Origin of the sequence: Ectopseudomonas khazarica (assembly GCF_017915135.1) — a bacterium.
Classification (GTDB): domain Bacteria; phylum Pseudomonadota; class Gammaproteobacteria; order Pseudomonadales; family Pseudomonadaceae; genus Aquipseudomonas; species Aquipseudomonas khazarica.
This window is the reverse complement of sequence record NZ_CP068551.1, coordinates 3,943,876-4,001,546: the sequence shown is the minus strand read 5'-3', so window position 1 is coordinate 4,001,546 and position 57,671 is coordinate 3,943,876. Positions and strand designations below refer to the sequence as shown.

Sequence of the window (57,671 nt, the reverse complement as noted above, 5' to 3'; positions counted from 1 at the left end):
CGGCTGACCACTGCCGACGTGAACTATGCCGAGGCGCTGGGCTATCGCATCAAGCACCTGGGTGTCGCCCGTCGCACCGAGGCCGGCATCGAGCTGCGCGTGCACCCGACGCTGATCCCGGCGGACCGCCTGATCGCCAACGTCAACGGCGTGATGAACGCGGTGATGGTCAATGGCGATGCCGTCGGCAGCACCCTGTACTACGGTGCCGGTGCGGGCATGGAGCCGACCGCCTCGGCGGTGGTGGCGGACCTGGTGGACGTGGTGCGTGCCCTGACCACCGACCCGACCAATCGCGTGCCGCACCTGGCGTTCCAGCCTGACTCGCTGTCCGATCACCCGATCCTGCCCATCGAGCAGTGCGAGAGCGCCTACTACCTGCGTATCCAGGCCAAGGATCACCCGGGTGTGCTGGCGCAGGTGGCGAGCATCCTCTCCGAGCGTGGCATCAACATCGAGTCGATCATGCAGAAGGAAGCCGAGGAGCAGGACGGCCTGGTGCCGATGATCCTGGTGACTCACCGTGTGATCGAGGCGCGCATCATCGACGCCATTGCCGCCATGGAAGCGCTGGACGGCGTGACGTCGCCGGTCATGCGCCTGCGTGTCGAGCAGCTCAACTAATTCCGTGTCCACCTGCGGGCTGCGGGCCCGCGGGTGCAGCAAACGAAGGTCTATCCCATGCGCTATATCAGTACTCGCGGCCAGGCGCCGGCCCTGAATTTCGAAGACGTGCTGCTGGCCGGCCTGGCCAGTGATGGTGGCCTCTACGTGCCGGAGAACCTGCCGCGCTTCACCGTAGAGGAAATCGCCTCCTGGGCGGGCTTGCCGTACCACGAGCTGGCGTTCCGCGTGATGCGCCCGTTCGTGGCGGGTTCCATCGCCGATGCCGACTTCAAGAAGATCCTCGAAGAGACCTATGGTGTCTTCGCGCACAACGCCGTGGCGCCGCTGCGCCAGCTGAACGGCAACGAGTGGGTCATGGAGCTGTTCCACGGTCCGACCCTGGCGTTCAAGGACTTCGCCCTGCAACTGCTTGGTCGCCTGCTCGACCACGTGCTGGCCAGGCGTGGCGAGCGTGTGGTGATCATGGGGGCGACCAGTGGTGATACCGGTTCCGCCGCCATCGAAGGCTGCAAGGCCTGCGACAATGTCGACATCTTCATCATGCACCCGCACAACCGGGTGTCCGAAGTGCAGCGTCGGCAGATGACCACCATCCTCGGCGAGAACATCCACAACATCGCCATCGAAGGCAACTTCGACGACTGCCAGGAGATGGTCAAGGCCAGCTTCGCCGACCAGGGCTTCCTCAAGGGCACCCGTCTGGTGGCGGTCAACTCGATCAACTGGGCGCGGATCATGGCCCAGATCGTCTACTACTTCCACGCTGCGCTGCAGCTCGGCGCGCCGGCGCGTTCGGTGGCCTTCTCGGTGCCGACCGGCAACTTCGGCGACATCTTCGCCGGTTACCTGGCGCGCAACATGGGCCTGCCGGTCAGTCAGCTGATCGTCGCCACCAACCGCAACGACATCCTGCACCGCTTCATGAGCGGCAATCAGTACGTCAAGGAAACCCTGCATCCGACCCTGTCGCCGTCGATGGACATCATGGTCTCGTCCAACTTCGAGCGGCTGCTGTTCGACCTGCACGGTCGCAATGGCGCCGCCATCGCCGGTCTGATGGACAGCTTCAAGCAGGGTGGCGGCTTCAGTGTCGAGGAAGATCGCTGGGTCGAGGCGCGCAAGCTGTTCGACTCGCTGGCGGTGAATGACGAGCAGACCTGTGAAACCATCACCGAGGTGTACAAGGAGTGCGGCGAGCTGCTCGACCCGCACACGGCCATCGGCGTGCGCGCAGCGCGTGAATGCCGTCGAAGCCTGGCCACGCCGATGGTGGTGCTGGGTACCGCGCACCCGGTCAAGTTCCCCGAGGCGGTGGAGAAGGCTGGTATCGATGCGGTGCCGGCGTTGCCGGCGCACCTGGCCGACCTGTTCCAGCGCGATGAGCGTTGCACCGTGCTGGCCAACGACCTGAAGGTCGTGCAGCAGTTCGTCGCGGCGCATGGCAATCGCGGCAAGCCGCTCTGAGTCGTCTGTCAGCATGCAACCGGCGCCCCAGTGGCGCCGGTTTCGTTTGGGCCTGGCTCAGAGGCTGAAGATCAGCACCAGCAGCGCCGTCAGGGTGATCAGCGTCAGCCAGATCAGAGCATTGAGGCGGCTGGCGCGGAGGATGGCGGCGCCGCGCAGGTGGACGGGAGGGTTGTCCTCCAGATACTGGTCGATGCGGCGTTCGGCCTCCTTCTGGTCGGCCGCCAGGTATTCGCTGAGCAGGTCGATGGCGGCCTGGCGCTGCTCGGCATGCAGCAGCTGGCGTACGGCGGGTGGCAGTTCGTTCATGCTGCTGCCGCTCTCCTGTGCGGGTCGGTTGGGGTCATAACTGCGACCGGGTTAGCGCTTTTTTCCGTGCGCCCTGCGTGTGGCTGAGGTTTAATTCGACACGTCGCGAATGGATGCGTTCTAGCCCGATCATGGATGAGCCCTGGCCCCTGCCTCTTTTCTTTTCGTTCCCGTCTGCTGATCGGCTCGTTTCGTGCCGAGGATGACGCCTGCGCGCTCGCCTGACGAACGGCATCACATTTATCACATGTAATCACTTTACGACTCACATGTAAGGGTCTAGGCTGTTGTTCATGGAAAGCAAATCATCAGCCCATTACCAGCGTCTTTATCGTCAGCGCCTGCGCGAGCAGGGGCTGGTGAAGAAGGAAGTCTGGATCTTGCCCGAGCACGCACCGCTGCTGGTTGCGTTCGAGCGCAAACTACGCCAGCCGCAGTCGATGCTGGTTCCGATGGAGAAGGAGGAGGATATGAGCATGCCTCAGGTTTGGACCGCCAAGGCGCTGCATGAAGCGCTGGCGGCAACGGAGTTGTTCCAGAGCGGGCAGGCCGGCATCGAGCTGATTCAGGGCGCCGACGCCAGTCTGCACATCACCATGCGCGAATATGGCGACCTGCCGCTGTTCGTTGCCGTGTTCGGCGAGCAGATCATCGTCGAGGCGTTGCTCTGGCCAGCGGCGGACGTGAAGGACGGCGCTGCTTTCAACGAGGAAGTGCTGCGCACCCACAAGCTGTTCCCGCTGTCGTCCATCGGCCTGGAGAAGATGGTCGACGGGCGCGACTGCTACACCATGTTCGGCGCACTGAGCTCCTACTCCACGCTGTCCGATGTGGTGTTCGAGATCGAGCTGCTGGCGGACAACGTGATCAAGGCCACCGAAGCCTACGAAGGCTTCCTCAAGACCGGCGCCTGAGAGGAGAGAATCCATGAACGTCTGGAGCAAATTGCTGACCGCGCTGCGTGGCGGCGCCAACGAGATGGGCGAGGCCGTGGTCGACAGCCAGGCCCTGCGCATTCTCGACCAGGAAATCCGCGACGCCGACAGCGAGCTGCGCAAGTCCAAGGAAGCCCTCGCCGAGATCATGGCCAAGCACAAGCTGGCCAGCGACAAGGTGAGCAAGAGCGCAACCAGCATCGCCGAGTACGAGCAGTACGCTCTCAAGGCGCTGGAAGCGGGCAACGAGACGCTGGCCAAGGAAGTGGCCGAGAAGATCGCCAACCTGGAGGTCGAACAGGCCAGCGAGCGTGAGCAGGCCGAAGGCTTCGCCGCCAGCGTCGCGCAACTGCGCAAGGCCGTGAGTCAGGCCGAGGGCAACATCAAGCGCCTCAAGCAGCAGGTGGATACGGTCAAGGCCACCGAAAGCGTGCAGAAGGCGCAGATGGCCGTGGCCCAGCGCTACGGCGGTTCCCAGGCCAAGCTGCAGACGGCGGTCGAGTCGCTCGAGCGCATCAAGCAGAAGCAGGCCGAGCGTGGTGCGAAGATGGAAGCCTCGGCGGAACTCGCTGCCACCAGCGCACCGGACGACTCGCTGGAGGCCAAGCTGCGAGCTGCGGGCATCAAGGCCGACAGCGCCAGTGCCGACAGTGTGCTGGCGCGCCTGAAGGACAAGTCCAAGGCCTGATCGAGGCTGCATGAACCGGCAGGGGCGAGTGATCGTCCCTGTCGTATGGATTCAGGACAAGGAAAACCATGGAACTCTTCCTGCAGACCGCGCTGTCGTTTCCCACTGCCATCTACAGCTTCCTGCTGTGCGTGGCGGTCATCTATTGGCTGGTGGTCGCGGCCGGCCTGCTCGATATCGACCTGCTCGACATCGAGGCCGACTCGGTGATGGAGGGCGGCGCACAGACCGAAGGCCTGGCGGGGCTGCTGTACAAACTCAAGCTCGACGGCGTACCGGCCACGCTGGTGCTGACCCTGCTGTTCTTTTTCGCCTGGTTCGCCTGCTACTTCATCGAACTGTGGCTGCTGCGTCACCTGCCGCTGGGCATCCTGCGCTATCCGCTCGGCCTGGTGGTGATCGTCGCCTCCTTCCTCCTGGCTGCGCCGCTCTGCGCGGCCATCTGCCGGCCGCTGCGCCCACTGTTCCAGAAAGTCGAGGCGATCAGCAGCAAGTCGGTGCTGGGTCAGGTGGCGGTGGTCCGCAGCGGCAAGGTCACCGAGCGCCACGGCGAGGCGGTGCTGGAAGACGGCGGCGCGGGGCTGATCCTGCGTGTGCGCGCCGACGAGGCACTGGGCTTCAAGCGCGGCGACCGCGTGGTGCTGCTGGAGTACCTGGCTGCCGAACATGCCTATCGGGTCATCACCGAAGAAGAGTTTCGAGGCGTATAGCGTCTGCCGACAATCCGTACGTCACACAGGGCTGGCAGGGTAGGGCATCGCCGAACCTGTCTGCACAATTAGCAAAGGAGTACAGCTGTAATGGAAAACCTCATTCCCTTCATCGTCGGGGCGGGGCTGGTCGTTCTCTTCGTGATCGCCCTGATCGCGCTGTTCAAGGCGTTCTACATCAAGGTTCCGCAGGGCACCGCGCTGATCGTCAATGACATGAGCTCGACGCCCAAGGTGCACTTCACCGGTTCCCTGGTGTACCCGGTGATCCACCTCAAGGAGTTCATGAAGATCTCCCTGATCACCCTGGAAGTGGACCGTCGCGCCAAGGACGGTCTGATCTGCCGTGACAACCTGCGTGCCGACATCACCGTGGCCTTCTACCTGCGCGTCAACGAGACCCAGGAAGACGTGCTCAAGGTGGCCAAGGCCATCGGTGTCGACCGTGCCTCCGATCGTGGCGCGGTCAACGAGCTGTTCAATGCCAAGTTCTCCGAGGCACTGAAGACCGTCGGCAAGCAGTTCGACTTCGTCCAGCTGTTCGAGAACCGCCAGGATTTCCGCGACCGCATCGTCGAGGTGATCGGCAACGACCTCAACGGTTACGTGCTGGAAGACGTGGCCATCGACTACCTGGAGCAGACCTCCAAGGTGTCGCTGGACCCGAGCAACATCCTCGACGCCGAGGGTATCCGCAAGATCACCGAGCTGACCGCTGCGCAGAACGTCATCACCAACGAGCTCGAGCGCAACGAAGAACTGGCGATCAAGAAAAAGAACGTCGAAACCCGCGAAGCGACTCTATCGCTCGAGCGTCAGCAGGCCGATGCCGAGGCGCGGCAGAAGCGCGAGATCGAAACCATCCGCGCCCGTGAGGAAGCCGAGACCCTCAAGGTCCGTGAAGAAGAGCGCCTGAAGGCCGAGCAGGCGCGCATCCAGACCCAGCAGGAGCTGGACATCCGCGCCGAGAACCATCAGCGCGAAGTGGAAGTGGCGCAGCAGAACCGCCAGCGTGCCGTGGTCATCGAGGTGGAGAAAGTCACCCGTGCCAAGGACCTGGAAGTGGTTGCCCGCGAGCGCGAAGTCGAACTGCAGCGCATCGAGAAGGAAAAGGCGCTGGAAGAAGAGCGCAAGAACATCGCCGGTGTGATCCGCGAGCGCGTGGCGGTCGAGAAGACCGTGGCCCAGGAAGAAGAACGCATCAAGGAAGTGCGCGAAGTGTCCGAGGCCGAGCGCCTCAAGCAGGTCACCGTACTCAATGCCCAGGCCGAGGCCGAGCAGGAGCTGGTGCGTCAGGTCAAGCAGGCCGAAGCCGACGAGGCACGTTCCAAGCACAAGGCGGTCGAGATCAACACCCTGGCCCAGGCCGAACTGGAAGCGGCCTCCAAGAGCGCCGAGGCCAAGAAGAAGTTGGCCGAAGGGATCGAAGCCGAGCGTGCCGCGCCCGGCCTGGCCGATGCCAAGGTGCGCGAAGTCACCGCTGCCGCGAAAGAGAAGGAAGGCCTGGCCGAGGCTCGCGTGCAGGCTGAGCGCCTGATCGCCGATGCCAAGGGCGAGCAGGAAAAAGGTCTGGCCGAAGCCCGTGTGCTGGAAGCACAAGCCTCGGCGAAGGAGAAGGACGGTCTGGCCGAAGCCAAGGTGCTGGAGGAGAAACTCTCCGCCCAGGCACGCGGCGAGGAGCAACTGGGTCTGGCCAAGGCCAAGGCGACCAAGGAACAGGGTTCGGCCGAAGCCGCGATCCTGCTGGAGCGCCTCAGCGCCGAAGCCGAAGGTCTGGGCAAGAAGTTCGGTGCGCTGGATTCGCTCAGCGACGCGGCACGCGCTCACGAAGAGTTCCGCATGCAGCTGGAGAAGAGCTTCGAAGAGGCCATGGCCGCCATCGACGCCAACAAGGACATCGCCAAGGACCAGGCCGAAGTGCTGGCCGCAGCCATGGCCAAGGCGAAGATCGAGATCGTCGGCGGCGAGGGCGACTTCTTCAACTCCTTCGCCAAGTCGCTGTCGGTGGGCAAGGCCATCGAAGGTGTGGTCGGCAAGAGCCCGGTGGTGCAGGACGTGATTTCCCGCCTGCTGGCCGGCAAGGCCGCATCCGCCGCGCCGGTCGTCGCCCCGAGCGCCGGTTCGGAGCAGGCCTGATAGCAGGGTGGGCGACGCGCAGCATGTCCACCGCTTGCATCGCCAAAGGTGGACAGAAAGCGTTGTCCACCCTGCCGACCATCCATTCATTGCTAGGTCCGGTGGGAGGTGCTTGAGCGGCGATTTTCGCGGCTCCAGCCATCCCGCGGCCCTATCGTTCGACCAATCAGGGACTACGCAATGTCAGAATCAAGAGACTATCTGGAGATGACCTTTCGCTCGATCCAGTGCTTCAGTAACGACGGCCGCCTGGATGCGCAGGAGCTCAAGAGTCTGCTGGAGATCGCCGAGCGCGATGGCGTGATCGACGACAACGAAGTACGGGTGCTGCGCAAGATCATCGCCCAGGTACGCCCCGAGGAAATCGACGCGGCGCTGCGCGACAAGATCGCCATCGTCGAGCAGAAGATCGGCGCGTAACCCAACGGGTGGCTTGCCCACCCGCAGTGTGGCCCTCACCGGCGCACTACGCATTTCTCAGCAGCCTCAGCGCACTGCGCGGGTGAGGCTGCTCGATGCCGCATATCCAGGAAGAACACGATGTCGGACGTACAGACACAGGACGTATTGGACAAGGCCGTCGCCGAGGGCGGCGCCTACGAGGTGCTGCACAAGCGCCTGCAGGAGCAGGGGCAGCGCCTGCGCGGGTTGACCGAGGCGCTCAATGGCCAGCGCCTGGCCGAGTTCGGCAGCAGTGCGATGGAGGCCATCGGCCGGGTCCGCATCCGCACCGAGAACAACTGCATCGCCCGCGATATCGTCCAGGTCGGCGAGTGCCTGCTGTTCGGCTACAACGTGTTCCTCGGCCTGAAGAAGGAAACCACGATCTCCGACGTGTTCTCCCTCTACCGGCTGGTGCAGGGCGCGGAAGGCTTCGATGCCGAGCCGGTGTCCCTGGAGGGTTCCTTCCTGGCGCAGGCCAGCTTCGTTGCCGACTTCAACGAGCTGTACACCTATTACAAGAACACCCGTCTGCTGCAACTGGCGATTCGCGATGGCAAGCTGCTGGCGAGCTTCCAGATCGGCGAACGGGTCAGCGACATCCGTGTGTTCCGCTGGTCGATCTCCACCGACGGCAAGGAAGTTCGCTACATCGATAACCGTGGCGAGCGCGATATCGCCCTGCCGGCGCCGTTCGATTTCGAATGGCAGAAGACGTCCCGCGAGATGGCGGTCACCGGCCGCCATCCGCACATGAACATCCTCGACACGGTGTTCGTCGAAACCGTCGGTGGCGACCTCACGATCAAGGTCGAGAACAATACCCAGGACGGCCTGGGCATCTACCGCGAAGCCGTCGTGGACAAGACCCAGTCGCTCGACGACGCGCAGATCGAATACGCCCGCCTAGGCAGCCTGATCCTGCTCAAGGTGCTGCCTTACCGCGAGGAGCAGTGGCGCTACCTGGTGTTCAACAGCCTGACCAACCAGGTCGAGCGCATCGACGCCATCGGCCTGGCCTGCGTACAGCTGCCGGAAGATCACGGCATCATCTTCCCCGGCGGCTACTACCTGCAGAGCGGCGAGTACAAGACCTTCGAACAGCCCATGGACGGCATGCGCTTCAAGCGCTCGGTCCGCTCGCCCAACGGCGAGGACGTGCAGTACATCTTCTACCACCCGGAGGAAGGTCGTTCGGCGCTGTTCACCTACAACATGATCAAGCGTCAGCTGCACAACCCGATCTTCGGCCACGGCTACGCGCGCCTGGAGGACGGGCGCATGGTGATCTTCTCCGCCGAGGGCAGCGAGCCGACCCGCATCCATCCGATGCAGATCTGGCAGACGCCGTTCGAGAGCGACGATTACGCGGCTCGCCAGCCGGCGCGCAGCGGTTTCTTCGGTCGTATCGGCAATGCCGAGCTGGTGCGCGGCGTGTCCGACCTGCTCAACCTGAGCCGCGAGATCGACAGCCGCGAAGTGTCGGTGGCGCGCTACACCCAGCTGTGCCAGAACACCCGTCGCCTGTTCGACGTCTACCACTGGCTGGGTGACGCCCAGTGTGCCGAACTGGCGCCGCTGCTGCGCGAGGTGGCCGCCACCTCCGAGCTGGTGCTCGACGAGTTCGAGAAGGTCGAGAGCATTCGCCAGCAATCGGCCCGTGCCATGACCGAGGCCGAGACGCGGCAGAAGAGCCTGCTCGCCGGCCTGCTGGTCGACAGCTGGGACGAGGTGCAGCATTTCGTCGAGGCGCTGAATGCCATCACCGCGCAGCGCGGCCAGCTGCTGACCATCCGTGACTACCGCTACATCGACGTGGCGCGTATCGACGCCATGGAAGCCGAGTTGCTCGAAGCGCAGGAGCGCGTGGCGTCGGCCACTTCGAACTTCCTCGCCAGCGACGCGGCCCTGCAACCCTATGTGCAGCGCCTGGGTGAACTCGATGGCCAGGCGCAGAAGGCCGAGAGCGTCACCCAGCTGAACGAGCCGTTGGTCGAGATGCAGGCCATGGCCGGCAACCTGGACATGCTGTCGAGCCTGATGGCGTCGCTGAAGATCGACGATGCCACCCAGCGCACCCGCATCGTCGAGTCGATTTCCGAGGTCTATGCCCACCTCAACCAGGCCAAGGCGCGCGCCGAACAGCGGCGCAAGGGGCTGGGCTCGGCCGAGACCGTGGCGCAGTTCGGCGCCCAGTTCAAACTGTTCAGCCAGGGCATCACCAACGCCCTGGCGCTGGCGCAGGACCCGGAGAAGTGCGACGAGCAGCTGTCCCGCCTGCTGGTGCAGCTGGAAGAGCTGGAAAGCCAGTTCGGCGATCACGAGGAATTCCTCAGCGACATCCTGGGCAAGCGCGAAGAACTGCTGGAAACCTTCGAGTCGCACAAGCAGAGCCTGCTCGACGACCGTCAGCGCCGTGCCCAGGGCGTGCTCGACGCCGCCCAGCGCATCCTCGACAGCCTGGGCCGGCGCACCGCGCGCCTGACCCAGATGGAGGAGCTCAACGCCTTCTTCGCTGCCGACCCGCTGATTCTCAAGCTGCGCGAGATGGCCGAGCGCCTGCGCGAGCTCAAGGACAGCGTCAAGGCCGATGACGTCGAGGCGCGCCTCAAGGGCGCCCGCGACCAGGCCGTGCGTGCCCTGCGCGACAAGAGCGAGCTGTTCGAAGAGGGCGGCAACGTTATCAAGCTCGGCCCGCGCCACCGTTTCAGCGTCAACACCCAGGAACTCGACCTGACCCTGATGCCGCGTGGCGATGGTCTGTACCTGCATCTGACCGGCACCGATTTTCTCGAGCCGCTGCGCGACGAGACACTGGAAGGCCTGCGTGACTACTGGCAAGTGTCGCTGGAGTCCGAGTCGCCGTCGCTGTACCGCGCCGAATACCTCGCCGGGCTGGTGCTCGACGCCGCCGTGGCTGGCCGTGAAGGGCTAAGCCTGGACCTGCTCAAGACTCACCTGGCGCAGCCGCAGAGCCTGACCCGGGTGATCCGCGACTTCGCCGCCCCGCGCTACAAGGATGCCTACGAGAAGGGCATCCACGACCACGATGCGGCGCTGATCCTCAGCCAGCTGCTGCCGCTGCGCGAAAGCGCCGGCCTGCTGCGCTTCGCGCCCACCGCGCGCGGGTTCGCCGCGCTGTTCTGGAACCGCTGGGGGGCGGACATCGAGGCCGAACTGTGGCCGGAGCATGCACGCAGCAGCCTGCACCTGCGTCAGCTGTTCGGCAGCAGCGATGGTGTCCGCCGCCTGCAGGACGAAATCGATGCGGCGATGCAGCGCTTTCTCGCCCAGCATCCGCTGCCGGTCGATGCCGCGCAGCGTCAGCAGGCTGCGGCCTATCTGATCGAGGAACTGGCGGCCAAGCCCATCGAGTTCACCTTCAGCAAATACGCCCGCCAGCTGCTCGACACCCTGCAGCAGCGCATGCAGGCCAGCCACGTGTGGGACGACTACCGCGCGGCCCTCGACAACCTGCGCGGCCGCCCGCAGCAGCGCTGGTCGCTGGTGCAGACCTGGCTCGATGGCCTGTGCGCGCAGGACGAGGCCCTGCGCGAGCTGCTCGACTACGTGCCCGAGGCGATCGCCATCAGCCTGCTCGATGACGACTTCCCCCGGCGCTTCACCGAGGTCGACCTGCGCTTCAGCGTCAGCGGCCTGCTCGGTGACCATCCGCGTCTGCAGGATGCGACCCTGGTGCTGGCCATCGACGATTACTTCGCCCGCCTGCAACAGCATCTGGAGCACTTCGTGCCGCAGCTGCAGCGTTACCAGACGCTGCGTCAGGAGGTCATCAACCGCGAGCGCGAGGCGCTGCGCCTGGCCGAGTTCAAGCCGCGGCCGCTGTCGTCGTTCGTGCGCAACAAGCTGATCAACGACGTCTACCTGGGCTTCATCGGCGACAACCTGGCCAAGCAGATGGGCACCGCCGGCGAGAATAAGCGGACCGACCTGATGGGCCTGCTGATGCTCATCTCGCCGCCGGGTTACGGCAAGACCACCTTGATGGAGTACGTGGCGCACCGCCTGGGTCTGATCTTCATGAAGGTCAACGGCCCGGCGCTGGGCCACGAGGTGCGCTCCATCGATCCGGCGCAGGCGCCGGACGCCACCTCGCGCCAGGAGCTGGAAAAGCTCAACCTGGCGCTGGAGATGGGCAACAACGTCATGCTCTACGTCGACGACATCCAGCACACCCACCCCGAGTTCCTGCAGAAGTTCATCTCGCTGTGCGACGGCACCCGGCGCATCGAGGGCGTGTGGAAGGGCAAGACCAAGACCTACGACATGCGCGGCAAGAAGTTCTGCGTGGTGATGAGCGGCAACCCCTACACCGAGTCCGGCGAAGTCTTCAAGATTCCGGACATGCTCGCCAACCGTGCCGACATCTACAACCTGGGCGACACCCTGGGCGGCATGCAGGAGGCCTTCGCGCTGTCCTACATCGAGAACAGCCTGACCTCCAACCCGGTGCTGGCGCCGCTGGCCACCCGCGACATGGCCGACGTCTACCGTTTCGTCGCCAAGGCCGAGGGCAAGCCGTTCTCTGCCAATGAACTGAGCCACACCTACAGCGCCGCCGAGATCAACGAGATTTCCTCGACTCTGCAACGCCTGATGCAGGTGCGCGACGTGGTCGGCCGGGTCAACCAGCAGTACATCGTCAGCGCCGCGCAGGCCGACCAGTACCGTACCGAGCCGCCGTTCAAGCTGCAGGGCAGCTACCGCAACATGAACAAGATGGCGGAGAAGATCAGCTCGGTGATGAACGATGGCGAGCTGCTGCAGCTGATCGCCGACCACTACCAGGGCGAGTCGCAACTGCTCACCACCGGTGCCGAAGAAAACCTGCTCAAGCTCGCCGAGCTGCGTGGCAATCAGACGCCCGAGCAGGCCGAGCGCTGGGCGCAGATCAAACGCGACTTCATGCGCAACAAGGCCATGGGCGGCAGCGACAGCGATGTCGGTGGCCGCGTGGTGGCGCAGCTCAACGACCTGGTGGAAAGCGTGCGTGGCCTGGGCGCCGGCAAGCCGGCGGCCGAGGCGCCCAGCGTGCCCTGGGAGCAGCTGCTGGCGGGGTTGGACAACCTCGGCAAGCTGCGGCCACAGGTGGAAGTGGTTGCACCTGCGCAGCCGGGCACGCAAAAATTGCTCGAGAACCTGGCCGACAGCCTGGAAAACAGCTTCCTGCCGCTGATCAAGGCGATGGACAAGAAGATCGACATCGATTTGCGCACGCACAACCGCATGCTGGAAATATCCACCCAACTGCGCGACCTCGGCACGCTGCTCGGACACGAGCAGCGCAGCGACGCCGCGGATGACGAGGCGCCGTGAGGCGAGGCTGGCTGGTTGAGCTGCGTCCGCTGCTGCTGATCAGTGGTGCGATGCTGCTGCTGCAACTGGCCAACAGCGCCCTTGGCGGCGCCCTGAACGTCTGGGGCCTGGTGCCCCGGCATGTCGAGGCATTGCCGGGCATTCTCTTCGCGCCCTGGCTGCACGGCAGCTGGGCGCACCTGCTCAGCAACCTCAGCGGTTTGCTGGTGCTGGGCAGCCTGGTGCTGTTGCGCTCACGGCGCGACTTCCTGTTCTCCAGCGCCTTCATCATCATCGGCAGCGGCCTGCTGGTCTGGGTGTTCGGCCGTACCGGCCTGCACATCGGTGCCAGCGGCTGGCTGTTCGGCTTCTGGGGCCTGTTGCTGGCACGCGCCTGGTTCGAGCGCAGCCTGCTCGACCTGCTGCTGGCGGTGCTGGTGTTCTTTCTCTATGGCGGCTGGTTCTTCGGCTTGTTGCCGCGTGCCGGCGTTTCTTTCGAATATCACCTGGCGGGAGCGTTCTGCGGTGTGTGTTACGCCGCCCTGAGCCGCCGCCGAAAAGGTCATTGAAAACTACCTGCGTTGCCATCGCGGCGTTAAAAAACAGGCTCGGAATGCTCATTTACAGCTGTAAACTCCGCTTCCTCGCCGTTTTGACCAGCCGGAGGCTGTTACTAACGTAGCGCCTTGCGCTGGCTGCCTCGCCTACGTTTTCAACGGCTTTTCAATTATGAAAAAGGACTTTGCATGGACTTCAACCATCTCGATCAGCAACTGCGTGACAGCCTCGCCGACCTGCGTCTGAGCAACGAGGAGCGCGACGAACTGCGCCAGCTGGGCAGCGAGCTGAGCAGCGACCAGGTGCGCTTCATGCGCAACCGCGCCTTCGCCCTGGCCCGTGAGCTGATGCGCGAGCCGACCAATGTCGAGCCGGTGCTGAAGTGGCTGGAGCAGGTGATCAAGACCCTCGACAGCGTCGGCAGCGCTCCGCGCGTGGAGCATGCTACGGCGCACTTCAGTCCGGGCGAGAGCTGCCGGCGCAAGATCCGCGACCTCTGCCGCCAGGCGCGCAAGAGCGTGGAGATCTGCGTCTACACCATCTCCGACGATCAGCTCAGCGAAGAGGTGCTCGCCTGCCATGAGCGCGGCATCGCGGTGCGGGTGATCAGCGACAACGAAAAGCAGTTCGATGCCGGCAGCGACATCCAGCGCCTGCGTGACAAGGGCGTGCCGCTGCGCATCGATGCCGGTCCCTTCCACATGCACCACAAGTTCGCCCTGTTCGACGGTCGCCTGCTGCTCAACGGCAGTTTCAACTGGACCCGCAGCGCCAGTACCAGCAACGAGGAAAATCTGCTGGTGATCGACCATCCGCAACTGGTGGCAGCCTACAGCCGCGAGTTCGAGATGCTCTGGACGCGTTACGCAGACAACTGATGACTCAGCCTCACGCCCAACGGCTTCTCGGTTTCTACCGCAGCTGCTACCTGGCCGACAGCCGCGACCTGGACCTGGACAACATTGCCAGGCTGCCCGGCAAGCGCTGGGCCTGGCTCGACGGGGACGAGGAACTGGCCAGCGGCGGTGTGCCGCTGCTGCCGCTGTCGGCCGAGCTGGGCCGGGAGCTGGCCGAGGCGCAGACGCTGTACCAGCGTGAGCTGCAGCTGATCTACGGCGTGCTGCCGATCTGTGGTCGCCAGCAGCTGGACGGCGGCGCATCGCGGGCCATCTGCGGCCCCCTGATGTATTACGAGGCCAGCCTGCAGCCGACTGCCGATGGCCAGGCCCAGTTGCTGGTCATCGATCCGCAGCAGGTGCGTGGCAACTGGCGTCTGCTGCGCAGCCTGTTCGACGAAAGTGGCGCGGACAGCCTGGACGGCCTGCCGTTGCCCAGCGGGGTGCTGGACGCCACGGCACTGGGCCAGTTGCTCGCCTGGGTGGCGCGCCATACGCAGGTGCGTGAGGTCAGCGAGGCGGCAGGCTTTCCCCGGCTGGTCGACGGCGAGGCGCTGGCCAAGGCCCAGCGCCGGCGCAGCCTGTCGTTGCAGGCGGGCGCCTTCGTCGCCCTGGTGCCGCGTGGCAGTGGCAGCCGTGGCATCGCCCATGAGCTGCAGTTGCTGCAGGAGGCGCAGCAGCTGTCGCCGGCCCTGTTGCAACTGCTCGGCGAGGCGCCGGACGCGCCGTTGTCCGTGGCCGCGAGCACGCCGCAGCGCCTGCCGGCCCAGCTCAGCCTGGCGCAATGCCGCGCGCTGGACAATGCCGCGCGCCATTGCCTGAGCCAGATATCCGGCCCGCCCGGCACCGGCAAGAGCTACAGCCTGGCGGCGCTGGCGCTGGATCGTTACCTGCAGGGCGAGAGCGTGCTGCTGGTCAGCCGCAGCGCCCAGGCCGTGCGGGTCATCGCGCAGAAGCTGCGTGAGGACTTCGGCCTGCGCGAGGGTATCCTGGAGGGCGATGGGCAGAGCCTGCGCCAGGCTCTGCGCGACCGCCTGCAGCGCATGCTGCAGGGCGAGATTTTCGATGTCAGCGACCAGCTCGAGGCGCGCCAGCGCAGTGAGCTGGAGGTGCTGACCCTGGCCGAGCGCCGCCTTTCCGGCGACTTCGTGGCCCGCTGCGAGCAGGCCGTGCGCTGGAGCCGTCTGCTGCTGCGCGCCGAGCGCGGCAGCCTGGCCTTCTGGCGCCGCTGGCTGCAGGTGCCCTGGGTACGCAGGCGGGTCGGCAGCAGCGTGCGTCCCTGGGCGTTGCTGGACGAGCTGCGTGAATGCCAGCGGCGTCGCCAGCAGCTCAGCCGCGAGCACCTCAACAGCCATCACAGCCTGGCGCTCAAGCGTCTGCTGATGACCGACCGCAGCCTGTTCGTGCGCTACAACCAGGCCATCCGTGCGCGCAATTCGCAGCGCCAGCTGGCGCTGTTCGAGGGCATCGATCCGGCGCGCCTGCTGGCCGCGTTCCCGATCTGGGTGGTGACGCTGGACGAGCTGCACCGCCTGCTGCCGTTGCGCGCCGGGTTGTTCGACGTGATGGTGATGGACGAGGCGACCCAGTGCGACATCGCCTCGGCGCTACCGGCCTTCCAGCGCAGCAAGCGCGCGGTGGTGACCGGCGACGCACGCCAGTTGCGGCATATCTCCTTTCTCTCCCGCGTGCGCGAGGCGCAGCTGCTGCAGCGTGCCGGGCTGCAGGCCGACGAGCGCGAGGCCTGGAGCTACCGCGACAACAGCGTGCTGGACCTGGTCGGCCTGCAACTGGCCAGCCAGGACGCGGTGGTGTTCCTCGACGAGCACTTCCGCAGCCGCCCGGCGCTGATCCGTTTCAGCAACGAGCTGTTCTACGACCAGCGCCTGCGGGTGATGAAGGAACGTCCCGGTGGCGACACCTGCGACAGCCTGCAACTGCTGCGCGTCGAGGGCGCACGCGGTCGCAACGGGGTCAACGAGGCGGAGGTCGAGCGGGTGCTGGAGTTGCTGCGCGAGCACTTCGACACCTACCGGGACAGCCCGCTCAAGCCCAGCGTTGGCGTGCTGTCGCCGTTTCGCGACCAGGTCGAGCGTATCCGCGAGCGCATTGGCGAGAGCATGCCGCTGGAGCAGTTGCGCGCGTTTCGCCTGCTGGTGGACACGCCCTACGGCTTCCAGGGCGAGGAGCGCGACCTGATGATTCTCAGCTTCGCCATCGACGTCGAGTCCACCCAGGCGGCCCACTACCTGAACCGCGCCGACCTGTTCAACGTGGCCATCACCCGCGCCCGCGAGCGCCAGGTGCTGCTGTTCAGTGGTGACGAACGCCAGCTGCCGGCCACCCATCTGCTGCGCCGTTACCTGGAATTTCAGCAGCAACCGGCGGTCAGTTTGCAGGCAGGGGCCATCGATGTCGCCCGCCAGGATCTGTGCCAGGCGCTCGAAGTGCAGGGCGTCGGGGTGTGGAGCCACTACCCGCTGGCCGGGCAGGTGCTGGATCTGTTCTGCCGACGCGGTGACAGATGCCTGGCCATCGACCTGATCGGTTTCCCTGGCGAAGGAGAAGGCTTTCTCGAACTGGAGCGCTACCTGGTGCTGGCCCGCGCCGGTCTGGAAACCCTGCCGCTGAGCTACGGTCTCTGGCAGGAGGCGCCGGAGCAGGCCGTGCAGGCGGTGCTGGCGCGGCTCTGAGGCGCCGCTTCGCGGATGCGCCGTCGCGGCGTCGCTTGACGCGTGCGGCGATCGTGGCCTAGGCCTTTGGTAGACCAACACTGTGCCGGGGGGCTCATGACACTGCGCAATGCTGTTCAACTGATCACCTATCCCGACCGCCTGGGGCGCAACCTGGGCGAGCTCTACCAGTTGCTCGACCGGCACCTGGGCGATGCCCTGGGCGGTGTGCATATCCTGCCGCTGTATCCGTCCAATGCCGACGCTGGCTTCTCGCCGCTCACCCACATGGAGGTGGACCCGCGCTACGGCGACTGGGCGGATGTCGAACGCATCTCCGCGCGTTTCGACCTGTGCGTCGACCTGGTGATCAGCCATATCGCCGACGAGTCACCGGAGTTCCTCGATTTCGTCGCGCGCGGCCAGGACTCACCCTACGCGGAGCTGTTCGTGCAGGTCGACAGCCTGGGCGAGATCAGCCATGACGACCTGGCCAAGATCCATATCCGCAAGGAGAAGGAGCCGTTTCGCGACGTGCGGCTGGCCAACGGCGGGACCTGCCGGGTCTGGTGCACCTTCACCGAACGGCAGATCGACCTGAACTACGATTCGCCACAGACCTACCAGCTGATGGAGCAGTACATGGCCTTCCTCGCTGCGCGCGGGGTCAAGCTGTTCCGTCTGGACGCCTTCGGCTACACCACCAAGCGCATTGGCACCAGCTGCTTCCTGGTGGAGCCGAACGTCTATCGCATCCTCGAATGGTTTCGCGAAACCGGGGCCAAGTACGAGACCGAGATGCTCCCGGAGGTGCACGACCATATCAGCTACCAGTACGCCATCTCGCGTCGGCAGATGCGCCCCTATGCCTTCGCCTTGCCGCCGCTGGTGCTGCATGCCTTGCTCACGGGGAGCAGCCGCTACCTCAAGCACTGGCTGCGCATGTGCCCGCGCAACCAGATCACCGTGCTCGATACCCATGACGGCATCTGCATTCCCGATGTCGAGGGCATGTTGCCCGAGGCGCAGATCCAGTACCTGGTCGACGAGATCTCGACGCGCAGCGCCGACCCGATCCTGCGCCGCTCGGCGGTGAACGTGCACAGCGTGGGCGCCATCTATCAGCTGACCTGCACCTTCTACGAGGCGCTGATGCGCAACGACGAGGCCTACATTGCCGCACGGGCCATGCAGTTCTTCACCCCCGGCATCCCGCAGGTGTACTACGTCGGCCTGCTCGCCGGCTGCAACGATTTCGATCTGCTCGAGCGAACCGGCGAGGCCCGCGACGTCAACCGCCATTACTACAGCGTCGAGGAGGCCGAGCAGGCCTTGCAGCAACCGCTGGTGCAGCGCCTGCTGGCGCTGATGCGTTTCCGCTGCCGGCACCCGGCCTTCGAGGGGCGTTTCGAGCAGAACTATTCGGCGGATGACCAGCTGCTGCTGGCTTGGCGCCATGGCGAGCACTACTGCCGCCTGCACCTGGACTTGAGCAGCCTGCAGGCGAACATCGAGTACAGCGACGAGCAGCGGGGGATCTGCCACATGACCTGCTGAAGGTCGGCGGGGGCCATGCTTTCGCGGTAGACTTGCGCTCTTTCGACCAGCCAAGAAGCCCGCCATGGCCCTGCCATCGACCACCTACAAGATCGATCTGAACCTCACCGACATGGATCGCAGCGTCTACCAGACCCTGCGTTTCACCGTCGCCCGCCATCCTTCGGAGACCGAGGAGCGCCTGGCCGCGCGGTTGATCGCCTATGCGCTGTTCTACGACGAGCAACTGGCCTTCGGCCGTGGTCTGTCGGACGTCGACGAGCCGGCGCTGTGGGAGAAGAGCCTGGATGATCGCGTGCTGCACTGGATCGAGGTGGGGCAACCGGACAGCGAGCGCATCACCTGGTGCTCGCGGCGTACCGAGAAGTTCAGCCTGGTGGCCTACGGCAACCTGCGCGTGTGGCAGGGCAAGTGCCTCGACCCGGTGCGCAGCCTGAAGAACATCAACGTCGTGGCCCTGGGGCAGGAGGCGCTGGCCGAGCTGTCGCTGGACCTGCCGCGCTCGCTCAGCTGGAGCGTGATGATCAGCGATGGCGAGCTGTTCGTCACCGACGAGCGCGGCCAGCACGAGATTCCGCTGGAGTGGTTGGCCGGCCAGCGCTGAGCTTTGCAGGGTGGACGACGGTCTTTTCGTCCAGCACAACGCGTGTGCGGGGTGGATGGAGCAGCGTCGCCTACCCTGCGCATCAGCCCGGCGAGTGTCGAGCCGTAGCCCGGATGCGATCCGGGGCCGCCCCTACCCAATGTCCGGACTGCATCCGGGCCACATCTGAAAAGCGACCTTTTGTTCATGCGTATCGAAGCCCGTCCCTTGCCTGCTCAGTTGCCCGACCTGGGCAACCTGCCGCCCTTGCTGACCCGCCTGTACGCCGCCCGTGGCGTGCAGTCCGCCGAGGAGCTGGACAAGGGCCTGGCGCGGCTGATTCCGTATCAGCAGCTCAAGGGCATGACGGCGGCGGTGGAGCTGCTGGTCGAGGCGCTCGAGCAGCGCCAGCGCATCCTCATCGTCGGTGACTTCGATGCCGACGGCGCCACCGCCAGCAGCGTCGGCGTGCTCGGCCTGCGTCTGCTCGGCGCGGCGCATGTCGACTACCTGGTGCCCAACCGTTTCGAATACGGCTACGGCCTGACCCCGGAGATCGTCGCCGTGGCGCTGCAGCGCCAGCCCGACCTGCTGCTGACCGTGGACAACGGCATTTCCAGCGTCGAAGGCGTGGCTGCGGCCAAGGAGGCCGGACTCAAGGTGCTGGTGACCGACCACCACCTGCCGGGGCCCGAATTGCCGCAGGCCGACGCCATCGTCAATCCCAACCAGCCCGGCTGCGAGTTCCCGAGCAAGGCCATGGCCGGGGTCGGGGTGATGTTCTACGTGCTGCTGGCGCTGCGGGCACGCCTGCGTGAAAGCGGCTGGTTCGCCACTCGCCAGGAGCCGAACCTGGGCGAGCTGCTCGACCTGGTGGCGCTCGGCAGCGTGGCCGACGTGGTGCCGCTGGATGCCAACAACCGTATCCTGGTCCACCAGGGGCTGGCGCGTATCCGTGCCGGCCGTGCGCGGCCCGGGCTGCGGGCGATTCTCGAAGTGGCCGGGCGCGATCATCGGCGCATCACCTCCACCGACCTGGGGTTCATCCTCGGCCCGCGACTGAATGCGGCGGGGCGCCTGGACGACATGAGCCTGGGGATCGAATGCCTGCTCTGCGACGACGAAGCGCTGGCCCGCGACATGGCGGTGCAGCTCGACCAGCTCAACCAGGACCGCAAGGCCATCGAGCAGGGCATGCAGCGCGAGGCGCTGGCCCAGCTCAAGGACCTGCCGGTGGCGGACATGCCGTTCGGCCTGTGCCTGTTCGAGCCGGACTGGCACCAGGGGGTGATCGGCATCCTCGCCTCGCGCCTGAAAGAGCGCTACCACCGTCCGGCCATCGCCTTCGCCGATGCTGGCGATGGCATGCTCAAGGGCTCGGCGCGCTCGGTGCCAGGGTTGCATATCCGCGATGCGCTGGACGCGGTGGCGGCGCGACATCCGGGGCTGATCAGCAAGTTCGGCGGGCACGCCATGGCCGCCGGGCTGTCCCTGCGACAAGAACATTTCGGTGCCTTCGCCGCGGCCTTCGATGCCGAGGTGCGCCGTCAGCTCAGCGAGGATGACCTCACCGGCAGGCTGCTTTCCGACGGTCAGCTCGACGCCACCGAGTTTCACCTCGAACTGGCTCGTGCGCTGCGCAATGCCGGGCCCTGGGGCCAGCATTTTCCCGAGCCGCTGTTCCACGGCGTGTTCCAGATCGTGGGCCAGCGCATCGTCGGCGAACGTCACCTGAAGCTGGTGCTCAAGACCGAGTGCGGCAGCGTGCAGCTCGACGGCATCGCCTTCAACATCGACCGCGACATCTGGCCCAACCCCACGCTGCGCTGGGCCGAGGTGGCCTACAAGCTCGACCTCAACGAGTTTCGCGGCAACGAGAGCGTGCAGCTGATGGTGGCGCATATCGCCCCGCGCTGAGGCGGGGCAGCGCGGGAGCTAATTCGCCAGGCCTTCGAGTACCTGGTGCAGCTGTTCGCGGTTGGCCGGCGAGCAGGGCAGGATCGGTGCGCGCACCTCGTCGCTGCTCAGCCCCAGCAGGGCCAGGGCCGCTTTCAGCGCCGCCGGGTTGGCTTCGCAGAAGGCCGCCTGCATCCAGGGCAACAGGCGATAGTGCAATTGCCGGGCGCCGCGCAGATCACCCTGCATGACGCACGCGTGCATGCGCGCATAGAGGTCGGTGCGGACATGCGCCGAGGCCGAGATGGCGCCATGGCCGCCGAGGCACAGGGTGCTGAATATCTGCGTATCCTCACCGGCAAGCACCTGCACCTGTGCGTCCGCGATCAGGGCCATGGTGGTTTCCGCATCGCCTGCACAGTCCTTGATGGCGGCGATATTGGTGTGGCGCACGATGCGGCGCAGCGTGTCGCGTTCGATCCGCACGCCAGTCCGGTAGGGGATGTCGTAGAGCACCAGCGGGACGCTGGCGGCATCGGCCAGGGTGGTGAAGAAGTGCTCCAGCCCGGCCTGGGAGGGGCGAATGTAGTAAGGCGCCGGTACCAGCAGCCCGGCCAGCGGGCGGCGCTGGATCTCCCGCTGTCGATCGAGCAGGGCATTCAGCTGGTTGCCGGCCAGGCCCATGATCACCTGGTGCGGCGCGGCCTGGCGCAACACGGCGTCGAGCACGGCGAGTTGTTCGTCCTCGCTCAAGGCCGCGGCTTCGCCCGTGGTGCCGCACACCACCAGGCCGGCCGCGCCATCGGCGAGCAGCCGCTGCACCAGCCGATCGAGGCTGGCGAAGTCGATCTCACCGTTGCGCAACGGGGTGGCCAGGGCGACCCAGATACCACTGAAACTGGACATGTGAAACTCTCCTTGCGACTGACCGTCTGGTCGCCGTCAGGGAGGGTGCGGGAGAGGTGCTGGAGGGTATGAACCTGGCGCCTGGTGTCCTGTCAGCCCATCTGACGGGACAGCGCGCCCCGGTCAAATGAGCGACTGTTTCTTGGATTTCTTGGCAACGACGACGCACGCGCACTGGCAGGCACGGAAGCCTGGGAGCAGTGAGCTGTGGTCGCAGGTGGCGTACATGGGAGGCCCGTTGCATGAATCGTTCGCCGATGGTGCTTGGCCCGGCGCGCGGCTGTCAAGCGCGAGCGACGGTAATATCTGGAAGCATTCCGCAGGCTGCCCGGCCAGGGGACGAGGCCTACACTCGAGCGGATTTCCTTAGGAGGATGCTCAATGAATACCCGTGGCTTGCTCGATCAACTGCTCAAATCCGGTCAGGACCTGCTGCAACAGAAAGGGGCGGGCGGTGCGTCGTCGGGGCTGGGCGGCGCGCTCGGTGGGTTGCTCGGTGGTGGCGCAGGTTCCGGCAGCAAGGGCGGCAGCGATCTCGGCGCCATGCTCAAGGGCGCTGGCGGCGGTGCGGCGCTGGCCATGCTGCTGGGCAACAAGCGGGTGCGCAAGGTGGGCGGCAAGGTGGCGGTCTACGGTGGCCTGGCTGCGCTTGGCGTACTGGCCTACAAGGCCTACGGCAACTGGCAGGCGCAGCAGGCCCAGCAGAGTGGCGCGCAGCCGCTCGAGCCGCAGACGCTGGACCGCCTGCCGGCGCCGCAGGCCGAGCAGCACAGCCGGGCGATTCTCAAGGCGCTGGTGGCAGCGGCCAAGGCCGACGGCCATGTGGACGCCCGCGAGCGTCAGTTGATCGAGGAGGAACTCGGCAAGCTGGCGCAGGACGCCGAGCTGCAGGGCTGGCTGCACACCGAGCTGAACAAGCCGCTCGACCCCGCCGATGTCGCCGGCGCCGCGACCACGCCGGAAATGGCCGCCGAGATGTACCTGGCCAGCGTGCTGATGGTGGATGAGGAGCACTTCATGGAGCGTGCCTACCTCGAGGAGCTGGCGCGCCAGCTGCAGCTGGCGCCGGCGCTGAAGGCCGAGCTGGAGGCGCAGGTGCGTCAGGAGCTGTCCGGCGTCCGCTGATGCGGCGTGCACATCAGTCCCTGTGCCAGGCGCGGCCCGGCACTGCGTTCTCGGCCTGCCAGTCGACGTCATGATCGGCGAGGTAGGCGTCGACTGCGGCGCCTACCGTCGGCTGGATACGCTGTTCGCGGTTTTCCCGCAGGAGCCCGAAGCGCCTGAATTTGTCCTTGACCGGCCCCTTGACCTCGGCGAAATGCAGTTCGATGCCGGCTTCGGCCAGCATCTGCTCCAGTTCGGCGAGCATGTCGGCGGAGGTGACGTCGATGCTGGTCACCGGCTCGGCGGCGATGACCAGGCGACGCACCGGCGTCGGCGAGCGGGTGATCGCCTGCAGCACGCACTGCTGGAACTGTTCGGCATTGGCGAAGAACAGCGGCGCATCCCAGCGCAACAGCAGCAGGCCAGGTATCAGGCGGGCTTCCGGGTGGCGCTGGATATCGTGAAAGCCCCGTACGCCGTCGACCTGGCCCAGCACCGCGTAGTGCGGACGCCAGCCATCCCAGAGAAACTCGATCACCGCCAGCAGCACGGCAATGCCGATGCCGGGGATGGCGCCGAAGGTGGCGACGCCGGCGAAGCAGGCCATCGACAGCCAGAACTCCCACTGTTGCACGCGATAGATGCGCATGAGGTCTCGCACCTCGAACAGGCCGATCACGGCAGCGATCACCACCGCCGCCAGGGCGCTGGTGGGCAGGTGCTGCATCAGGTTGGGGGCGGCGACCAGCAGCAGGGCGACCGCTAGGGCGCCGACGACGCCGGCCATCTGCGTCTGTGCCCCGGCGGCCTCGGCTACCGGTGTGCGTGACGAGCTGCTGCTGATCGGGAACCCCTGGAAGAAACCGCCGATCAGGTTGGCGGCCCCCAGGCCGACCATCTCCTGGTTGGGGTCGACATGGCGGCCACTGCGCGCGGCATAGGTGCGCGACAGCACGCTGGTGTCGGCGAAGGCGACCAGCGCCGCCGCCACACCGCCGAGCACGACGGCGGACAGGTCGACTCCGCTGAGCCAGGGCAGGCTGAAGCCCGGCAGCCCCTGCGGCAGTTCGCCGAGGACGCTGGCGCCGTGGCGGGCGAGGTCCAGCAGCTCCACCGCCAGGGTGGCGAGGGTGACGGCGATGAGTATGCCGGGCAGGCGCTTGAAGCGCCGCAGCAGCAGGATCAGCGCCAGCGTGCCGCCGCCGATGGCCAGGCTGGCCCAGTTAAATTGCGCGTCCAGCACGCCGCCGACGATGGCCCAGATGTCCTGCAGCGGTCCCTGGCTGTCGATGGAGAAGCCGAGCAGCTTGGGCGTCTGGCTGATCACCACGCTCAGAGCGATGCCGTTCATGTAGCCGTAGCGAATCGGCTTGGACAGCAACTCGGTGATGAAGCCCAGGCGCAGCAGGCCGGCGACGATGCAGGTCAGGCCGGCCACCACGGCCATCATGCTGGCCAGGGTGATCGCCCGCAGCGGGTCACCTCCCGACAGCGGCAGGACCACGGCGAGAATCACTGCGGTCAGGGCCGAGTCGGGGCCGAGCACCAGGATGCGGCTGGGGCCGAACAGGGCGTAGGCCAGCAGCGGCACGATGGTGGCGTACAGGCCGTAGATGCCGGCGACGCCCGAGGCTTCGGCATAGGCGATGCCCACCGGCACCAGCATGCTGGTCAGCACCAGGCCGGCGGCGATGTCCCTGGGCAGCCAGCCCAGGCGATAGTGGAGCAGCGTGTGCAGACCAGGGAGCCAGCGTCGCCAGCCGCGTTGCTGCACGATGACGGGAAGCGATTTGTAGTGAGGGGCGGGCATCGCGTGGCGCTCGGGAGACATCTGCCTAGTAAAGCGCAGAGTAGGGGCGCCTCACCAGCCTGGCGGCGTTGCACTGTCTTGCCGGTGTTTCCGCAGAGGTTCTGCAGGGATATTCACGCGCTGCATGTCAGACCAAAAGATCATACTGTTGCGACGCGATGCCCGTTAGGCTCGAGGTTTCGATCCGCCGCCTCGCGAGGATGCTCATGGCGCAGTTGCCCCTGGAGAGTTACGACTACCTGATCGTCGGTGCCGGCCCGGCCGGTTGCCTGCTGGCCAATCGTCTGTCCGCAGACCCCTCCGTCAGCGTGTTGCTGATCGAGGCCGGCGGCCCGGACAACTACCCCTGGATCCACATCCCGGTCGGTTACCTCTACTGCATCGGCAATCCGCGTACCGACTGGTGCTACAGCACCGAGGCGGACCCCGGCCTGCACGGTCGTTCGCTGAAGTACCCGCGTGGCCGGGTGCTCGGCGGCAGCTCCTCGATCAACGGCATGATCTACATGCGCGGGCAGGCTGCCGACTATGACGGCTGGGCGGCGGCGGGCAACCCGGGCTGGGCCTGGCGCGACGTGCTGCCCCTGTTCAAGCGCTCGGAGAACCATTTTGCCGGAGCCAGCGAGCTGCATGGCGCTGATGGCGAGTGGCGGGTCGAGCGCCAGCGCCTGTCCTGGGAGATTCTCGAGGCCTTCCGCCACGCGGCGGCGCAGCGCGGCATCGCCAGCATCGACGACTTCAATGGCGGCGACAACGAAGGGTGCGGTTACTTCCAGGTCAATCAGCGACACGGCGTGCGCTGGAACGCCTCGAAAGCCTTTCTGCGCGATATCGGCCAGCGCCCTAATCTGCAGGTGCTGACCGGTGCCGAGGCCGAGCGCCTGGAACTGGAGCAGGGCCGCGCCAGCGCCGTGCAGCTGCGCTGGCAGGGGCGGGCGCTGCGCATCGCCGCGCGCCGCGAAGTGCTTCTGTGCGCCGGCGCCATTGGCTCGCCGGCCTTGCTGCAGCGCTCGGGTATCGGCCCGCGACCGCTGCTGGAACGGCTGGGGATCGGCGTGCGCCACGAACTGCCAGGGGTGGGTGCGAACCTGCAGGATCACCTGCAACTGCGCCTGATCTACCGCATCGAGGGGGTGAAGACGCTGAACCGCATCGCCGCCACGCCCTGGGGCAAGCTGGGCATGGGGCTGGAGTACCTGCTCAAGCGCAGCGGGCCGCTGTCGATGGCGCCCAGCCAGCTCGGCGCCTTCGCCAAATCCGACCCCGGTCAGGCGCGCGCCAACCTGCAATATCACGTGCAGCCGTTGTCGCTGGAACGCTTTGGCGAGCCATTGCATGACTTCCCCGCGTTCACCGCGTCGGTCTGCAACCTGCGCCCGGAGAGCCGTGGCTGCGTCGAAATCCGCTCGGCGGATGCCAGTGTCGCGCCGGCGATCCGCCCCAACTACCTGAGTGACGAGCGCGATCTGCAGGTGGCCGCCGATGCGATTCGCCTGACCCGCGAGATTGCCGCGGCCCCGGCACTGGTCCCCTACCACCCGCAGGAATACAAGCCGGGGCCGGACTATCGCAGCGACGCGGACCTGCGGCAGGCGGCGGGGGAGATCGGCACCACCATCTTCCACCCCGTCGGCACCTGTGCGATGGGCCAGGGGCGCGACGCCGTGGTCGATGCGCGTCTGCGCGTGCACGGCGTTGCCGGGCTGCGCGTGGTCGACGCGTCGATCATGCCGAGCATCACCTCCGGCAACACCTGCTCGCCGGTACTGATGATCGCCGAGAAGGCCGCGCAGATGATCGCCGAGGATGCGCAGCGCCCGGCGAGCGTCGTTGCGCCCCAGGCCGTCGCGCTCAGCTGAGGTCAGCCGCTGGCTGATGAAAGCGGGCGCAGTTGCGCCCCCCGTGCTTGGCCTGGTAGAGCGCCAGGTCGGCCAGTTGCAGGACGTTGCCCAGGTTGTCGTGATCCTGTGGCCAGATCGCGCCGCCGACACTGCAGCCGATGTTGACCTGTCCCGCCTCCAGCGTGATGGGCATGCCGAGCGCGGCGATGGTGCGTTCGGCCACCAGCTGAGCATGACGCTGGGCGTCCTGCTCGGGCACCAGCAGCACCATCACGAACTCGTCGCCACCCAGGCGCGCGACCATGTCGCCCTCGCGCAGGCAGTGGCGCAGGCGCTGTGCGACTTCGGCCAGCAGTTGGTCGCCAGCCGCGTGGCCATGGGTGTCGTTGATCGGTTTGAAACCGTCCAGGTCGAGGTACAGCAGGGCCAGGCAGCCCTGCAGCAGGCGGCTGCGCTGCTGTGCCAGGGGCAGGAATTTCTCCAGGGCGATGCGGTTGGGCAACCCGGTGAGCGCATCGTGGTGAGCCAGGCTTTCCATCACGCCGAGGGCCGTCTGCTGCTGGGTCAGGCTTTCCACCAGGTGGCGGATCGAATGGCTCAGCTGGCGTACTTCGCGGCTGCCCTGCAATTCGGGGATTTCCGTCGCCTCGCCGGCGCTGAGGCGATCCGCTGCGCTGGCGATGTCCTGCAGCGGGCGGGTGAAGTAGCCGCTAATCAGCCAGCCGAGAAAGGCGAAGATCAGCGCCAGTCCGCCACCGATGAACAGGATGTTGGTGCGCAGCTCATGGGCCGGGGCATAGGCCTGCTCCAGCGACTGGCGCGCGACCACCGTCCAGCCCAGGCCGGGGTAGTCCTGATAACCCTGGCTCAGGGTGAGGCCAGTCAGGTATTCCTTGCCATCGGGCCAGCGCTGAATCCTCCAGCGGCTCTGGCCAGGCTGCAGTTCGCCGAGAACGGGCAACTCCAGCTTCTGGCCGATCATAGCGCGCGGGCCGAGAAGGATGCTGTGATCCTGACCGATCACGAAGAACTCGACCAGGTGGCGGTCCTGGCTCGGCGCCAGGATCGACCGGCGCACCTCGTCGGCCCAGGCCCAGGACAGGTGGCTGGCCAGCACGCCGACCAGATTGCCGTCGCTCCCATGAATCGGCAGGCTGATATCGACGAACTTCATCGCCTCGCCCGTCGGGTTGGGCAACAGGTTGGCGAGCAGCACCGCGTCATGCACATCGCCGATGAACAGGCCGTCGCGGCCCTGGAGGTAGACGGGCCGCTGGGCGATGCTGACACCCTCGAGCACGCCGTTGCTGGAGGCCAGGACCAGGCCTTGCGGGTCGGTAAAGCCGATCCAGGACATGCTCGGCATTTCCTGCTGCAGGCTGTCCAGCAGGCGGCGTATCTCGCGCGAGTCGTTCGGCGCGAGCAGCGCCTGCTGGTTGCCAAGGAGGCGCAGTACGGAGGCCCGCGAGGCCATGTCACGGTCGAGGCGACCGACCATGGCGAACGACACCTCCGCCAGGTCGCCGCCGACGTTCTGGCGAATCTGCTGGCTGCTGTGCTGGCTGATCAACGACCCCAGCAGGGTGCAGAGCAGGCTGACCAGGACGGCAATGAACAGGGCGATATGGCTGCGCATGCTGTGTGATGGGAGCATGGGGCGGGGCTCGTCTGAAGTCGTCAGCTCAGTATATGCACCGTTGATCCAGAGAGTTGCGATTGACTGCCGATAGTGGGCTGCCAGCCTGGGCCGGCTCGGGTATAATCGCCGGCTTTTCCGTCCGATTTGCCGCGAGCGCCGACCACCATGGAAATCAATCCGATCCTCAACGCCATCAAGGACCTGTCCGAGCGAACCCAGTCGATTCGGGGGTATCTTTGACTACGATCACAAGCATGATCGCCTGGTCGAAGTAAACCGCGAGCTGGAAGACGCCAGCGTCTGGAACAAGCCCGAGTACGCGCAGAGCCTGGGCCGTGAGCGCGCCATGCTGGCGCAGATTGTCGAAACCATCGATGACCTCACCGGCAGCCTGGCCGACTCCAGGGACCTGCTGGAAATGGCCGCCGAAGAGAACGACGAAGGCGCGGTGAGCGATATCGCCGCCGAAGTCGAGCGCCTGCGCGAGATTCTCGAGAAGCTGGAATTCCGCCGCATGTTCAGCGGCGAGATGGACCCGAACAACTGCTACCTGGACATCCAGGCCGGCTCCGGCGGCACCGAGGCCCAGGACTGGGCCAACATCCTCCTGCGCATGTACCTGCGCTGGGCCGACAAGCGCGGCTTCAGTGCCGAGATCGTCGAGCTGTCCGAAGGTGAAGTCGCCGGTATCAAGGGTGCCACCGTGCACATCAAGGGCGAGTACGCCTTCGGCTGGCTGCGCACCGAGATCGGCGTGCACCGTCTGGTGCGCAAGAGCCCGTTCGACTCCGGCGCGCGCCGCCACACCTCGTTCTCGGCGGTGTTCGTCTCGCCGGAGATCGACGACAAGGTGGACATCGAGATCAACCCGTCCGACCTGCGCATCGACACTTACCGCTCCTCCGGGGCCGGTGGTCAGCACGTCAACACCACCGACTCGGCGGTGCGGATCACTCACGTGCCGACCAACACCGTGGTGGCCTGCCAGAACGAACGTTCGCAGCACGCCAACAAGGACACCGCCATGAAAATGCTGCGGGCCAAGTTGTACGAGCTGGAGATGCAGAAGCGCAACGCCGCTTCGCAGGCGCTGGAAGACAGCAAGTCGGACATTGGCTGGGGGCACCAGATCCGCTCCTACGTGCTCGACGATTCGCGGATCAAGGACCTGCGTACCGGTGTCGAGCGTAGCGACTGCCAGAAGGTGCTCGATGGCGATCTCGACGGTTACCTCGAGGCCAGCCTCAAGCAGGGCCTGTAAGCCTTACCCTGTAGGAGCCAGCTTGCTGGCGATGCTCTTCGGGAGCGTGATCGCCAGCAAGCGGGCTCCTACCAAACCCCATTTGATCTAGACGCCAGGCAGATAAAGCGACCATGAGCGACCAACAACTCGACCAGAACGAACTGCAACAGGAAGAAAACAAGCTGATTGCCCAGCGCAAGGAAAAGCTTGCTGCCGTCCGTGAGCAGGGCATTGCCTTCCCCAACGACTTCCGCCGCGACAGCCTGTGCGCCGAGCTGCAGAAACAGTACGAGGGCAAGAGCAAGGAAGAGTTGGAGGCCGCTGCCATCCCGGTGAAGATCGCCGGGCGCATCATGCTCAACCGTGGCGCCTTCATGGTGCTGCAGGACACCTCCGGTCGCCTGCAGGTCTACGTCGACCGCAAGGGCCTGCCGGCCGAAACCCTGGAAGCGATCAAGAGCTGGGACCTGGGCGACATCATCGCCGCCGAAGGCACCCTGGCGCGCTCCGGCAAGGGTGACCTGTACGTGCACATGACCGACGTGCGCCTGCTGACCAAGTCGCTGCGCCCGCTGCCGGACAAGCACCACGGCCTGACCGACACCGAGCAGCGCTACCGCCAGCGCTACGTCGACCTGATCGTCAACGAGGAAACCCGCCACACCTTCCGCGTGCGTTCGCAGGTGATCGCGCACATCCGTCGCTTCCTCAACGAGCGCGGCTTCCTCGAAGTCGAAACCCCGATGCTGCAGACCATTCCCGGTGGCGCCGCGGCCAAGCCGTTCGAGACCCATCACAACGCGCTGGACATGGCTATGTTCCTGCGTATCGCCCCGGAGCTGTACCTCAAGCGCCTTGTTGTTGGCGGCTTCGAGAAAGTGTTCGAGATCAACCGCAACTTCCGTAACGAGGGCGTGTCGACCCGGCACAACCCCGAGTTCACCATGCTCGAGTTCTACCAGGCCTACGCTGACTACCGCGACAACATGGACCTCACCGAGGAACTGTTCCGCGAGCTGGCCCTGGCCGTGCTGGGCAGCACCGACGTGCCGTACGGCGACAAGGTGTTCCACTTCGGCGAGCCGTTCGTGCGCCTGTCGGTGTACGACTCGATCCTCAAGTACAACCCGGACCTCACCGAGGCCGACCTCAATGACGTCGACAAGGCCCGTGCCATCGCCAAGAAGGCCGGCGCCAAGGTGCTCGGCCACGAAGGCCTGGGCAAGCTGCAGGTGATGATTTTCGAGGAACTGGTGGAGAGCAAGCTGGAGCAGCCGCACTTCATCACCGAGTACCCGTTCGAGGTCTCGCCGCTGGCCCGTCGCAACGATAACAACCCCAGCGTCACCGACCGTTTCGAACTGTTCATCGGTGGCCGCGAGATCGCCAACGCCTACTCCGAGCTCAACGACGCCGAAGACCAGGCCGAACGCTTCCTCGCTCAGGTGGCCGAGAAGGACGCCGGCGACGACGAGGCCATGCACTACGATGCCGACTTCGTTCGCGCGCTGGAATACGGCATGCCGCCGACCGCCGGTGAGGGCATCGGCATCGACCGCCTGGTGATGCTGCTGACCAACTCGCCGTCGATTCGCGACGTCATCCTGTTCCCGCACATGCGCCCGCAGGCCTGATGGTCCAGCAAGAAGCCGCCCAAGGGCGGCTTCTTGCTATCTGTTTTCTGCCCGCGGTTCGTTGACGGTGCGACAGGCAGGCGCATCCGGCCTTTTGGTTGATCGGCGAACCCAGTACTCTGCCCCTCATAATCAGAACGTAGAGGTCTTCCCGCCGTGAGTCCTGTGCCTGCGTCCCCGAATGCCAGTCAGGCGGCCAGCGCCGTCGTCGAGAGTGTCCAGTATCAAGGGCGCAAGGCCAGCCGCCAGGGCAGCGAGCAGCGGCGCCAGGCGATTCTCGACGCGGCCATGCGCATCATCGTGCGCGATGGCGTGCGCTCGGTGCGCCATCGCGCGGTGGCGGCCGAGGCTCAGGTGCCGCTGTCCGCCACGACCTACTACTTCAAGGACATCGATGACCTGATCACCGATACCTTCGCCCAGTTCGTCGAGCGCAGCGCTGCGCAGATGGCAGCATTCTGGGCCGGCACCCAGGGCGTGCTGCAGGAGCTGGTCGGGCGTCTCGACGGCAGCGAGCAGGCGCGCCGGCAACTGGCCGACGAGATCGCCGAGCTGGCGGTGCAGTACGTCCAGCGCCAGCTGCGTGATCGGCGTGACCACCTGATCGCCGAGCAGGCGTTCCAGCAGGAAGCCTTGCTCAACCCGCGCCTGAGCGACCTGGTGCGGGCGCATCGGCAGATTCTCCAGCAGGGCGTCACCCACTTCTTCGAGGTGCTCGGTTCGCGCCAGCCGGAGCAGGATGCCGTGCTGTTGACGGCCACCATCATGCGGATGGAGTATCAGGGCTTGCTGGACGGTGTCGAGCATCTGGACAGCCAAGGAATGCTGGCCATCCTTAAGCGCTACATGAACCTGGTTCTGGGGTTGTAAGTCCTCGATCTCGCGGTCGAGGGTTTTTCACAAGGAGAGCGAAATGAAAGCCTGGCGCGCACTGGTCGCCCTGTCCTTCCTGCTGTTGAGTGGCTGCCTGGTCACCTTCAAGGACCCGATTCCGGCCAACGAGGCGGCACCCATGCCGCTGCTGGGCGAATGGAGCCGCGAGGACGAGTGGGGCGATCAGCTGTTCCTGGAGATCACCCGGGCCGGCTCCAACCTGTACGAGGCGCGCATCTACGAAGGCAGCCCGGACAACCTCGACAGCCTCGAGGAGTTCGGCTTCACCGTCGCCCACCACGGCCGCCGCTGGTACCTTTCGGCCGGTTTGCCGAAGAGCCTGGGCGCCAATTTCGCCATCGCCGGCTTCGAGCTGACCAGGGACAACGAGCTGGTGGTGTATAACCTCGACACCGACCGTATTCTTCAGGACATGGACAAGGGCCTGCTGGAAGGCCAGATGGTCTCCATGCCCGAAGCCGATGGTGCCTTGATCACCAGCCCGCTGGACCGGGTGTTCGCTTACCTCGACGATCCGGCCAATGCCGATCTGTTCGTCGAGATCGCGCGCTATCAGCGGGTTGCCGAGTAGGGAGTGCAATGAACAGCCAGCAGAAACTGGACGACTATCAACTCGGTATCCGCGCCCTGAGCGACCGCATCGTCGAGGCGCAGACACCGATCCGCGTGCTCGACGCGGTGAAGTGGGACGACGGCATCCGCGACGGTTTCCTCAAGGCCAAGGGCAAGCAGCCGCCGGCCATCGATCGCGGCTATTACCTGGGCCGTCCGCTGGGCTTCGATGCCGCGGCCAAGCGCCTGGAGTTCCAGAACATCGAGCGTGACATCACCCGCCAGCTGGGTCAGTTCAGCCCGGTGGGGCAGATCATGCGGCGCATGTGTCGCGAGTACCGCATGGTCATCCGCATGCTCGAGGCGCGTGGCACCGAGGATTTCGGCCTGATCAGCCAGGAGCTCTACGGTTCGGCCTCCGATGCTTTCCACGCCGGCGATCCGACGCTGGCCGACCTCGGCCTGATGCTCTCCGACTACCTCAACAACATCGACGCCCGTGGCGACCTGGAAGACGAAGCCAAGACGCTGGGCGCCGGGGATGCGGTGAACATGCTGCAGCAGCGCCTGGCCGAGGTGTTCGGTGACGACACCGTGCGGGTGCTGGAGTCCGACGGGATTCTCGCCGACGCCGCCGCCGGCGCCGACTACATCAAGATCCGCAGCGATGCGCGCTTCAACGAGCGTGACGTCAAGGCGCTGGAGGTGCACGAAGGGCTGGTGCACGTAGGCACCACCCTCAACGGCCTGAACCAGCCGATCTGCACCTTCCTGGCCAAGGGGCCGCCCTCGTCGACGGTGACGCAGGAAGGCCTGGCGATTCTCATGGAGGTGATCGCCTTCGCCTCCTACCCGACCCGCCTGCGCAAGCTGACCAACCGCACCCGCGCCATCCACATGGCCGAGGAGGGCGCGGACTTCCTTCAGGTCTTCGAATTCTTTCGCGAGCAGGGCTATGGCCTGGAAGGCAGCTACAGCAACGCCAGCCGGGTGTTTCGTGGCTCCCTGCCGAGCGGCCTGCCGTTCACCAAGGACCTGTCCTACCTGAAGGGCTTCATCCTCATCTACAACTACATCCAGTTGGCGGTGCGCAAGGGCAAGCTGGAGCAGATCCCGCTGTTGTTCTGCGGCAAGACCACCCTGGAAGACATGCGCACCCTGCGCAAACTGGTCGACGAGGGCCTGGTGCTGCCGCCCAAGTACCTGCCGCAGCAGTTCCAGGACATGAATGCACTGTCGGCCTGGATGTGCTTCTCCAACTTCCTCAACCACCTGAGCATGGATCGCATCGAAGCGGACTACGCCAACATCCTCTAGGCGCCGGACGGGCGCCGCATTTCTCTGTACAGGGAGTACAACATGGAACATTCGGTTTTCGAGCGGCAAGTGCAGCTCACGGATCGCACCATCAGTCCTGCGGTCTACAACCTGGTTATCGGCTTGACCCTGCTCTGGGGCTTCGCGGTCAACTGGTGGATGGTGGGAGCGGTCAGCGTCGAGTGGATACGCAGCATCAATATCTGGGTCTTCTTCGGCGGATACTTCGCGTCCTGCATGCTGGGCGTCTACCTGTTCTCCAGCTCCAGCAATCCCCTGGTGAGCTTCGTCGGCTACAACCTGGTCGTGGTGCCGTTCGGCCTGATCATCAACCTGGTCGTCAGCCGTTACGACGCGAACCTCGTTCAGCAGGCGATCCGTCTGACGGCCCTGGTCACCCTGGGCATGATGGCCCTGGGCACCTTGTTTCCCGCATTCTTCCAGCGCATTGCCTCAGCGCTGACGATCGCGCTGCTGCTGGTGATCGTCGTGGAACTGGTGGAAGTCCTGGTGTTCGGTATCCGTCATGGCATCCTCGACTGGATCGTGGTGCTGATCTTCTGCGGCTACATCGGCTACGACTGGGGCCGCGCCAATCAGATTCCCAAGACGCTGGACAACGCGATAGACAGTGCAGCCGCGCTGTACATGGACATCATCAACCTGTTCCTGCGCATTCTGCGAATCCTGGGACGCAAATGAAGGGTGCCGTGCCTGGCGGTTGTCCTGCGCCCGTCACCCGCCTTGATATGAACGATCCAGAGGTCCAGTAATGCCCAGCCATCAACTCGACTACGAAATCCTCGGCAGTTCCGCACAGTCGGTGGAGATCATCCTCGATCCGGGGGAAACGGTGATCGCCGAGGCCGGGGCGATGAACTACATGACCGAGGGCGTGCGCTTCGACACCCGCATGGGCGACGGCTCGTCCAGCGGCCTGCTGGGCAAGCTGTGGAGCGCCGGCAAGCGCATGCTCACCGGTGAGTCGCTGTTCATGACCCACTTCAGCAATGCCGGCAAGGGGCAGGCACGGGTCGCCTTCGCCGCCCCTTACCCCGGTACCGTGGTGCCGATCGAGCTGGCGCGGATCGGCGGCACGCTGATCTGCCAGAAGGACGCCTTTCTCTGCGCCGCCCATGGCACCCGCGTCGGCATCAGCTTTGCCAAGCGCATCGGCGCGGGCTTCTTCGGCGGCGAGGGCTTCATCCTGCAGAAGCTCGAAGGCGACGGCCTGGCCTTCGTGCATGCAGGCGGCACGGTGATCCGCAAGGAGCTGAACAACGAAACCCTGCGTCTCGACACCGGCTGCCTGGTGGCCTTCAGCGACGGTATCGACTACGACATCGGTCTGGCCGGCGGCCTCAAGAGCATGCTGTTCGGTGGCGAGGGCATCCTCCTGACCACCCTCAAGGGCACGGGCAGCGTGTGGATCCAGAGCCTGCCGTTCTCGCGCCTGGCCGAGCGCGTCTACACGGCGACCGTGCAGGCCCGTGAGGAGGTTCGCGCGGGTGGCAAGTAGACTCGGGCGCTGGGCCCTGCTGCTGGTCAGCCTGTGGCTGGCCGGTTGCAGCGGGTTGCTGTTCTATCCCGAGCCGGGATTGCCGATCACGCCCGAGCGCGCCGGCCTGGCGTATCGCGACATCGAACTGCAGGCCGCCGATGGCACCCGCCTGCACGCCTGGTGGTTGCCGGCCAAGGCGGGTACGCCGGTCAAGGGCACGGTGCTGCATCTGCATGGCAACGGCGGCAACCTGGCCTGGCACCTGGGCGGCGTGCACTGGCTGCCGGAGCAGGGCTATCAGGTACTGATGCTGGATTACCGTGGCTACGGGCTTTCCGCAGGCAAGCCCAGCCTGCCTGCGGTGTACCAGGATATCGACGCGGCGTTCGCCTGGCTCGAGCAGGCGCCAGAAGTCCGGGGGCAGCCCCTGTTCGTGCTGGGGCAGAGCCTCGGCGGGGCGTTGGCCGTGCACTATCTGGCTGAGCACCCCGAGCGGCGGGCAGCCGTGCGGGCCATGGCCCTGGACGGCGTACCGGCGAGCTATCGCGATGTCGCGCGCCATGCGCTGAGCACGTCCTGGCTGACCTGGCCACTGCAGGTGCCGCTGTCCTGGCTGGTGCCGGATGCCGACAGCGCCATTCATGGCATCGACAAGCTCGAGGGTTTGCCGCTGCTGATCTACCACAGTGTTGACGACACGATCGTGCCGCTTTCCAATGGCCGACGTTTGTATCAAGCTGCGCGCCCGCCACGTGCTTTCCAGGCGACCCGCGGCGCGCACGTGCAAACCTTCGCCGAACCGGCCTGGCGCGCGTCGTTGCTGGCGTTCTTCGAGACGCCGCTGGCCACGCTCGAACGCCTGGAAACGGCTACCGAATCCGCAACAGAGAGTCCGCAATGACCGAACGCAACCCCATCCCGCTGATCATCACCGCCATCGGCAGCATCGTCGGCACCGTCGCCGTGCTCTGGTACTACGGCTACGTGCATTTCGCCAAGCCCGAAGATGCCCTGTTGCTGTCCGACTTCACCATGCTCAAGACCATCCCCGGCGAGGACTACAAGGTGTCGCTGAAGCCGGCCAACCAGGTCGCGCAGTGCATCGACGGGGTGCTGGTGCTGTTCGATCTGGAGCAGAAGGGCCTGACCGGCGTGCTGGTGGACAACAAGAAGCAGGCCGTACGCTGCATGGGCGAGGAAACGCCCGCGCTGCAGCAGTAAGGGCTGGCAGAGCCCTGCGACAAGCGAACCCCGGAAAACAAGAAACCCGCCAACAGGCGGGTTTCTTCATGGCGCTCGGCGATCAGGCGTCGCTGGAGGAGCGGGGCGCGACCGGCTGGTTGTCGTTGGAGATGGTCACCTCCACACGGCGGTTCTGCGCACGGCCGGAGTCGCTGCCGTTGTCCGCGACGGGGTAGTCCTTGCCGTAGCCCTGGGCGACGATGCGCGACGGTGCGACACCGGCGCGGATCAGCGCGCGACGGACCGACTCGGCGCGTCGTTCCGACAGGCCCTGGTTGTAGCTGGCGGAGCCGACGCTGTCGGTGTAGCCCTCGACGATCACCTGGCGTTCCGGGTTCTTCTGAAGGAAGCGTGCCAGCTCGGTGACGTTGGGCAGGGCGCTGCTCTTCAGCTCGGCCTTGTTGAAGTCGAACAGGACGTCACCGAAGGTCACCAGGGTGCCGCGTTCGGTCTGCTTGGCATCGAGGCTGTCCTGCAGCTTGCGAATCTGCGCGTCGCGAGCGTCCAGCAACGCCTGGGCGCGGCGTGCCGATGCGTTCTTCAGTTCGGCTTCGGCGCTGCGCAGGACGATGGTCTGCTTGGCCACCTCGACGCGCTGATTGGTCAGGTAGGCCAACTGGTCGACCTTCTTCTCGTCTTCCTTCTCCATGTAGGCCTTGTCGGCCTTGTTCAGCCATTCCTGGGCTTCCTTGGTTTCCAGCGCCGCGACCTTGTTGGCCTGCGGGTCGCTCTGCAGCGAGGAGAAATTGCTGCGAGCCGACTCGAGGTTGGCGTTGGGCTGGTGCGAGCAGGCGGCGAGGCCGACGCTCATGGCCAGGAGGGCGGGGATCATCACGTGTTTACGCATGGCGATTCATCCTTATATCTGTCAGCGAATGGGCGAGGTGCGGGCGCTCACTGAGCGTTGCGCATGCCTTCCTCGCGTAGTTCCTGAACACCCTGGCGGGCATCCTGCACAGCACGTTCGGCCTTGGCGGCCTGGGCCTTGCGCTCGGCGAGGCGAGCGTCCCATTCGGCCTGCTCGGCCAGGCGACGGGCTTTCTCGTACTCTTCCTCGTGCATGGCGAATTCGGCTTGCTTGAGCTTGTCCTGCGCGGCTTTCATTTCCACCGGGGCGAACTCGGTACCGCCGGCGCTGATCGCCGAGTTCACGGCGGACTCCGTGACGGCGTACTGCTCACTGGGCGGGTTGCCGGCGCAACCAGCGAGCACGAGGCTGCTGCCCAGGACCAGGGCAGCCAGTTTGATTCCGCGCAGGCTGGTGTTTGGACGCTTCTCGGTATGGGTCTTCATGGCGGCTAACTCCATTTGAAACACTCCTATGAATGACGATATCCGTGACAAGTGGCGCATCGAGGAGCCGTCCCGCGGGAGGCTGGCGTGCCTCGATGACCTGAAATTGGGACCCGCGTGTTTTTTGAATGGTTCAGAAAAAATGACAGTTTGCTCACGATTCGCCAGATGCGGGGGCGTCATTTCGCCAGCTTTCAGCAGCGGTTTCGGGCGCCGGCGCGGCGCGCTGCAACCCCCGTCAATACTGTGCGGAGGCTGTTTCTACTGGGTTGCTGAGGAAGGCTGTGCTGGCTTGACGTGGAGCCGTGGATTTTTTTGCGCGGTGTCAGTTGAGGCGGCGTAATAGAAAAACGCCTCGAGGGATGCGAGATGATCGGCGAAGTGAGCGATATATCGAACGCTCAGGTGCCGTGGCGGGCCTGCGGGTTCTGCCCGTCCATCTCCGTGATCTCGCGCAGGTACTTGCGCGACAGCGCCAGGAAGCGAGGTGTCGGGCCGACGTCCTCGTAGAGCGGATCGCCCTGTTCGTCCAGGGCCACGACCTTGCTGCCGCGCACGTAGGGCAAGCTGGCTTCCAACTCTTCCAGGGCCGCGCCGATCAGCTCGCCAAGCAGTTCTTCGCTGTGGTGTTTGGGGTACATCTCGGTGAGCGCGGCCAGGCGGGCGGCCGCTTCGACATCCAGGTGAATCTGGTAGCGGGTCGTCGTCAGGCGGCCCTGGGCATTCTGTTCCCAATGTTCTGCCAGCTCTCGGATTCTCATGCTGTCACTCCTCGCGAACGGGGCAGGCGACCCCTGTGTACAAGCCTAGACCCAGCGCTGTCGCGCGCCCTGCTGCGCGTCGCACCCTTGTAAGAAGTTGGCGCGCTGGGCACTCTGTTGACATCGGTCAGGAGAAGGAGTGCGACATGGCAGAAATCGATGCGCGTCTGCGTGAGGAAGTGCACCTGCTTGGCGAGCTGCTGGGCAAGACCATCAGCACCCAGCTGGGCGACGAGTTCCTCGACAAGATCGAACGCATTCGCAAGGGCGCCAAGGCCGGTCGTCGCGGGACCGCCACCGACACCGAACAGCTGGCCAGCACCCTCGGTCAGCTCGGCGACGATGAGCTGCTGCCGGTGGCGCGCGCCTTCAACCAGTTCCTCAACCTGGCCAATATCGCCGAGCAGCAGCACCGCGTGCGCCGGCGTCGCGCCGACGAACCCGAACCCTTCGAGTTGCGCGTGCTCGACGAACTGCTCGAACGTCTGCTCGCCAGCGGGCAGGGCGCGGAGGAGCTGGCGCGCCAGCTCGGCCGCCTGGACATCGAACTGGTGCTCACCGCCCACCCTACCGAGGTGGCGCGGCGCACCCTGATCCAGAAGTACGACGCCATCGCCGCGCAGTTGACGGCGCTGGATCACAGCGACCTGCTGCCGGCAGAGCGCCAGGCTATCGTCGAGCGCCTGCAGCGGCTGATCGCCGAGGCCTGGCATACCGAGGAGATTCGCCGCAGCCGCCCCAGCCCGGTGGATGAAGCCAAGTGGGGCTTCGCCGTGATCGAGCATTCGCTGTGGCAGGCGGTACCGCAGTTTCTGCGGCGCGCCGACAACAGCCTGCGCGCCGCTACCGGCCTGCGCCTGCCGCTGGAGGCTGCGCCGGTTCGCTTCGCGTCCTGGATGGGTGGTGACCGCGACGGCAACCCCAATGTCACCGCGCGGGTGACGCGCGAGGTGTTGCTGCTGGCGCGCTGGATGGCCGCTGACCTGTACCTGCGCGATATCGACCAGCTGGCCGCCGAGTTGTCCATGCAGCAGGCCAGCGCCGAGCTGCGTGCTCAGGTCGGCGACAGCGCCGAGCCGTATCGTGCGTTGCTCAAGCAGTTGCGCGAGCGCCTGCGCGAGACACGCCGCTGGGCGCAGCAGGCGCTCGACGCCGACATCGCGCCGAGCAACGCAGTGCTGCGCGACAATCATGATCTGCTGGCGCCGCTGCAGCTGTGCTACCAGTCGCTGCATGCCTGCGGCATGGGCGTGATCGCCGACGGGCCGTTGCTCGATTGCCTGCGCCGGGCGGCGACCTTCGGCCTGTTCCTGGTGCGCCTGGACGTGCGCCAGGATGCCGCGCGCCATGCTGCGGCGCTATCGGAGATCACCGACTACCTGGGGCTGGGCAAGTACGCCGAATGGGACGAGGAGGCGCGCCTGGCGTTCCTCCAGCGTGAGCTGGAAAGCCGCCGGCCGTTGCTGCCCGTCGACTATCGTCCGGCGGCGGACACCGCCGAGGTGCTCGCCACCTGCCGCGAGGTGGCGGCCGCACCGGCGGCATCGCTGGGCACCTACGTGATCTCCATGGCCGGTGCGGCTTCCGATGTCCTCGCCGTGCAGTTGCTGCTCAAGGAGGCCGGGTTGCGCCGGCCGATGCGTGTGGTGCCACTTTTCGAAACCCTGGCCGACCTCGATCACGCCGGCCCGGCGATCGACCGCCTGCTGGGCCTGCCTGGCTACCGGGCGCGCCTGCACGGGCCGCAGGAGGTGATGATCGGCTATTCCGACTCGGCCAAGGATGCCGGTACTACCGCGGCGGCCTGGGCGCAGTACCGCGCCCAGGAAGAACTGGTGCGCCTGTGCCAGGCACATCAGGTCGAGTTGCTGCTGTTCCATGGTCGCGGTGGCACCGTGGGCCGTGGCGGTGGCCCTGCGCATGCGGCGATCCTGTCGCAACCGCCGGGCTCGGTGGCCGGGCGCTTCCGCACCACCGAACAGGGCGAGATGATTCGCTTCAAGTTCGGCCTGCCGGACATCGCCGAGCAGAACCTCAACCTCTACCTGGCGGCAGTGCTGGAAGCCACGCTGCTGCCACCACCGGCGCCCGAGCCCAGCTGGCGGGCGATGATGGACCGTCTCGCCAGTGCCGGTGTGCAGGCTTACCGTGGCGTGGTGCGCGAGCACCCGCAGTTCGTCGAGTACTTCCGCCAGGCCACGCCGGAGCAGGAGCTGGGCCGGTTGCCGCTGGGCAGCCGGCCGGCCAAGCGGCGCGCGGGCGGCGTGGAGAGCCTGCGGGCGATTCCGTGGATCTTCGCCTGGACCCAGACGCGCCTGATGCTGCCGGCCTGGCTGGGCTGGGAGCAGGCGCTGGGGCAGGCCCTGGCGGGGGGCGATGGCGAGCTGCTCAAACACATGCGCGAGCACTGGCCGTTCTTCCGCACGCGCATCGACATGCTGGAGATGGTCCTGAGCAAGGCCGACGCCAGCATCGCGGCACTGTACGACGAGCGGCTGGTCGAGCCGGCCTTGCAGCCGCTGGGTGGGCAATTACGCGACCTATTGTCGCAGGCGTGCTCCGCCGTGCTGGAACTGACCGGGCAGTCTCGCCTGCTCGCGCACAGTCCCGAGACGCTGGAGTCGATCAGCGTGCGCAATACCTATCTCGATCCGCTGCACCTGTTGCAGGCCGAGTTGCTGGCCCGCTGCCGGCTCCGCGAGCAGGCGCCGGAGAGCCCTCTCGAGCAGGCGTTGCTGGTTAGCGTGGCGGGTATCGCGGCGGGTCTGCGCAACACCGGCTGAGGCCGTCGCAGGGGCATGAGGCGCGTATCGCGCCGCCCCTGCCGGCTGTTGGCACTGCATCGGGCGGAGGGTTTTTATCCGACTTTAGGCGGCTTGTGCGCCTGGGGAGTGCTGTGTATCTTGAGCAGCCTTTTGGCCGCTACAGCTGCCGCACACCATTCAAGAGATTGGCCCCACGAGGCGAGTCCGACCGATTACTAGATAAATCTTGAGGAGCACATCGATGCGCGTGATTCTGCTGGGGGCGCCCGGTGCCGGCAAAGGTACCCAGGCTCGCTACATCACCGAGAAGTTCGGTATTCCGCAAATCTCCACTGGCGACATGCTGCGTGCTGCGGTCAAGGCCGGCACCGAGCTCGGCCTGAAGGCCAAGAGCGTGATGGACGCCGGCGGTCTGGTCTCCGATGACCTGATCATCAACCTGGTCAAGGAGCGCATCGCTCAGGCCGATTGCGCCAACGGCTTCCTGTTCGACGGCTTCCCGCGCACCATTCCGCAGGCCGAAGCCCTGCGTGATGCCGGCGTGGCGCTGGACCACGTGGTGGAAATCGCCGTGGACGACGAGGAAATCGTCAAGCGTCTGTCCGGTCGTCGCGTACACCCGGCTTCCGGCCGCGTCTACCACACCGAATACAACCCGCCGAAAGAGACCGGCAAGGACGACCTCACCGGTGAGGAGCTGGTGCAGCGCGAAGACGACAAGGAAGAGACCGTGCGTCATCGCCTGTCCGTCTACCATTCGCAGACCAAGCCGCTGGTGGACTTCTACCAGAACCTCTCTGCCGAGACCGGCACGCCGAAGTACACCCACATTCCGGGTGTCGGCAGCGTCGAGCATATCACCGCGAAGACCCTGGCCGCGCTGGACTGAGTCCACCCCGCCAGTCGTCCTCCTGCCAAGGCCCCGAAAGGGGCCTTGGTCGTTTCTGCAACATGGTATGTTCGGGTCGCTCTCAAGCATGGCCCGCACTACAGGGCCGACTAGTATCGACCGTGCAAGCCTCGGGCGGGCGCCTGGGGCGTGTCGACAGGTGAACCAATAAGGAAGAGGGTATTCAATGACCGATAAACGTATCTGGCTGGGCCTTGCCGCATCGCTGCTGGCCGCTCCGCTGGCATTCGCCGATTCCGCAGCACCGAGCAAGACCGACTGTTCCGTTTCCGAGTTCCGCATGGGCCTGCGCTTCCAGCAGCAGTCGGCGGAAATCCAGGCGCTGCAGTTGCAGGCCTACAACATCGCCACGGAGAAACTCGACAAGGCCGTGGCTGCGGCAAAAGACCCCGCCAAGCTGGCCATCGTCACCGACCTCGATGAAACGGTGATCGACAACAGCGCGCTGCTGGCGCGGGACCTGGCCAACTGTCATCAATACGACGCCTGGGACACCTGGCTGCCCTGGGAGCGTGACGGCACACCGGCGCTGATCCCCGGCGCGAAGAAATTCCTCGAACACGCCGACAAGCTCGGGGTGACCATTCGCTACGTGTCCGACCGCTCCGACGAGCAGAAGAAGTACACCCTGGCCACCCTGAGCAAACTGGGGTTGCCGCAGGTCTCGGCGGACAGCGTGCTGCTGCTGGGCCCGCCCAAGGTCGAGCGCCGCGCCATCGTCAGCGCCGATCACCAGATCGTGCTGCTGCTCGGCGATACCCTGCATGACTTCGATGCCCGTTTCCGCAAGACCCCGCTCGATGCGCAACGCAAGACCGTCGCCGAAGAGGCGGGCAAGTGGGGCACCGAGTGGATCGTCTTCCCCAACGCCGGTTACGGCACCTGGTCCAAGGCGCCGCTCCAGGGCTGGGACGCCGAGACAGTCATCGAGCCCTGGTAAGGCTCCCGTCGGTCGCCCGGCGCAGGCCGGGCACCGTCATGAAACTGGAAAAAAAATCCTCGAGCCGGTCTAATGCCGGCTCTTTTTTCTTCAGCCGTCCGAACCCAATGACCACTCTCCTGGCCCTGGATACCGCCACCGAAGCCTGCTCCGTCGCGCTGCTGCACGACGGTCGCGTGCTCAGCCACTACGAAGTCGCTCCGCGCCTGCATGCCCAGCGCCTGCTGCCGATGATCCAGCAACTGCTGGGAGACGCCGGCATCAGCGCCGCGGCACTGGATGCCATTGCCTTCGGTCGTGGCCCCGGCGCCTTCACCGGCGTGCGTATCGCCATCGGCGTGGTGCAGGGGCTGGCCTTCGCGCTCGAGCGCCCGGTGGTGCCGGTGTCCAACCTGGCCGTACTGGCTCAGCGCGCCCTGCGTGAGCGTGGGGTGACACAGGTCGCGGCGGCCATCGATGCGCGGATGGACGAGGTGTACTGGGGCTGCTACCAGGCGCAGGAGGGCGAGATGCGTCTGCTTGGCCAGGAAGCCGTGCTGCCGCCGGAGCAGGCCGAGGCGCCGCGTGGCAGCGCTGGCGAGTGGTTCGGCGCCGGCACCGGCTGGGGCACCTTCGCCGCGCGCATCGCGCTGCAACCGAGTGGCATGGATGGCAGCCTGCTGCCGCATGCCGAGGACCTGCTCGCGCTGGCCCGCTTTGCCTGGAGTCGTGGCGAGGCGCTGCCTGCCGACCAGGCGCAGCCGGTGTACCTGCGTGACCAGGTCGCCACACCCAAGGCGCCGCCGGCGTGACAGCCGGTCGGATGCGCGGCGTCGACGGGCGGATGGTATTTGCCAAGGTCGATACACGCCGCTACATTGCCAACACAATGCCTTGTTCAGCCGAGCCTACCGAGCAGTCCTAGATGCGGATCGACGGTTACCTACCTTCCTACTCGCCAGATCGCGGCCCCCGTTCGGGGACTGCGGTCACGCCCTATCGCGAGGCGCAGCGGGAAGTCGAGGCTCAGCGCGAGCAGCCGGCCGCTCCGGCCAGCAGCCAGGGGCTGGAGCAGACCCCGCAGATTCGCCGGGTCCAGGCCAGCAGCAGTAACGGCGACAGCCTGCCCGCGCGCTCCCAGGACCTGGGCTATCAACAACCTGCGCTGAGTGGTCGTGCCGCTCAGGCGCTGGCCAGCTACAGCACCACCGCCGCCTACGCGAGCGAGTCCGATGCGCAGGAAGTACTCGGTCTCGACCTCTACGCGTAACTCCGTTTCACCGCGTTTTCCGCGCCTCTGCCAGGTGGCTTGCATCGACCGATGACTGCTGCGCTTCCTTACTACCTCGGTTGCCCGTCCTGGAGCGAAGCGGCCTGGCGCGCCACGCTCTACCCTGACGACACGCGGCCGGCCGAGTTTCTCGTGCGCTATGTCCAGGTGTTCAATGCGGTGGAGGGCAATACCACCTTCTATGCCCGGCCCAGTGAGCAGACGGTGGCGCGTTGGGCGCAGCAGATGCCGGAGCATTTCCGCTTCTGTGCCAAGCTGCCGCGTGAGATCAGCCACCGCGACGACCTCTGCCAGCAGCTGGATGAGGTGGCGCAGTTTCGCCAGTTGCTGGCGCCGCTCGGCGCACGGGTGCAGCCGTACTGGCTGCAGCTGCCGGCCAGCTTCGCTCCTTCGCGACTGGCGGAGCTGGCGTCGTTCATCGAGAACTGGGGTGACCTGCCGCTGGCGATCGAGGTGCGTCACCCGGAGTTCTTCGCCAAGGGCGATGCCGAACGGCTGCTCAATCGCCTGCTGCACGAGCGCGGCATCGAGCGCGTCTGCCTGGATTCGCGTGCGCTGTTCAGCTGTGAGTCGCAGGCGCCTGCGGTGTTGCACGCCCAGGCCAAGAAGCCGCGCCTGCCCACTCGACCCACGGCCTTCAGCCAGAGCCCGCAACTGCGTTTCATCGGCCACCCCGAGCTGCTGGCCAATGATCCTTTCATGCTTCCCTGGCTGGACAAGGTCGCCGGCTGGATCGAACAGGGGCTGCGCCCCTACGTGTTCGCGCATACGTCGGACAACCGCCTGGCCCCCGAACTGGCCCGGCGTTTCCACCAGCAGTTGATGCAGCGCCTGCCCGGGTTGCCCGAACTGCCGGTGTTGCAGGTGGAGCCGGAGCTGGAACAGCTCGGCCTGCTCTGACGGAGAATGTCGATGCTGATACGCAAGGTCGGCTGGCTGTTGCTCGTGTCCGTGCTGCTGGGCGCGGCGCTGCTGCTTGCCCTGTGGCGCGGCTGGCTGGATGTCGCGCCGCGTTTCAACCCCTGGGCACCGCTGGATGTGCGGGACGCGCCGAACCTGCTGACCGGTTTCAAGGTCTGGCGTCTGAGCGAGGATCGCGCGCTGTGCGATCTGGCCCTGGCGACCGCCGACCTGCGTTTCGCCCGCCTGCCTGACAGCACGCCGCAACCCAGTTGTCCGCTACGCAATGCCGTGCGCGTCCAGGGCGGCCGCGTCGGCCTGAGCAGCAGCTTCATGGCCACCTGTCCGCTGGCGGTGAGCTTCGCGCTGTTCGAGCGCCATGGTCTGCAGCCAGCGGCGCAACGCGTGTTCGGCCAGCCGGTAAGCCGTGTCGAGCATGTCGGCAGCTTCGCCTGTCGCAGCATCGCCGGCAGCCAGCGGCCGAGCCAGCATTCCTATGCCAATGCCCTGGACCTGGTCGGTTTTCGCCTTCGCGATGGCCGGCGCATCAGCGTGCTGCACGACTGGTCGGGGGAGGGCGACAACGCGCGTTTCCTGCGTCTGGTACAGGACGCCGCCTGCGAGCGCTTCAACATCACCCTGGGGCCGGACTACAACGCGGCGCACCGTGACCACTTCCACCTGGACATGGGCATGTGGCGGATGTGCCGCTAGGGCGTCGCGTCTGGCTGTTGCAGGGCAGGGTTTACACAGCTAGCGCTTGGCCAGCAGCAGGTCGGCCGCCTGCCCGTTGCGTCCGTCGCTGAACTCGAACCGTCCCAGCTGGGCGATCTGGTCGTAGGCACCCAGGGCGATGCTGACGTCGCGCGCCTGCAGGTCGATGGCGCTGACGCCCGCTTCGTCGAGTGTCTGCAGGTGCTGGCGGCCCTGGGCGTCGAAGCGCAGCAGGCGCAACTGGTCGAACACGGCATCGGCCGCGTCGATGCGGCCATCACCGTTATCGTCGAAGCGCGCCAGCTCGGCGAAGCCGTTGGCGGCGCCATGCTGGTCGCCGAACAGTTCGCGGCCGTCGTCGATGCGGCCATTGCCGTTGCGATCCAGCGCCAGCAGCGCATCGTCGCCGCTGGGCATGCTGACCGAGTCCGTGCGGCCATCGGCATCCAGGTCGAAGCGTGTCGGGCGGAGCAGGCCACTGGTGGAGAAGCCGTTGCCGGCCAGGTCCAGCACCAGGGGGTCGACCTGCTGAGGCGTCTGCTCGAGCGTGACGTCGAGTTCCAGCGAGCGCTGGTCGACCACCGCCTGGCTGACGGAGGCGGCGCTGGCGGATACCGCCGGCGGCTCGACGGTGTCGTTCAGCTCGCGGGCGATCTCGCCGGGCTTCTGTTTGTCCTCGATGCCCAGGGTACGGCGCAGAATCTGGTAATCGAGGGATTCGCGCGCCGCCTTGTCCAGGTCATCGTCGTGCGGGCGTGGGCTCGCCGGACTGCTGAGCGGGCGTGGAGCGGATAGAGCGTCGAACATGATCACACTCGATGCGGCTGTCGGCGGCCGGGTCTGGCAGAATGCCGCTTCTTCGCTATCGGCCTGCGGGTCGATGACTTGAGTGATTTCTGAGCAGACAGAACCAATGACCGACGAGCGGCACAACGCCAGTATCCACATGCAAGCCTTGCATCCTCAGTACGCCGAAGCGGCCGCCCGGTGGGCCTCGCGCCTTGGCCTGGCGCAGCAGGGGGACACCGAGTTCGCCTTGCAGCTCGGCGATGACGGGCTGCAACTGGTCGAGCTGGGCGACAAGGCGCCTGGGCCGGTGCGGGTGGACTTCGTCGAGGGGGCGGCGGCGCATCGGCGCCAGTTCGGGGGGGGCAGCGGGCAGATGATCGCCAAGGCGGTGGGCGTGCAGTCGGGAATTCGCCCGCGAATCCTCGATGCAACCGCTGGCCTGGGGCGCGACGCCTTCGTGCTGGCCAGCCTGGGCTGCGAGATGACGCTGATCGAGCGCCAGCCGCTGGTCGCCGCGTTGCTGGAAGACGGTCTGCAGCGCGCCGCGCTGAATCTGGAGGTCGCCCCCATCGCCGCGCGGATGCGCCTGCTCAACGGCAATGCCATCGAGCTGATGCAGCACTGGCAGGACGAGGCCCCGCAGGTGATCTACCTCGATCCGATGTTCCCGCATCGCGACAAGAGCGCGCTGGTGAAGAAGGAGATGCGGCTGTTCCGCCCCTTCGTCGGCGACGACCTGGATGCACCGGCGTTGCTGCAGGCGGCGCTGGCGCTGGCCAGTCACCGGGTGGTGGTCAAGCGACCGCGCAAGGCGCCGGCGATCGAGGGCAGCAAGCCCGGCTACGTGCTCGAGGGCAAGTCCAGCCGCTACGACATCTATCCGAAGAAGAAGCTGGAAACCTGAGCCCCGGGCCTATCTAGCGGTCGGCGCGATAGGCGCGCAGGAACAGCTGAACCGAGTCCTGCACGTGGTGCTCTGCCGCTGCCCCCTGCAGCGGGTCGCCACAGCCGATCAGCAGACGGAAGTGCGCGCCGCCCTTGAGCAGGCTGAAGAAGTGGTCGGCGGCCCGGTGCGGGTCGTCCAGCTGCAGCAGGCCGCGCTCGGAGGCCTTGCGCAGCAGCAGCTCCATCTCCTCCTGGACCCGCTGCGGTCCGGCCTCGTAGAACATCCGCGACAGCTTCGAGCCCTGGCTGGCCAGGCTGACCATCATGCGGTGCATCTCCACGGACTCGCTGCTGTTGATCAGGGCCAGGAAGCCACGGGCGATGCCCAGCAACTGGCTTTCCAGCGGCACGTCATCCGGGAGTTCGAACAGCAGCTCGGGCAACTGCTCCTCGCACTTGGCCTTGATCGCGGCGGAGAACAGCGTCTCCTTGTCGGTGAAGTGGCTGTACACCGTGAGCTTGGACACGCCGGCCTCGGCGGCGATCGCGTCCATGCTGCTGCCATCGTAGCCGTTGCGCAGGAACAGGTTCTTCGCCGCGTCGAGAATGGCGCGGCGTTTGGCGGGGTCCTTGGGTCGACCGGGACCGGAAGGTTGTAACAACTTGTCAGGCATTGGCTGATTTTAATACTGGACTGGCGAGTTTGCTATTTTTACTATACCCGGCAGTACAAATATTCCAAAGGACTCTTCCTGGCGCGTCGACGAGGCGATCAGGGCGGGGCGAGGGCAGATAAAGCCGCGGCGCTGAACGCGCTTCCAGTCTGCCACCGCGTCGCACTGGCGCTGCCGGCCGCTCCAGGGGGCAGCCCTCAAACCTTCTCCGAAAGGTCTTGCACATGTCCCGCCACGTCGTTCCTCTCGTTTCGTCTCTGGGTCTGGTCTTGCTGTTGTCTGCCTGTGGCAATGGTCAGCAGGTCGAACAGCCCATTCGCCCTGCCATGGTCGTTCAGCCGCAGCCAGCGACCGCCCTGGTCGACAGCTACCCGGGCGAGGTGCGGGCGCGCTACGAACCGGAACTGGCCTTCCGCATTGCCGGCAAGGTGGCCAAGCGCATGGTCGACGTCGGCGACCGGGTGAAGAAGGACCAGCCCCTGGCCGAACTCGACCCGCAGGACGTCCGCCTGCAGCTGGAGGCCACGCGCGCCCAGGTGGCGGCGGCCGAGGCCAACCTGCAGACCGTGCGTGCCGAGCGCGAGCGCTACAAGGCACTGCTCGAGCGCAACCTGGTCAGCCGGTCGCAGTTCGACAACGTCGAGAACCAGTACCGCGCCGGTGCCGCGCGGCTGAATCAGGTCAAGGCCGAATATGACGTGGCCCGCAACCAGACCGATTACGCCGTGCTGCGCGCCTCGCAGGACGGCGTGATCGCGCGTCGCTCGGTCGAGGTCGGGCAGGTGGTCGCAGCCGGTCAGACGGTCTTCACCCTGGCTGCCGACGGTGAACGCGAGGTGTCGATCAGCCTGCCGGAACAGAGCTTCGGCCGGTTCGCGATCGGCCAGGCGGTGGAGGTGGAGCTGTGGTCGCAGCCCGATCAGCGTTTCCCGGGACGTATCCGTGAGATGGCGCCGGCCGCCGATCCGCAGTCGCGGACCTTCGCCGCGCGCGTCGCCTTCGTCGAGGGCAAGGTGCCGGCCGAGCTGGGCCAGAGTGCGCGGGTGTTCATCGCCAGCAACGGCGTGGTGCCGCTGTCGGTGCCGCTGTCGGCGCTCAGTGCCGAGCAGGACCAGCCCTTCGTCTGGGTCGTCGATCCCAAGGAGCACAAGCTGCAGCGTCGCCCGGTGCGGATCGGCGCCTATGGCGACGAGCGCGTGCCGGTGCTGGAGGGGCTGAACGCTTCCGATTGGATCGTGGCTGCCGGTGTTCAGGTCCTGCGCGAGGGGCTCAGGGTGCGCCCGGTGGACCGTGACAATCGCAACGTCGAACTGGCCGCCAAGGAGTAAGCCGCATGAGCTTCAACCTGTCGGCCTGGGCGCTGCGTCATCGTCAGATCGTCCTCTACATCATGTTACTGTTCGCCATCGTCGGGGCGATTTCCTACACCAAGCTGGGGCAGAGCGAGGACCCGCCGTTCACCTTCAAGGCCATGGTGATCCGCACCATCTGGCCGGGTGCCACGGCGGAAGAGGTTTCCCGTCAGGTCACCGAACGCATCGAAAAGAAGCTGATGGAGACCGGCGAGTACGAGCGCATCACCAGCTTCTCCCGCCCGGGGGAGTCCCAGGTCACCTTCATGGCGCGTGACTCCATGCACAGCGCGGAGATTCCGGACCTCTGGTACCAGGTGCGCAAGAAGGTCAGCGATATCCGCCACACGCTGCCACCAGGCATCCAGGGGCCGTTCTTCAACGATGAGTTCGGCACCACCTTCGGCAATATCTATGCCCTGACCGGCAGCGGGTTCGACTACGCCGTGCTCAAGGACTATGCCGACCGCATCCAGCTGCAACTGCAGCGGGTCAAGGATGTCGGCAAGGTCGAGCTGGTCGGCCTGCAGGACGAGAAGATCTGGATCGAGCTGTCCAACACCAAGCTGGCGACGCTGGGCCTGCCGCTGTCCGCCGTGCAGCAGGCCCTCGAGGCGCAGAACGCGGTGACGGCCGCCGGTTTCTTCGAAACCGCCAGCGAGCGCATCCAGCTGCGCGTCACCGGGCGTTTCGAATCGGTGCAGGAGATCCGCGACTTCCCCATTCGCGTCGCTGACCGTACCTTCCGCATCTCCGATGTGGCCGAGGTCAAGCGCGGTTTCAACGATCCACCCGCACCGCGCATGCGTTTCATGGGCGAGGACGCCATCGGCATCGCCGTGTCGATGAAGGACGGCGGCGACATCCTGGTCCTCGGCAAGGCGCTGGAAACCGAGTTCGCCCGCCTGCAGCAGACCCTGCCGCTGGGCATGGAGCTGAGCAAGGTGTCGGACCAGCCGGCGGCGGTGAAGACCGGCGTGGGCGAGTTCGTCAAGGTGCTGGTGGAAGCGCTGGTGATCGTGCTGGCGGTCAGCTTCTTCTCGCTGGGCCTGCGCACCGGTCTGGTGGTGGCGCTGGTGATTCCGCTGGTGCTGGCGATGACCTTCGCCGCCATGTACTACCTGGGCATCGGCCTGCACAAGATTTCCCTGGGGGCGCTGGTGCTGGGCCTCGGCCTGCTGGTGGACGACGCGATCATCGCCGTGGAGATGATGGCGATCAAGATGGAGCAGGGCTTCGACCGGCTCAAGGCGGCCAGTTTCGCCTGGACCAGCACGGCGTTCCCGATGCTGACCGGCACCCTGATCACCGCTGCCGGCTTCCTGCCCATCGCCACTGCCCAGTCCGGCACCGGCGAGTACACCCGCTCGATCTTCCAGGTGGTGACCATCTCGCTGATCGCCTCGTGGATCGCCGCCGTGATGTTCGTGCCCTACCTGGGCGACAAGCTGCTGCCCGACCTGGCCAAGCTGCATGCGGCGAAGCATGGCGGCAGCGCTGCCGGCCACGATCCCTACGCGACGCCGTTCTATCGTCGCGTACGGGCCACGGTGCAGTGGTGCGTGCGTCACCGCATCACGGTGATCATGCTGACCATCGCCCTGTTCGTCGGCTCGGTGGTGATATTCCGCTTCGTGCCGCAGCAGTTCTTCCCGGCGTCCGGTCGCCTGGAGCTGATGGTCGACATCAAGCTGGAGGAGGGGGCGTCCCTCAGCGCCACCGAGGCCGAGGTGCACCGCCTGGAGAAACTGCTCAAGGAACAGACCGGCATCGACAACTACGTCGCCTATGTCGGCACCGGTTCCCCGCGTTTCTACCTGCCGCTGGACCAGCAGTTGCCGGCCGCCAGCTTCGCCCAGTTCGTGGTGCTGGCATCGAGCATCGAGGAGCGCGAACGCCTGCGCACCTGGCTGATCCAGGTGATGAACGACGAGTTCCCGACCCTGCGCAGCCGGGTCAGCCGCCTGGAGAATGGCCCGCCGGTCGGCTATCCGATCCAGTTCCGCGTCAGTGGCGAGCACATCGACGAGGTGCGCGCCCTGGCCCGTCAGGTCGCGGACAAGGTGCGCGAGAACCCGCATGTGGTCAACGTGCACCTGGATTGGGAAGAGCCGAGCAAGGTGGTGATCCTCAACATCGACCAGGACCGCGCTCGGGCGCTGGGGGTCAACACCGCCGAGCTGTCGCGCTTCCTGCAGGGCTCGCTGTCGGGTACCAGCGTCAGCCAGTACCGCGAGGACAATGAGCTGATCGAGATTCTCCAGCGTGGCACGCCGCAGGAGCGCAAGGCCCTGAGCCTGCTGCCGAGCCTGGCGGTTCCCACCGACAGCGGCCGCAGCGTGGCCCTGTCGCAGGTCGCCACCCTGGAGTACGGCTTCGAGGAAGGCATCATCTGGCACCGCAACCGCCTGCCCAATGTCACCGTGCGCGCCGACATCTATGGCAAGCAGCAACCGGCGACCCTGACCCAGCAGATTCTGCCGACCCTGGAGCCGATCCGCGCCGAGCTGCCCGACGGCTACCTGCTGGAGGTCGGCGGAACGGTGGAGGATTCGCAGCGTGGGCAGAAGTCGGTGAACGCCGGCGTGCCGTTGTTCATCGTGGTGGTGCTGACCCTGCTGATGCTGCAGCTGAAGAGCTTCTCGCGCTCGGCGATGGTGTTCCTCACCGCGCCGCTGGGGCTGATCGGGGTGACCCTGTTCCTGCTGATCTTCCAGCAGCCGTTCGGCTTCGTCGCCATGCTCGGCACCATTGCCCTGGCCGGGATGATCATGCGCAACTCGGTGATTCTGGTGGATCAGATCGAGCAGGACGTCGAGCATGGCCTGGATCGCTGGCACGCCATCATCGAGGCGACGGTGAGGCGCTTCCGCCCCATCGTGCTGACGGCCCTGGCGGCGGTGCTGGCGATGATCCCGCTGTCGCGCAGCGTGTTCTTCGGGCCGATGGCCGTGGCCATCATGGGCGGGCTGGTGGTGGCCACCGCGCTGACCCTGCTGTTCCTGCCGGCGCTCTATGCGGCCTGGTTTCGGGTCAAGGAAAGCGAAGCGCGCTGACCTTCGGGCGGCGCTGCCGCGCCCCTGCGAGGCCGCTCCAGCACGGGCGAGCGGCCACAAAAAACGGGAGCCTTGGCTCCCGTTTCTGTCTTGCCGATGAGGCTTATTCGTCCATCTGCGATTGCAGGTAGTTCTGCAGGCCGACGGCGTCGATCAGGCTGAGCTGGGTTTCCAGCCAGTCGATGTGATCTTCCTCGGAGCAGAGAATCTCTTCCAGCAGTTCACGGCTGGCGTAGTCGCCGATGCTCTCGCAGTAGGCGATGGCGGCCTTGAGGTCACCGTGCGCCTTGTGCTCGATCTTCAGGTCGCATTCGAGCATTTCCTTGGTGTTCTCGCCGATCAGGATCTTGCCCAGGTCCTGCAGGTTGGGAATGCCCTCGAGGAACAGGATGCGCTTGATCAGCTTGTCGGCGTGCTTCATCTCGTCGATGGACTCGTGATACTCGTGTTCGCCGAGCTTCTTCAAGCCCCAGTCCTCGTACATGCGGGCATGCAGGAAGTACTGGTTGATGGCGACCAGTTCGTTACCGAGAATCTTGTTCAGGTGTTGAATGACCTTCTTGTCGCCTTTCATGTTCGCTCCTGCTGTTTCAATGACCGTGACAGCCTCGAATTTTCTGCCGCGTTTCCATGTCTGTCAAACCTAAGTTCTTGAAACATAAGTAAAAATAAAACTGAATACGAATGTTTTCATTCCGCATCATGGCGCCAAGTTATTGAATTAACGCAATAAAAAAGTTGCGCCAAGTTGTCGCGTTGTTCGTACACCGGGTAACGAGCGCAAGATATTTTTTCTCGCCCAATAAAAAGCCCCGCAGAGCGGGGCATGAGGCACGCAGAATCTCAGGCGGCGTTGGCCGAATGCGGGTCGTGGCTGTGCAGGTAATCCTGCAGGCGGGTCTGTTGCGCCGGGGTCATGAACAGGCCGAGCTTGCTACGGCGCCAGAGAATGTCGGCACTGCTGCGTGCCCACTCTTCGCGGCGCAGGTAATCCACTTCGCGGGTGTAGAGCCCGGCGCCGAGGTGGTCGCCGAGATCGGTCAGGTTGTGCACGCCGTCGAGCAGGCGCCAGGTGCGGCTGCCGTAGCTGCAGGCCCAGCGTCGCGCCAGGCTGGTGGGGAGCCAGCCATAGCGGGCGCACAGCGCGTCGACCAGGGCCTCGAGGTTGTCCATGTCTTCACCGCCCGGCAGTGGCGCGTTCGCGGTCCAGGCGCTGCCGAGGTTGGCGAAGAAGGGGGCCAGTTGCTGCATGGCGGATTCCGCCAGCTTGCGATAGGTGGTCAGCTTGCCGCCGAACACCGAGAGCAGCGGCGCCTCGCCTGGCGCGCCGGACAACGACAGGGTGTAGTCGCGGGTGATCGCCGACGGCTCGTCGGATTCGTCATCGCACAGCGGGCGCACGCCCGCGAAGCTGTGCAGCACGTCGCTGCGGCTCAGCGGCTGCTTGAAGTGATCGTTGACCACCTTGAGCAGGTAATCGGTTTCCTCGGCGCTGATCGCGACCTGGGCGGGGTCGCCCTGGTATTCGCGGTCGGTGGTGCCGATCAGGGTGAAACGCTCCAGATAGGGGATGGCGAAGACGATGCGGCGGTCTTCGTTCTGCAGGATGTAGGCCTGCTCGCCGTCATAGAGCCTTGGCACGACGATATGGCTGCCCTGGATCAGGCGGATGCCATAGGGCGACTGTTGCTTGAGGTCCTCGCGGATGAAGCGCGCGACCCAGGGGCCGGCGGCGTTGACCAGGCCACGGGCGCGAATCGAGAACAGGCTGCCATCGGCCCGTTCCAGGTGGATGTGCCACAGCCCCTTGCTGCGCCGGGCGCTGACGCAGCGGGTGCGCGGATGAACGTGCGCGCCGTTCTCCCGTGCAGCCATGGCATTGAGCACCACCAGGCGGGCATCGTCCACCCAGCAGTCGGAGTATTCGAAACCGCGGGTGATTTCCTGCTTGAGCGGGCTGCCGGCGCCGAAGCGCAGGCCACGCGACGCCGGCAGGCGCTCGCGCTTGCCCAGGTGGTCATAGAGGAACAGGCCGGCGCGGATCATCCAGGCCGGGCGCAGGTGCGGGCGATGCGGCAGGACGAAGCGCATCGGCTTGACGATGTGCGGGGCCTTGGCCAGCAGCACTTCGCGCTCGGCCAGGGCTTCGCGCACCAGGCGAAATTCGTAGTGCTCCAGGTAGCGCAGGCCGCCGTGGATGAGCTTGCTGCTGGCCGAGGAGGTGTGGCTGGCCAGGTCGTCCTTTTCGCAAAGGAACACGGACAGGCCTCGACCGGCGGCATCGGCGGCGATGCCTACACCATTGATACCACCGCCAACGATGGCGAGGTCATAGACTTCCGCTACGGGGCTGGCGAACTGGTCGTGGGGCATCTGGCACGCTCGGCTACTGGATTCGAATGTGTGAATGTTCACTTTCGAAAATATGCTAGACGAAGATGTGCAGTTCCGCTACCCCGGCGCGCGATCACGCGCCGAGTGGTCATGCAGGATCCACCAGGTGGCCGGGCGGGCAGGTCAATGCCAGGGCGTGGCCATCAGACCAGGTCGAGCTGGACCTTGTGGCTGTGCAGCAGGCGGGTGATGGCAGCCGAGGGCGCGCTGTCGGTGAAGACGCGGTCGACCAGGGCGATCGAGCCCAGGCGCACCACTGCGTTGCGCCCGAACTTGCTGGAGTCGACGGCGAGCAGGACCTGCCGTGCGTTGTCGATGATAGCCTGGGAGACGCGGACTTCCTGGTAGTCGAAGTCGAGCAGGCTGCCGTCGTCGTCGATGCCGCTGATGCCGACGATGGCGTAGTCGACCTTGAACTGCTGGATGAAATCCACCGCCGCCTGGCCGACGATGCCGCCGTCGCTGCGTACCGTGCCGCCGGTCACCAGCACCTCGAAGTCGGCCTTGGCACTGAGCAGGGTGGCGACATGCAGGTTGTTGGTGATGACTTTCAGGCCCTTGTGGTTCTGCAGTTCACGGGCGATGGCTTCGGTGGTGGTGCCGATGTTGATGAACAGCGAGGCGTGGTCCGGGATCTGTGCGGCCACGGCTTCGGCGATGCGTTGCTTCTCGTCGCGCATCTGCCCGGCGCGCATGCCGTAGGCGGTGTTCTGGATGCTCGAGGACTCGCAGGCCGCGCCGCCATGCGTGCGACGCAACAGGCCATGCTCGGCCAGCTGGTTGATGTCGCGGCGAATGGTCTGCGGAGTGACGGCGAACGCCTGGGCCAGTTCGTCGATGCTGACGTAGCCGCGTTCGCGGGCGAGGTTGAGGATGTCGTGCTGGCGGGGAGCGAGATTCATGAGCGCTTCCTTTGAGGGTCACTCATTATAGGCTGTAGCTATGGGGGTTTTGGGCCTGTTAATGTAGGGCATCTTCACATTGCGTTTTCACATTCGAACATGACTCCAGCAATCGACCTGTTGAAAAAAGCCAAGGCCGAGCACCAGGTGCACAGCTATCAGCATGATCCCAAGGCGCCGTCCTACGGCCTGGAGGCGGCAGAGAAGCTTGGCCTGGCCCCGGCGCGGGTGTTCAAGACGCTGCTCGCCGCCACCGAGAAGGGCGAGTTGCTGGTCGCCGTGGTGCCAGTGGCTGGCAGCCTGGATCTCAAGGCACTGGCCGCGGCGGCGGGGGCGAAGAAGGCCGACATGGCCGACCCGGCTGCCGCGCAGCGCGCCACGGGCTACCTGGTGGGCGGGATCAGCCCGCTGGGACAGAAGAAGCGCCTGCGCACCTTCATCGACGAGTCGGCCCGGCAGCATGCCAGCGTTCACGTCAGCGCCGGTCGGCGCGGGCTGGAGCTGGAGCTATCGGCTGATACCCTGGCACAGCACACGCAAGGGCAGTTCGCGGCCATCGGCAAGGCTTGAGCGCGCCGGACGCCCCCGCTGTGGTCAACAGCGACACCATTCACGATAACAACAAGGAATCTTGCATGCCCCAGTACCTGCTAGCCATCGACCAGGGTACCACCAGCTCTCGCGCCATCATCTTCAGTGCCGAGGGGTTGCCGGTTGCGCGTGCCCAGCAGGAGTTCAGGCAGTACTTTCCGCAGGACGGCTGGGTCGAGCATGACGGCGAGGAAATCTGGTCGTCCACCCTCGAGGTCTGCCGCAAGGCCATCGCCGACAGTGGTCTGGACAGTGCGGAGATCGCCGCCATCGGCATCACCAACCAGCGCGAGACCACGCTGGTGTGGGACGCCGAGACCGGCAAGCCGATCCATCCGGCCATCGTCTGGCAGGACCGGCGCACCGCCGACTACTGTGCGGGGCTGAAGGGCGAGGGGCATGAGGCGATGGTCGCGGCCAAGACCGGCCTGTTGATCGATCCGTATTTCTCGGCCACCAAGTTGCGCTGGATTCTGCACAACGTGCCCGGCGCCCGTGAGCGTGCACAGCGTGGCGAACTGCGCTTCGGCACCGTCGACAGCTACCTGCTGTGGCACCTGACTGGCGGCAAGGTGCACCGTACCGACGCCAGCAACGCCTCGCGCACGCTGATGTTCAACATTCACCAGCAGTGCTGGGACGAGGAACTGCTCGCGCTGTTCGATATCCCCGCCAGCCTGCTGCCGGAAGTGCTCGACTGCGCCGCCGACTTTGGCCACACCGACAGCCAGCTGCTCGGTGCCAGCATTCCGGTACTGGGCATGGCCGGCGACCAGCAGGCGGCGTTGATCGGCCAGGCCTGCTTCGAGCCCGGTATGGTCAAGAGCACCTATGGCACCGGCTGCTTCATGATCCAGAACACCGGCGAGCAGCCGGTCAGCTCGAAGAATCGCCTGCTCACCACGGTGGGCTACCGCCTCGATGGCAAGGTGACCTACGCGGTGGAGGGCAGCATCTTCGTCGCGGGGGCCGCCGTGCAGTGGCTGCGCGATGGCATCAAGCTG

49 protein-coding genes (2 of these 49 only partly in view) are annotated in these 57,671 nt (G+C 65.8%); 37 read left to right on the top strand and 12 right to left on the bottom strand.

Annotated elements, in window-relative coordinates; all coding sequences use genetic code 11:
• Positions 1-624: the final stretch of a homoserine dehydrogenase gene (locus JLK41_RS18840; protein WP_037049416.1), read on the top strand. 681 nt of this gene lie to the left of the window's left edge; only the last 624 of its 1,305 coding nucleotides appear in the window; its start codon lies beyond the left edge, outside the window; its stop codon occupies positions 622-624.
• A 57-nt stretch (positions 625-681) separates the two neighbouring features.
• Positions 682-2,091 (top strand): threonine synthase, encoded by a 1,410-nt coding sequence (gene thrC, locus JLK41_RS18835; protein ID WP_037049415.1) that lies wholly within the window; start codon positions 682-684, stop codon positions 2,089-2,091.
• Between the two features lie 57 nt (positions 2,092-2,148).
• Here the strand turns inward: thrC and JLK41_RS18830 are convergent, their stop codons facing one another.
• Positions 2,149-2,400, bottom strand: coding sequence for a hypothetical protein (locus JLK41_RS18830; RefSeq protein ID WP_037049414.1), 252 nt, complete (start codon positions 2,398-2,400; stop codon positions 2,149-2,151).
• 293 nt (positions 2,401-2,693) lie between these two features.
• Between JLK41_RS18830 and bacA the strand changes: the two genes are divergently transcribed.
• The 12 genes from bacA to recJ all read left to right on the top strand — a co-directional run bounded on the left by bacA (position 2,694) and on the right by recJ (position 20,809).
• Positions 2,694-3,314: a biofilm formation regulator BacA gene (gene bacA, locus JLK41_RS18825; protein WP_134677058.1), complete on the top strand. Its 621-nt coding sequence runs from the start codon at positions 2,694-2,696 to the stop codon at positions 3,312-3,314.
• 13 nt (positions 3,315-3,327) lie between these two features.
• The gene (locus JLK41_RS18820) at positions 3,328-4,023 is read left to right on the top strand and encodes a PspA/IM30 family protein (protein ID WP_037049412.1); all 696 of its coding nucleotides are present in this window, start codon (positions 3,328-3,330) and stop codon (positions 4,021-4,023) included.
• A 68-nt stretch (positions 4,024-4,091) separates the two neighbouring features.
• Positions 4,092-4,733, top strand: coding sequence for an OB-fold-containig protein (locus JLK41_RS18815; protein WP_134677060.1), 642 nt, complete (start codon positions 4,092-4,094; stop codon positions 4,731-4,733).
• Positions 4,734-4,823: 90 nt separating this feature from the next.
• A complete protein-coding gene (locus JLK41_RS18810; RefSeq protein WP_037049406.1) occupies positions 4,824-6,869 on the top strand; it encodes a flotillin family protein in 2,046 nt (681 codons plus the stop codon).
• Positions 6,870-7,049: 180 nt separating this feature from the next.
• On the top strand, positions 7,050-7,289 hold the full coding sequence (locus JLK41_RS18805; RefSeq protein WP_037049404.1) for a hypothetical protein: 240 nt from the start codon (positions 7,050-7,052) through the stop codon (positions 7,287-7,289).
• A 120-nt stretch (positions 7,290-7,409) separates the two neighbouring features.
• Complete coding sequence (locus JLK41_RS18800; RefSeq protein WP_210389583.1) at positions 7,410-12,647, top strand: DNA repair ATPase; 5,238 nt, start codon at positions 7,410-7,412, stop codon at positions 12,645-12,647.
• The gene (locus tag JLK41_RS18795) at positions 12,644-13,195 is read left to right on the top strand and encodes a rhomboid family intramembrane serine protease (RefSeq protein ID WP_037049400.1); all 552 of its coding nucleotides are present in this window, start codon (positions 12,644-12,646) and stop codon (positions 13,193-13,195) included. Before JLK41_RS18800 ends, JLK41_RS18795 begins: the two co-directional genes overlap by 4 nt.
• A 177-nt stretch (positions 13,196-13,372) precedes the next feature.
• Positions 13,373-14,062 carry a phospholipase D-like domain-containing protein gene (locus tag JLK41_RS18790; RefSeq protein ID WP_037049398.1) on the top strand — a complete coding sequence of 230 codons (690 nt, stop codon included), beginning with the start codon at positions 13,373-13,375 and terminating at the stop codon, positions 14,060-14,062.
• Positions 14,062-16,773 (top strand): DEAD/DEAH box helicase, encoded by a 2,712-nt coding sequence (locus JLK41_RS18785; protein ID WP_244976440.1) that lies wholly within the window; start codon positions 14,062-14,064, stop codon positions 16,771-16,773. The genes JLK41_RS18790 and JLK41_RS18785 overlap by 1 nt, the downstream gene beginning before the upstream one ends.
• Before the next feature lie 96 nt (positions 16,774-16,869).
• Positions 16,870-18,309, top strand: coding sequence for a sucrose phosphorylase (gene gtfA / locus JLK41_RS18780; protein ID WP_210389582.1), 1,440 nt, complete (start codon positions 16,870-16,872; stop codon positions 18,307-18,309).
• A 64-nt stretch (positions 18,310-18,373) separates the two neighbouring features.
• Complete coding sequence (locus JLK41_RS18775) at positions 18,374-18,913, top strand: YaeQ family protein (protein WP_037049391.1); 540 nt, start codon at positions 18,374-18,376, stop codon at positions 18,911-18,913.
• A 186-nt stretch (positions 18,914-19,099) separates the two neighbouring features.
• A complete protein-coding gene (recJ, locus tag JLK41_RS18770; RefSeq protein ID WP_150606094.1) occupies positions 19,100-20,809 on the top strand; it encodes a single-stranded-DNA-specific exonuclease RecJ in 1,710 nt (569 codons plus the stop codon).
• An 18-nt stretch (positions 20,810-20,827) separates the two neighbouring features.
• On the opposite strand, the gene dapA is transcribed toward recJ, so the two are convergent.
• A complete protein-coding gene (dapA, locus tag JLK41_RS18765) occupies positions 20,828-21,694 on the bottom strand; it encodes a 4-hydroxy-tetrahydrodipicolinate synthase (RefSeq protein WP_210389581.1) in 867 nt (288 codons plus the stop codon).
• 381 nt (positions 21,695-22,075) lie between these two features.
• On the opposite strand from dapA, the gene JLK41_RS18760 reads away from it, so the two are divergent.
• The gene (locus JLK41_RS18760; protein ID WP_210389580.1) at positions 22,076-22,819 is read left to right on the top strand and encodes a tellurite resistance TerB family protein; all 744 of its coding nucleotides are present in this window, start codon (positions 22,076-22,078) and stop codon (positions 22,817-22,819) included.
• A 13-nt stretch (positions 22,820-22,832) separates the two neighbouring features.
• On the opposite strand, the gene JLK41_RS18755 is transcribed toward JLK41_RS18760, so the two are convergent.
• Complete coding sequence (locus tag JLK41_RS18755; RefSeq protein WP_210389579.1) at positions 22,833-24,608, bottom strand: SulP family inorganic anion transporter; 1,776 nt, start codon at positions 24,606-24,608, stop codon at positions 22,833-22,835.
• A 206-nt stretch (positions 24,609-24,814) separates the two neighbouring features.
• Here JLK41_RS18755 and JLK41_RS18750 point away from each other — a divergent pair, with 206 nt between their 5' ends.
• Positions 24,815-26,467, top strand: a complete 1,653-nt coding sequence (locus JLK41_RS18750; RefSeq protein WP_425321827.1) for a GMC family oxidoreductase — start codon at positions 24,815-24,817, stop codon at positions 26,465-26,467.
• On the opposite strand, the gene JLK41_RS18745 is transcribed toward JLK41_RS18750, so the two are convergent.
• Entirely contained in the window at positions 26,460-28,103 is a 1,644-nt protein-coding gene (locus tag JLK41_RS18745) for a sensor domain-containing diguanylate cyclase (RefSeq protein WP_210389578.1), read from the bottom strand. The genes JLK41_RS18750 and JLK41_RS18745 overlap by 8 nt on opposite strands.
• A gap of 150 nt (positions 28,104-28,253) precedes the next feature.
• Between JLK41_RS18745 and prfB the strand changes: the two genes are divergently transcribed.
• From prfB to JLK41_RS18700, 9 genes are all read left to right on the top strand, one after another.
• Positions 28,254-29,349 (top strand): peptide chain release factor 2 gene (gene prfB / locus JLK41_RS18740; protein ID WP_134677070.1). Its coding sequence is split into 2 segments (ribosomal slippage): positions 28,254-28,325 and positions 28,327-29,349, totalling 1,095 coding nucleotides; the frame shifts between segments, so codons are not numbered across the junction.
• Between the two features lie 113 nt (positions 29,350-29,462).
• A complete protein-coding gene (gene lysS / locus JLK41_RS18735) occupies positions 29,463-30,965 on the top strand; it encodes a lysine--tRNA ligase (RefSeq protein WP_210389577.1) in 1,503 nt (500 codons plus the stop codon).
• A 156-nt stretch (positions 30,966-31,121) separates the two neighbouring features.
• Positions 31,122-31,835, top strand: coding sequence for a TetR/AcrR family transcriptional regulator (locus JLK41_RS18730; RefSeq protein WP_210389576.1), 714 nt, complete (start codon positions 31,122-31,124; stop codon positions 31,833-31,835).
• 43 nt (positions 31,836-31,878) lie between these two features.
• Positions 31,879-32,430: a hypothetical protein gene (locus tag JLK41_RS18725; RefSeq protein ID WP_037049376.1), complete on the top strand. Its 552-nt coding sequence runs from the start codon at positions 31,879-31,881 to the stop codon at positions 32,428-32,430.
• 8 nt (positions 32,431-32,438) lie between these two features.
• Positions 32,439-33,728, top strand: a complete 1,290-nt coding sequence (locus tag JLK41_RS18720; RefSeq protein ID WP_150606082.1) for a flavohemoglobin expression-modulating QEGLA motif protein — start codon at positions 32,439-32,441, stop codon at positions 33,726-33,728.
• Positions 33,729-33,770: 42 nt separating this feature from the next.
• On the top strand, positions 33,771-34,430 hold the full coding sequence (locus JLK41_RS18715; RefSeq protein ID WP_210389575.1) for a Bax inhibitor-1 family protein: 660 nt from the start codon (positions 33,771-33,773) through the stop codon (positions 34,428-34,430).
• Between the two features lie 70 nt (positions 34,431-34,500).
• The gene (locus JLK41_RS18710) at positions 34,501-35,247 is read left to right on the top strand and encodes a TIGR00266 family protein (RefSeq protein WP_037049368.1); all 747 of its coding nucleotides are present in this window, start codon (positions 34,501-34,503) and stop codon (positions 35,245-35,247) included.
• A 19-nt stretch (positions 35,248-35,266) separates the two neighbouring features.
• Positions 35,267-36,130, top strand: coding sequence for an alpha/beta hydrolase (locus JLK41_RS18705; RefSeq protein WP_134677083.1), 864 nt, complete (start codon positions 35,267-35,269; stop codon positions 36,128-36,130).
• Positions 36,127-36,450 (top strand): PA3694 family proteiin, encoded by a 324-nt coding sequence (locus JLK41_RS18700; RefSeq protein ID WP_037049362.1) that lies wholly within the window; start codon positions 36,127-36,129, stop codon positions 36,448-36,450. The genes JLK41_RS18705 and JLK41_RS18700 overlap by 4 nt, the downstream gene beginning before the upstream one ends.
• An 82-nt stretch (positions 36,451-36,532) precedes the next feature.
• Here JLK41_RS18700 and lptF read toward each other — a convergent pair whose 3' ends face one another.
• The 3 genes from lptF to JLK41_RS18685 form a co-directional block, all read right to left on the bottom strand.
• Complete coding sequence (lptF, locus tag JLK41_RS18695) at positions 36,533-37,318, bottom strand: lipotoxin F family OmpA-related lipoprotein LptF (RefSeq protein ID WP_210389574.1); 786 nt, start codon at positions 37,316-37,318, stop codon at positions 36,533-36,535.
• 47 nt (positions 37,319-37,365) lie between these two features.
• A complete protein-coding gene (locus tag JLK41_RS18690) occupies positions 37,366-37,779 on the bottom strand; it encodes a DUF4398 domain-containing protein (protein WP_134677073.1) in 414 nt (137 codons plus the stop codon).
• Between the two features lie 386 nt (positions 37,780-38,165).
• Entirely contained in the window at positions 38,166-38,525 is a 360-nt protein-coding gene (locus tag JLK41_RS18685) for a pilin assembly protein (protein WP_210389573.1), read from the bottom strand.
• A gap of 146 nt (positions 38,526-38,671) precedes the next feature.
• Between JLK41_RS18685 and ppc the strand changes: the two genes are divergently transcribed.
• The 7 genes from ppc (at position 38,672) to JLK41_RS18650 (ending at position 46,024) form a co-directional block, all read left to right on the top strand.
• A complete protein-coding gene (gene ppc, locus JLK41_RS18680) occupies positions 38,672-41,308 on the top strand; it encodes a phosphoenolpyruvate carboxylase (protein WP_210389572.1) in 2,637 nt (878 codons plus the stop codon).
• Between the two features lie 223 nt (positions 41,309-41,531).
• On the top strand, positions 41,532-42,179 hold the full coding sequence (gene adk, locus JLK41_RS18675) for an adenylate kinase (RefSeq protein WP_210389571.1): 648 nt from the start codon (positions 41,532-41,534) through the stop codon (positions 42,177-42,179).
• Positions 42,180-42,366: 187 nt separating this feature from the next.
• Positions 42,367-43,140 carry a 5'-nucleotidase, lipoprotein e(P4) family gene (locus tag JLK41_RS18670; protein ID WP_210389570.1) on the top strand — a complete coding sequence of 258 codons (774 nt, stop codon included), beginning with the start codon at positions 42,367-42,369 and terminating at the stop codon, positions 43,138-43,140.
• Positions 43,141-43,247: 107 nt separating this feature from the next.
• Positions 43,248-43,931 carry a tRNA (adenosine(37)-N6)-threonylcarbamoyltransferase complex dimerization subunit type 1 TsaB gene (gene tsaB, locus JLK41_RS18665; protein WP_037049346.1) on the top strand — a complete coding sequence of 228 codons (684 nt, stop codon included), beginning with the start codon at positions 43,248-43,250 and terminating at the stop codon, positions 43,929-43,931.
• A 113-nt stretch (positions 43,932-44,044) separates the two neighbouring features.
• On the top strand, positions 44,045-44,389 hold the full coding sequence (locus JLK41_RS18660; RefSeq protein WP_037049343.1) for a hypothetical protein: 345 nt from the start codon (positions 44,045-44,047) through the stop codon (positions 44,387-44,389).
• A 51-nt stretch (positions 44,390-44,440) separates the two neighbouring features.
• Positions 44,441-45,310: a DUF72 domain-containing protein gene (locus tag JLK41_RS18655; protein ID WP_210389569.1), complete on the top strand. Its 870-nt coding sequence runs from the start codon at positions 44,441-44,443 to the stop codon at positions 45,308-45,310.
• 12 nt (positions 45,311-45,322) lie between these two features.
• Complete coding sequence (locus JLK41_RS18650; protein WP_210389568.1) at positions 45,323-46,024, top strand: extensin-like domain-containing protein; 702 nt, start codon at positions 45,323-45,325, stop codon at positions 46,022-46,024.
• A gap of 39 nt (positions 46,025-46,063) precedes the next feature.
• Here JLK41_RS18650 and JLK41_RS18645 read toward each other — a convergent pair whose 3' ends face one another.
• Entirely contained in the window at positions 46,064-46,831 is a 768-nt protein-coding gene (locus JLK41_RS18645) for a hypothetical protein (RefSeq protein ID WP_244229981.1), read from the bottom strand.
• Between the two features lie 106 nt (positions 46,832-46,937).
• Here JLK41_RS18645 and JLK41_RS18640 point away from each other — a divergent pair, with 106 nt between their 5' ends.
• Positions 46,938-47,717 (top strand): class I SAM-dependent methyltransferase, encoded by a 780-nt coding sequence (locus JLK41_RS18640; RefSeq protein WP_210389567.1) that lies wholly within the window; start codon positions 46,938-46,940, stop codon positions 47,715-47,717.
• A gap of 13 nt (positions 47,718-47,730) precedes the next feature.
• On the opposite strand, the gene JLK41_RS18635 is transcribed toward JLK41_RS18640, so the two are convergent.
• Positions 47,731-48,372: a TetR/AcrR family transcriptional regulator gene (locus tag JLK41_RS18635; RefSeq protein WP_037049334.1), complete on the bottom strand. Its 642-nt coding sequence runs from the start codon at positions 48,370-48,372 to the stop codon at positions 47,731-47,733.
• 224 nt (positions 48,373-48,596) lie between these two features.
• Here JLK41_RS18635 and JLK41_RS18630 point away from each other — a divergent pair, with 224 nt between their 5' ends.
• Positions 48,597-49,700: an efflux RND transporter periplasmic adaptor subunit gene (locus JLK41_RS18630; RefSeq protein WP_037049332.1), complete on the top strand. Its 1,104-nt coding sequence runs from the start codon at positions 48,597-48,599 to the stop codon at positions 49,698-49,700.
• A 5-nt stretch (positions 49,701-49,705) separates the two neighbouring features.
• Positions 49,706-52,780 (top strand): efflux RND transporter permease subunit, encoded by a 3,075-nt coding sequence (locus JLK41_RS18625; RefSeq protein WP_037049328.1) that lies wholly within the window; start codon positions 49,706-49,708, stop codon positions 52,778-52,780.
• A 103-nt stretch (positions 52,781-52,883) separates the two neighbouring features.
• Here JLK41_RS18625 and bfr read toward each other — a convergent pair whose 3' ends face one another.
• From bfr to JLK41_RS18610, 3 genes are all read right to left on the bottom strand, one after another.
• On the bottom strand, positions 52,884-53,354 hold the full coding sequence (gene bfr / locus JLK41_RS18620) for a bacterioferritin (protein WP_037049325.1): 471 nt from the start codon (positions 53,352-53,354) through the stop codon (positions 52,884-52,886).
• Positions 53,355-53,623: 269 nt separating this feature from the next.
• Positions 53,624-55,153: a glycerol-3-phosphate dehydrogenase gene (glpD, locus tag JLK41_RS18615; protein WP_210389566.1), complete on the bottom strand. Its 1,530-nt coding sequence runs from the start codon at positions 55,151-55,153 to the stop codon at positions 53,624-53,626.
• Positions 55,154-55,317: 164 nt separating this feature from the next.
• Positions 55,318-56,076 (bottom strand): DeoR family transcriptional regulator, encoded by a 759-nt coding sequence (locus tag JLK41_RS18610; RefSeq protein ID WP_047588448.1) that lies wholly within the window; start codon positions 56,074-56,076, stop codon positions 55,318-55,320.
• 99 nt (positions 56,077-56,175) lie between these two features.
• Between JLK41_RS18610 and ybaK the strand changes: the two genes are divergently transcribed.
• A complete protein-coding gene (ybaK, locus tag JLK41_RS18605; RefSeq protein ID WP_047588450.1) occupies positions 56,176-56,646 on the top strand; it encodes a Cys-tRNA(Pro) deacylase in 471 nt (156 codons plus the stop codon).
• A 65-nt stretch (positions 56,647-56,711) separates the two neighbouring features.
• Positions 56,712-57,671: the 5' portion of a glycerol kinase GlpK gene (gene glpK / locus JLK41_RS18600; RefSeq protein WP_210389565.1), read on the top strand. Its footprint extends 528 nt past the window's final position; 960 of the gene's 1,488 nt are visible here — the first part of the coding sequence; the start codon lies at positions 56,712-56,714; the stop codon falls past the right edge of the window.

Coding starts and splice junctions, on each gene's coding strand:
- JLK41_RS18815 (WP_134677060.1), top strand. CDS start 4,092: ATGGAACTCTTCCTGCAGACCGCGCTGTCGTTTCCCACTGCCATCTAC.
- dapA (WP_210389581.1), bottom strand. CDS start 21,694: ATGTCCAGTTTCAGTGGTATCTGGGTCGCCCTGGCCACCCCGTTGCGC.
- JLK41_RS18640 (WP_210389567.1), top strand. CDS start 46,938: ATGACCGACGAGCGGCACAACGCCAGTATCCACATGCAAGCCTTGCAT.
- JLK41_RS18820 (WP_037049412.1), top strand. CDS start 3,328: ATGAACGTCTGGAGCAAATTGCTGACCGCGCTGCGTGGCGGCGCCAAC.
- bfr (WP_037049325.1), bottom strand. CDS start 53,354: ATGAAAGGCGACAAGAAGGTCATTCAACACCTGAACAAGATTCTCGGT.
- JLK41_RS18700 (WP_037049362.1), top strand. CDS start 36,127: ATGACCGAACGCAACCCCATCCCGCTGATCATCACCGCCATCGGCAGC.
- JLK41_RS18720 (WP_150606082.1), top strand. CDS start 32,439: ATGAACAGCCAGCAGAAACTGGACGACTATCAACTCGGTATCCGCGCC.
- JLK41_RS18800 (WP_210389583.1), top strand. CDS start 7,410: ATGTCGGACGTACAGACACAGGACGTATTGGACAAGGCCGTCGCCGAG.
- JLK41_RS18670 (WP_210389570.1), top strand. CDS start 42,367: ATGACCGATAAACGTATCTGGCTGGGCCTTGCCGCATCGCTGCTGGCC.
- JLK41_RS18725 (WP_037049376.1), top strand. CDS start 31,879: ATGAAAGCCTGGCGCGCACTGGTCGCCCTGTCCTTCCTGCTGTTGAGT.
- JLK41_RS18625 (WP_037049328.1), top strand. CDS start 49,706: ATGAGCTTCAACCTGTCGGCCTGGGCGCTGCGTCATCGTCAGATCGTC.
- lptF (WP_210389574.1), bottom strand. CDS start 37,318: ATGCGTAAACACGTGATGATCCCCGCCCTCCTGGCCATGAGCGTCGGC.
- JLK41_RS18775 (WP_037049391.1), top strand. CDS start 18,374: ATGGCCCTGCCATCGACCACCTACAAGATCGATCTGAACCTCACCGAC.
- JLK41_RS18610 (WP_047588448.1), bottom strand. CDS start 56,076: ATGAATCTCGCTCCCCGCCAGCACGACATCCTCAACCTCGCCCGCGAA.
- JLK41_RS18710 (WP_037049368.1), top strand. CDS start 34,501: ATGCCCAGCCATCAACTCGACTACGAAATCCTCGGCAGTTCCGCACAG.
- JLK41_RS18790 (WP_037049398.1), top strand. CDS start 13,373: ATGGACTTCAACCATCTCGATCAGCAACTGCGTGACAGCCTCGCCGAC.
- tsaB (WP_037049346.1), top strand. CDS start 43,248: ATGACCACTCTCCTGGCCCTGGATACCGCCACCGAAGCCTGCTCCGTC.
- JLK41_RS18645 (WP_244229981.1), bottom strand. CDS start 46,831: ATGTTCGACGCTCTATCCGCTCCACGCCCGCTCAGCAGTCCGGCGAGC.
- bacA (WP_134677058.1), top strand. CDS start 2,694: ATGGAAAGCAAATCATCAGCCCATTACCAGCGTCTTTATCGTCAGCGC.
- JLK41_RS18745 (WP_210389578.1), bottom strand. CDS start 28,103: ATGCTCCCATCACACAGCATGCGCAGCCATATCGCCCTGTTCATTGCC.
- JLK41_RS18655 (WP_210389569.1), top strand. CDS start 44,441: ATGACTGCTGCGCTTCCTTACTACCTCGGTTGCCCGTCCTGGAGCGAA.
- JLK41_RS18635 (WP_037049334.1), bottom strand. CDS start 48,372: ATGCCTGACAAGTTGTTACAACCTTCCGGTCCCGGTCGACCCAAGGAC.
- JLK41_RS18685 (WP_210389573.1), bottom strand. CDS start 38,525: ATGAGAATCCGAGAGCTGGCAGAACATTGGGAACAGAATGCCCAGGGC.
- recJ (WP_150606094.1), top strand. CDS start 19,100: ATGCGTATCGAAGCCCGTCCCTTGCCTGCTCAGTTGCCCGACCTGGGC.
- JLK41_RS18650 (WP_210389568.1), top strand. CDS start 45,323: ATGCTGATACGCAAGGTCGGCTGGCTGTTGCTCGTGTCCGTGCTGCTG.
- ppc (WP_210389572.1), top strand. CDS start 38,672: ATGGCAGAAATCGATGCGCGTCTGCGTGAGGAAGTGCACCTGCTTGGC.
- JLK41_RS18630 (WP_037049332.1), top strand. CDS start 48,597: ATGTCCCGCCACGTCGTTCCTCTCGTTTCGTCTCTGGGTCTGGTCTTG.
- ybaK (WP_047588450.1), top strand. CDS start 56,176: ATGACTCCAGCAATCGACCTGTTGAAAAAAGCCAAGGCCGAGCACCAG.
- lysS (WP_210389577.1), top strand. CDS start 29,463: ATGAGCGACCAACAACTCGACCAGAACGAACTGCAACAGGAAGAAAAC.
- adk (WP_210389571.1), top strand. CDS start 41,532: ATGCGCGTGATTCTGCTGGGGGCGCCCGGTGCCGGCAAAGGTACCCAG.
- thrC (WP_037049415.1), top strand. CDS start 682: ATGCGCTATATCAGTACTCGCGGCCAGGCGCCGGCCCTGAATTTCGAA.
- JLK41_RS18690 (WP_134677073.1), bottom strand. CDS start 37,779: ATGGAGTTAGCCGCCATGAAGACCCATACCGAGAAGCGTCCAAACACC.
- JLK41_RS18810 (WP_037049406.1), top strand. CDS start 4,824: ATGGAAAACCTCATTCCCTTCATCGTCGGGGCGGGGCTGGTCGTTCTC.
- JLK41_RS18755 (WP_210389579.1), bottom strand. CDS start 24,608: ATGCCCGCCCCTCACTACAAATCGCTTCCCGTCATCGTGCAGCAACGC.
- JLK41_RS18750 (WP_425321827.1), top strand. CDS start 24,815: ATGGCGCAGTTGCCCCTGGAGAGTTACGACTACCTGATCGTCGGTGCC.
- JLK41_RS18660 (WP_037049343.1), top strand. CDS start 44,045: ATGCGGATCGACGGTTACCTACCTTCCTACTCGCCAGATCGCGGCCCC.
- gtfA (WP_210389582.1), top strand. CDS start 16,870: ATGACACTGCGCAATGCTGTTCAACTGATCACCTATCCCGACCGCCTG.
- JLK41_RS18760 (WP_210389580.1), top strand. CDS start 22,076: ATGAATACCCGTGGCTTGCTCGATCAACTGCTCAAATCCGGTCAGGAC.
- JLK41_RS18785 (WP_244976440.1), top strand. CDS start 14,062: ATGACTCAGCCTCACGCCCAACGGCTTCTCGGTTTCTACCGCAGCTGC.
- JLK41_RS18805 (WP_037049404.1), top strand. CDS start 7,050: ATGTCAGAATCAAGAGACTATCTGGAGATGACCTTTCGCTCGATCCAG.
- JLK41_RS18715 (WP_210389575.1), top strand. CDS start 33,771: ATGGAACATTCGGTTTTCGAGCGGCAAGTGCAGCTCACGGATCGCACC.
- JLK41_RS18830 (WP_037049414.1), bottom strand. CDS start 2,400: ATGAACGAACTGCCACCCGCCGTACGCCAGCTGCTGCATGCCGAGCAG.
- glpD (WP_210389566.1), bottom strand. CDS start 55,153: ATGCCCCACGACCAGTTCGCCAGCCCCGTAGCGGAAGTCTATGACCTC.